Genomic DNA, 57,671 nt, shown 5'->3' on the forward strand with positions numbered 1-57,671 from the left:
CGGACATGGACCCTATGAGGAGACGTGGTCAGGGTCGTGAATCGAGGCATGGCACTGCCGGAACTGACAGCTACTCGTCAAGGCAATCATGGCTCACGTCCCGGACACGAACTGCACATGCTCCGGAACTCATATGCAACGGCGCGCTTCTCCAGACAGATTCGACCACAACCGTGGACGACTGTGACGATCCGCAGATCTTGACCATTGCCAAGGCGAGCCTCGGGCGACATGCGCCCTGTCCCCTCCTGGGACTCTCACTGGAGGGCCTTTGTCAGTGTGATGCACCGATACGGCTTCCTGGACGGAGCTCCTCCCGGAGCACGGCTTCGCCGAGCAGGTTGGTGGTGGCGTCGGGCACCTCGAAGCCGGCCCTGACCGCAGTGCTATCGGTCGGGAAGTTAGCTCCGCCCTTCGCCAACTTGCCCTGGGGGTTACCTCTCCCCCGGACCAGATCTCCGATAGGGGACCGTCACCGGACGACGGACCTCAGCCCCCACGACCTTAAGTAGACGCCTTCGGGAGTCCGGGCGCAGGAACGGTCCCTCAGGTACCGATACGATGAATGGCGACGCCAGTAGTGCCCTGCCGCCGCGAGTTGATGCCGGCGCCAGATCGAAGTCGGTAACCCGCAGCTCGACCGCTGCCCAATGGACGTCGGGTAGTCGCGGGGCGCGGCGACATGTTGGTTGGGTTCAGGAGTATGACCTCAGCGGGAAGAGTCCTGTCGTTCTGTTGGCGCCACTGTCGGTGATGCCGCTGGGAGACAGTGTGAGGCCCCACCCTGCCGGCCGATTGACGAGCGGTGCGCGACGCACAACGTTTGTGACGGCAGTGCAGTCGCAGTTGCCCGCTTCCCGCACAAGTCTCTGTACTACCAAGTCGCGGACTAATCCGATCATTTCGGTGCCTCCTGCGCACGCCTCGGATGCGGTGGTCTACAGCTCCTTGCCGATGGCCCTCTTCAACGGCATGATCGGTGGTGACGGGCTCTGCACGCCCGTCACCCCGGCCCTGTGACATTCCGCCTTTAGTGGGAAAGCTCGGCCCTGTCACCGCCACTGGTCGACAGCGCGTTACCCAGGACCAATATCCCGCGTCGGAGGCTTCGGCGTATGCGCCCTATCCTCGTGCCGGCCGGAAAGGTCCCTTATGAACATCCTCACTCCTCCTCTCCTCCTTGCCATGACCGAGAAGCGCTTGCCTCCGAGTTTCTTCATCGCGGTTGTGGCATCGGTGGTGCTGACGACGCACGGAGCAAACCGCGGCAGTCGAGGACGCCGAGGGCCGGACTACTGAGGAACCGGCTGCGGAACACTCCGGATGAACGAAGGTTCGGACCCTCGGCCCGGAGACTGACGCTCGGGCGTCGGCTGTGAAGCGCAGTCAACTCCCGCTGAATGTGCACATCATTACGTCGGCGGAGTCAAGGTGCCCGCCTCCTGGGCGACGGAGAGCCTCGATCGGTCGGCCGGCGGAGGCCCGTGACGGCAGAGCAGGGTGGGTAGTAAACATGTCAAATCCTGCGCGACTCTGCCCGTAGCCGTGCCGAGGGCCGGGCAGATGAAGGTCGCCTTGCGTGTCCTAGCACTGGAGCGGGGGGCGCGTGTTAACCGCGCTCTCCTTGCTGCTTGGCAGGCTGCGCCCGTTGGGGTAGTTGTAAAGCTCCTAGAAGGACTTCGGGGGGCTTGCGGCCCGGACAAGCACGCCCCTACCGCTGGCCGCTGCATGGGGTCGGTGAGGCTTCGCCGACACCATGGCTCGAACCCTTCATGCCGCAGAGCGGTGGATGTAGTGGTCAAGCGAGGAGGTAAGTACTCTTGATACTTGAATGGTTGAGATCGCGCGACCCCAAGCTGATGGCGCTGCGTCGGGCGGCTCGTGCCGGCATCGTCTCACCTGGCCTGTTCGCCTTCGGCGTTGAGGTGCTGCACAACTCAACGGTGGCGGCTTTCACAGCGTTCGGGTCGTTGGCTCTCCTGCTCTTTGTCGACTTCACAGGCCCTCTGCGTGAGCGTGTTGTCCAGCAGGGCGCGCTGGTGGTTGCTGGGGCGATCCAGGTCTGCGCCGGGACCCTCGCGTCCAGGCAGGTCTGGATAGGTGCAGGGGTCATGCTCGTGGTCGCCTTCATCGTCCTCTTCTCCGGCGTGGTCAGTTCGGTGCTGGCCGGTGCTTCGACCTCCTTGCTGATCGCCTTTATTTTGGCTGTCACCTTGCCGGGTCCCGCGGACTCGCTGACCGACCGCCTGACCGGCTGGTTGATGGCCGGGGCGGTGTCCGTCGTGGCTGTGGGCGTCCTTTGGCCAGCTCCCGACCAAGACCCGCTGCGCGCCGCCACCGCACAAGCCTGCAGGGCGATCGCTCGGCAATTGCGCGCAGAGGTCAGCTGCAGGCGTGGAGGTCTAACACCAGACCTGCGAGAGGTGACCGCTCAGGCGGTGAGTGAAGCTACCGCTGCTGTGGACCGGCTGAGAACATCTTTCTTTGCCGTGCCTTACCGGCCCACAGGCCTCTCAACCGCCGGAAGGACGTTGGTAAGGCTGGTAGATCAGGTCGTGTGGCTTGATGCGATCCTGCAGCGCGGGCCTTTTCACGACCAAGCGCAGAAGCCTGAGGAATCGATTTGCAAAGTGGAGCTGGCTGCGGCCGACCTGCTCGATCAAGGGGCATCTATCCTGCGCTCAGCCGATGTGGGAGAGAAGCTAGACGCCCCTGAGTACCTCAGTCCTCGTGTGCAAAACCTCCGCGAACTGTGTGCGGCCATGGAAGCGACGATAATCTTCTCGCTGCCTCGACCCCAGCCCGAAACCACTAGCGACACCTCGCAGGGACCCAGCGGCCCGGCGGAACCAGGATTTCGAGCTCAACAAATGAGCTTCGGTATCTCATCGATCGCAGCGAACATTGACCTCATCACAGCCGCAGCCCGTCGCGCCTGGTGGCAACGCCTCCTCGGTCGTCGCCCCAAGGGGATCCCCTCCCCAGTAACCGCAGCACAAAAGCGAGCGGCCTCCCATGTCCAGTGGAACTCAGTCTCACTTCACAACAGTGTCCGCGGGGCGATGGGTCTCGCCCTGGCTGTGCTTGTCGCCGGCCTCACCGGCGTAGAACACTCATTCTGGGTAGTCTTCGGTACATTGGCCGTCCTGCGGTCCAATGCCCTGACCACTGGTCAAAACGCAGCCCGAGCCATCGCGGGGACCACGGCTGGCATCGTCGTCGGCGGCATCACCCTCATTACCGTTGGGACGGATACAACCGCTTTGTGGGTGCTGCTACCAGTCGGTGTTTTCTTTACCGGCCTGGCGCCCGCAACCTTCTCCTTCGCCGCAGGTCAAGCCGGATTCACCGGCACCTTGCTTATCCTCTTCACCATCGTCGATCCAGAAGGACTGGGGATCGGATTGACTCGGATCGAGGACGTCGTTATCGGCTGTACCGTCAGCGTGCTGGTCGGAGCGCTGTTCTGGCCACGGGGGGCAGGTACGACCTTGAGGAAGTCTCTAGCCGAAGCGCTGTCGGATGCCGCAGCATACCTGCGGAGCGCCGTCGCATTCGGCGTCACCCCAGACCGCACGGACGCCTGCGCGGTTGCTTCGCAGCGCTCCGCTGCCGCGGCGCGTCGACTCGACGACACTTTCCGGGGCTATCTTGCAGAGCGGGGGACCAAGCACTTCTCCCTGAACGACGTTACCGCGCTGATCACTGCTGTCGCAGTTCTGCGCCTCACGGCTGACGCGGTTCTAGCCCTCTGGGCTGACGACACGACCCCGCCAGGCCCGGAGCTCTCCGTCCCGCGTGGCCAACTCCTGGGATCAGCCTCCCAGCTCGTCGAGTGGTACGAGGCGGCAGCGCTCGCCCTCGTCCAACGGGACGGCACCGTAATCCCAGCCCCCTCCCTCAGCGCTGCCGACAGTATTCTCAGCAATACAGCCTGGCACCACCTCGTCGTCGACGAACCGACCGCGAGGACGGCCGTGCGAGTCGTCTGGACGGCAGAACACATCGAAGCAGCGGAACAACTGCGACCCGGCATAGTACAGATCGTCAGAGCCGCCGCCGGTCCAGCTACCGGTGCACACTCCGTGGCCAACCCTCTTAACGGCCTCCGCTCGGCATAGTGGCTAAGCGTTATCCCGTAACTCAGGGCAGAGGTCGGTAGGTCACCACAAGCAGATCTGATCGTCCGGTTGCGCCCCGAATCGCGGCCTAAACCGGATCCTAACCAAGTGGGTCGAACCGGAAATCGGCAGCAGCGCCCAGAGTTACGGGACAGCCCTTAGGTGAGATAACTTTCATGACCGTCAAGGTGCGCCACCGTTGGCCTGGGGTAAACGCTCATGGTCGATACGGCAGTGATCTCTCCGACACCCGTTGGACTCTGACTGGACCGGCCTTCACCACTGTAAGGGCGATGCGAACCGGCCCTGGAACCGTGGTGCGGTTTACGACCAGCGGGACATTATCGACGGCGATACAAGGACTGCCACCACACCCAGGTCAAGCAGGCTTGCCGACAGGCGTCTTGAAGCGCGCCCCGCAATCTACGGATCTAGACGACCAGGACTCCCGGTTCGAGCAAACGAACACCCGCGACAGCCTCGAACCACGAGGTCGCGTCACCGAGCCCGTCCCGTTCCCAGTCCGCAGATGTACGGTGTCGGCAACCGCAGGTATGAGGTCGAACAGCCCGCACGTCTTGATCCGGTCGGGCACCGATCGTGGATCCGACCAGTGAACGCCGACTCTCGACTACATCACGAGCCGGCGGCGAGCGGCGGAGTGCGATATGCCGAAACATGGTGGCAGGGGCTTGCCAGGCGCAGTCGCGGGCGCATAGGTCATTGCGGTGAACAGTGCCTTACCAGGTGTGTTCTGCCCTCCCACCGCCCCGCTATGTAGGCCGCGATGCAGGAAGGGGCCGCGACCTGTTGGCCTGTGCCGCACGTGGCTGGGACCTCCACTGGGGGCGCCGCAGGGGCTGGAGCGACAGGTTCAGGCTGTCTCAACGTTTGGCCGGGACACGCGGTTGAGCGCTCAACATTGTTATGCCCTACCGTAGGCCCACCACGTTCGTCATACATGGGAGTACCCAATGCCGCTCAAGCTCGGTGTGTCATTGCCGCAGATGAAGCAGTTCGACCTCAGCAACGATGTTGTCAGGGTCGCCAAGGCTGCCGAGGAGACGGGATACGAGAGTCTTTGGGTGTTCGAGCGCACCCTGTTTCCGACCCCGATGACTCAGGGTCTGTACAACGTGCCTGGTCTTGAATGGCCAGACGCCTACCGCAGCGTCGCCGATCCGCTGGTGACGCTGGCGATGGCGGCTGCAGTCACTGAACGGGCACGCCTGGGCACCAGCGTCCTTGTCGCTCCTTACCACGTGCCGTTCCAGCTGGCGCGGTGGTTTGCGACGCTGGACGTGGCGACGAAGGGCCGTGCGGTCGCGGGCCTCGGCACAGGATGGTCGCTTGACGAGTACGCTGCCGGTTCAGTCGCACCATTTGACAAGCGCGGTGATGTACTCGATGAGGTGATCGAGGTATTCGCGGCGGTCCACGGCAGCGACCCCGTTTCGTACGAAGGCACCCTCACGAGAATCGCTCCGTCTGAGGTTGGTCCCAAGCCGGTGCGTGCCGTGCCGATCTACCTGGCTGCGACGGCTGGCAAGGCCATACGGCGATTGGTGGACCGGGCCGAGGGCTGGATGCCGACGGGCATGCACGCCGACCAACTGGCACAGGCCTGGCAGCAGGTACGAGACCTGGCCGTTGAGCGCGGCCGCACTCGGCCGCTTGACTTGACGGTCCGGGCGAACGTGATACTCACCGAAAAGCCGTTTGACGGTGAGGGGCGCCAGCCATTCCAGGGCAGCCTTGAGCAGGTTGTCGAGGACCTGGTGGCCCACGCGAAGATTGATGGCCTCCAAGAGGTATTGCTCGACCTGTGCATTACCGCGCGTGACGGAGATCATCTCCTTGAGGTCCTGCGTGATGTCTACGGCGCAGCCCGGTCGGCGGGTGTGTGATCGGGCGTCTCTGAGGACCCTTTCCCTCCGCCGGCGGCAGCCGACGGTGCATGGGTGATCTCGTGACAGGGCCGTCACGGGTGAGCACGAATAGCCGTGGGTGGCGATGGTACGTAGCACCGCCACCCACGGCTGTGCGTGTGGCGGGCGAGGGGCTTCTCACAGCAGCGCGTCGGGGGGGGCTTTGTGGGCCTTCCCAGGTCGGCCCATCGATTCAGCATAGTGCCGCGCGACAGCGAGCTCAGGACTGGCATTGTCCTGCAGCGCGTTCAGTGCCTGGGGGTTCGCTCCATCGCCTCGCGGAGGGCCGAAGGCTACGTGTGGATCAGCGGGGAGCGGCATGGGGTGCCCTACGGCAGCTCAGTCTTGACTGTTCGGCTCGTTACAGATGGCGGAGGTAGATGCGGCATCGCGGTGACGTCCGTCTTCGTGGGATTGCCGTTCTGCGAGGCGGAATGCGGTGTCGTCAGCGGTCGTCCGGAACCTAGCTGTCGTCGAGGTCGCAATCGTGTAATTGTGCCTGGGCCAGGCTGGACCTGTCGAACGGCTCTGGCGAGGGTGCTGTGGTTACGACTCGGTCGGCGATGGGGGTCGGACATGCTGGCCCAGGGGTTCGGCTGAAGGTAATCAGCAGACAGCCGGGCGAGCAAGCACCGTTCCGGTGCCGTGGACGGGGCGGCTGGGGCACCGGGCGGCGCGGTCGGAGGCCAGACCCGCAATGGCGCGGTGTGTTTCGGCGCAAGTCTCGCGGTGTCCTGAGTAGCGTTGCAGTGGCCGCCAGTGGCGCATCTCGGCATTGGCGTGTACGACGACGATGCGGCGCGAGGACTGGTGGCGCCGTATCTCGCGCCACGCCCGCCTCTCCCTGTCGAGGACGTCAACCTTGGGTTTCTTCGGCGGAGCACTGACCTGGTCAAGGAACCCTTTGGCCAAGCCCCGATACCCCTCGTCGACCTCGGTTTTCACGCCCGGGTGCAGGCGCGGTTGCTCGGCGATGTCTTCCGTGTGCATGGCGGTTTGGTCATGCATGGGCCCGGGCCGACCTACGTTGGTCCACAGCGTGCGGCCCTGGCCGTCGCTGATGGTGGTGTTCTTAATGGTGTTGTGCTTCTTCATACCGGAGACGAACGCGCGGCGTCCGGGCCGGTGCGCCCTGCGGCGGCGGATCTGGGTCTCCGTACCGTCAATGCGCAGGGTGACGCCTTCGGCGGCGGCGTAGGCGAACACATGGGCCGGGGTACGAAGCCGCGGCTCGGGCCGGTCGGGGACGGCGAAGCCGCCCAGGGCGAGCGGGTGGCGGATCTCGCTGATCGCCTCGTTGACGGTGGAGCGGCCGACGCTGTACAGCTCGGCCATCGCGGCATGCGGCAGGCGCGTGCGCAGGTGGCCGAGGGTGAGCACGACGCGGTCGGTGAAGACCAATTCCCGTCTCGGGCTGGCCCTCACCGCCCTCAGCTGGTTGCCGCCGCGTTGTGCGTGCAGTGCCGCCTCGCGCAGCGCACACCACGGCTTGGCCATCTCGTCGATCAAGTCGACGAGATGTGAGCGCGAGACGCCGCTGAAGGCAGGATGGGACAAGGCCGCGCGAGCCCACTTCTTGGTCACACTCGAAGAACTCGTGCGGAGCGTGAACTGGGCCTCGATGTGGTTGAGCCAGGAGGGGCTCGTCGGGGGTGCAGGCGATCTCGACGTTGTTCGCCGCCGCCCAGGTGCCCGCCCGCTGGCACCTGGGCGTGGTCAGGTGCGGGGAAAAGTTGTCGCGGACAACCGGGATGCGCATGTTGTCCGGGTGGGGGCTGCGCAGGTAGCGGCAGAACTCCAGGAACTGCGTCCGCTTCTTGACCGGTTTGATGTGGCCGTAGAGCTTGTCCCTGGACAGGTCCAGGGCAGCGAACAGATGCCGTACTCCGCCGTAGCGGTTGTAGTTCGCCCGCCGCCTGCGACGCGGTTCACGGTCGAGGTCTTTGTGCTTGCCACTGCGCTCGCCCCGTTGCCGGCCCGGGTGGGGCACCAGATCAGCGGTCCGAACTCGTCCACGCAGAAGACCACTTCGGGATCGCCGTCCTCGGGTATGACCTCGCCGTCGGCGATCGCGTAGAAGTGTCCGACGCGGGCCTTCTTGGCCGCGTAATCCGGATCGCGGGAGGACTTCCAGGTCTTCAGCCGTTGAAAGGAGACGCCTTCCTCGTGAAACAGGATGCGCAGGCCCTCCCCTGCGGACGATCCGCAGCAGCCCGCCTGCCCTCGTCATCGTCGATCTCGCGGACACGTACTCGCTCCGCCACCCAGCTAGATTGACGGACACGCACCGTCCGGCACGGCATCCGGACAGCGCGTCACGTCACAACAGGGCAAACATTGCCTGATGCGGCACTAGGATCTGCAGCACATCGGCCCGCATGAGTTCGGGCGAGTAGTTCCCCGGCCACGCTCCGGCCGTGGCCCCGTAGGTCGAGGGCATACACCCGTCGGCTGTGGGCAGTCCCGAGCGTCACCTGCTCCCAGTCGGTGGCATTCCTGCCCAGCCCATGGACCAGTACGAGCGGCGGGGTCTCCTGCGGCCCCGACGCTCGATAGGCCAGCCGGATCCCTTTCACGTCGACCAAGCAAGTGATCAGGCATGCCCGGACGATATGAAACGGTCTGTCGGAGGACCAGCGTTGACGAGTGGCCGAACCGCTATTGCGGACACTGTCCCGGGTCCGCGGCTCGACGGCACGGCCCTGATCTTCAATTGTCGACCACGTCGTTAGCCCCGAAGAACTGCGCGAGCCGGCCCGGGGTGCCGGTTTTCCGCAGCTGCAGCGCGGTGGCCGGGACCCGGTCAGTGGAGGTCACTTTGTCCTTGGCCCCCGCTCCGTGGGTTAGGATCCGTCCGCCCCTCGCCGATGGAGCCGTTCTTGATCATGCAACTCGGCTGGTTGCCGGGCCAAGTGAACGAAGAGTTTGTCCAGAGCCTGTTCGGGGTCGTGCGGACACCCACCGCAGGCCGCAGGGAAGGGTTGCCGACTCATCGTGGGGGCCTCGGCGACACTTGCGGTGCCGGCGGTTTAGGAATGAGGGTGTAGTTCCAGTCGCCCTGGAAGCAGTGCCGGTTCACTGGCGGGGCGGCGATATCACTGCCGGTGACCTTGATACCCGTGCCATGGGTGGTCGGGTCTGGTTCGGCGCGGACGTTCAGCCCCGTGAGTGATGGTCGCCGCGATGCTGTTCGTGACAACGTTTTTTGCTGGGGTGTGGTCGGCGACGCCACTTCACGGAGCTGTGGGAGAACAGTCGGCCCTCGCCCTTGTTCGATCTCGAGGTGCCCGGCGTCATGCGGCAGGCCATGATGTCCAGCCCGTCTCCGCGATCGGCGCGGCGAGCCCCGTCTTCCAGGGGCGGCGTGGTAGCCGTTGGAGCTGCCCACGTTCGCGATGATCAGCAGGCAGGCGGCGGTCGGATAGTCGTGCCGACCTCAATCCTGCCACCAGCGGCGGATGGGGGAGACGGCGAACGTGTGAACGCCGGCATGCCTCCGCGCTGAAGCGCGACCGGCCTCGCACCGCCCCCGCACGGATTTGAACCCAGAGCTGCTCCCAGACGTTGAGTTGAGGAAGGCTCCTGCACCTGCCGCTCCATCGCAGCACCTGTTCACGCCGGGGGCCAATCATCTCGTGTTCTATACACCTAACTGGCCGTGATTGGGGAAGGCATGCCTCGGGAGGATGATTTGCTCGACGTGTCCAGTAGCCGCGGCGCAGGCTCGAGCGGGGCCCCCGACGCGGGGGCCTGGTTTCTCGCGGACGACGAGGTCGGCTTTGGACCGTTGGCGGGGGAGGAGAAGGTCGGTCCACTGTCCGGTGCCGGACTGCCTGACTCGCAGGGCGGATACCGGCCGCACGACTCGCCGGGGCAAACGGGCTGGGAGCCACCGTCCGTACGTCCGAGGCTGGATACTCTGGATCGGGGCCGGCGTCTCTCAGTCTCTTCCATTCCGGCCGGGCGCTGGTTGAAGAACGCAAGGGCGGGAAGAGTAGTTCCCGTTGCGATCGCCATAGCTGTGCTAGGCGCCATTGTCCTCGTATCCAGGACTGCTGGAAGCCCTGATGGGAGCGAGGCGGCCGGAAGCGAACAATCCGCTACCCCGAGTCCCTCAGATTTCACACTGGGGCCAACCTGTTGGGCCACGCACTACGGTGCGGAGATCCCGCCGCACTCGTTTACAGCCAGTGGCGATGCATTCAACGCCCAGGCCCTGACCGCTGCTACGTCACTTGGCAGGTCCCCGCAATTGCCGTTTGGCACGCTCGTGCGCGTGCAGAACGTGGCGAACGGGAAGACAGTGACCGTCCGTATTAATGATAGAGGCTCATTTACTGGTACGGCTGCCGAGCCGAAGTGCCTTGACCTCACAGACGGTGCGTTCAAGAAACTGGGGTCGTTGAACCCTGATCCGGGCCACCTGACAGTCACGGAAACCGTTTTGAGCCCCGGCATGAAGGAGGCGGTCGCCTCCCCCTCGCCAACTGTTACACCAGTCAAGCACGCTAGCCCTTCTCCTTCGCCCACCCGATCGAGTTCTGCGTCTCCGACGCGGTCTCCAACCAAGGCAGCCCCTACACCCGTGGCGAGTATCCCGCAAAGGGCCCCAACGCCTAGCAAGCCGCGTGCGAATCCCAAGGATGCAGGAAGGTCGGGGCACGTAAAGGGTATCTCTGGTAAGTGTATTGGCCTTTCTAGCAATCCAAGCCCCTCCGGGGCCCCGGTCGAGCTCCTTACATGCGCGAACGAGGCAACGCAGCAGTGGACGTACTCGACGAGCGGCACGCTTCGGCTGGAGGGCCTGTGCCTGGACGTCACATGGTCAGGTCGCACCGACGGGACTCCTGTGCAGCTGTGGTCTTGCAATGGAACCGCTGCTCAGAAGTGGCAGGCAAGGACAGACGGAGAGTTGATCAACGCGAACTCCGGACTCTGTTTGGATGTGAAGGACAAGCACACATCAGACGGCACCCCCTTGCAGGTCTGGTCATGTTGGGACGGAAGGAACCAGAAGTGGGAGATGCCTTAGGATCCGCCCATCCCTCTTCATCGACGTATTCACCCGGGCGCCGCCCATGTTCCTGCACACATAGATGAGAGGTTTAGGATTATGAAGAAATTTACACCACTCTATCTCTTTACAGCGTCAGCAGTCGCAGCTGGAGCCATGGTGGGCGTCGTAACTGCGGTTGGGGGTGCAGATGCATCCGCTCAATCCAGCACAGGATTTCCGAAGGCTTTCTCATCTGCTTACGTAGGGGCTTGGGACGATCCCAAGATCATGGAGCAGGCGAAGGATAAAGCCGGTCTCAAATACTTCAACCTGGCATTTATCATCGACGCCGGCGGCTGCAATGCGAAGCTGGATGGCACGATGGACGTGAGCAATAATGCATGGATACCCGAGGTGAAGAAAATTCGAGCCTCCGGCGGAGATGTCACCCTTTCTTTCGGGGGTGAGAGTGGGACTGAGCTGGCCAACGGGTGCACCTCTGTAGAGGGCTTGAAGGATCAATACAAGAAGAGCATAGATGCCTTTGACGCGACGCGCGTGGATCTTGATGTCGAAGGTTCACAGATCTCTGACATGAAGGCTGCGGAACGGAGAAATCAGGCACTTTCCCAGCTGCAGAAAGATTACGCACGGAAGGGAAAGGCGTTGAGCGTGGAGTACACGCTCCCCTCGGCCGTCAGCGGGCTGGGTGGTGACGGGTTGAACCTCCTGCGCGGCGCGCGTCGAGACGGCCTGAACGTGGATACGGTGAACGCCATGACCATGGACTACTACGACGGCGTCAGCTCTGGCATGGGGAAGAAGGCCGTCGGTGTAGCGAACGTTCTGCACGGGCAGCTAAAAAGCGTATGGCCAGATAAGTCGGATGCTCAATTGTGGGGAATGGAGGGAAACACCCCCATGATCGGGGTCAACGACGACCCCCATGAAGTCTTCACGCTGTCTGATGCTGGAGATCTGACCTCCTTTGCCAAGGGTATGGGAATAGGGGAGCTCTCGTTCTGGGCGCTTGACCGAGATAAGCAGTGTGGGCCTGGCGACAGTTCCCCCAATGATTGTAGTGGCGTGAAGCAGCAGCAGTGGCAGTTCTCAGAGGTGATGAGTAAACTGTCCTCTCCTCAGATTCCTGGACCGCCCGGAGTTGTCAATGTCCACACAGGCGGGGGTGACGGGGGGGCCATTAAGGGCTTCGGATACAAGTGCGTGGACGTGCAGGGCGCACAGACGGCCGGAGGCACGCCGATCCAGTTGCACTCCTGTAACGGTAGCGCGGCCCAGAAGTGGGTCTTTTCTGGCGATGGTTCAGTCTCCTCTCTGGGTAAGTGCATGGCGCCGGCGGGATCTGACCTGCAAAATGGGACCAGGGTGAGTCTCCAGACCTGTAATGCCACCGGAATCCAAAAGTGGAAACGGGGCGCGAACTCCACGATAGTAAACTCCGCCTCCGGCAAATGCTTGGATGACACTGACAGCAAGGCTAACGACGGGAATGAACTTCAGTTGTGGGACTGCTTCGAAGGCAGCAATCAGAGGTGGCACACCAGCTGACGAGTCGCTAACCCGCTGAAATAAGAAGGCCAACAACTGTGTCGACGGATGTGTCTGGCCCATCTGCCAGGTCCAGGCACATCTGTCGCGCAGCCCGCCCGGCCACCGTACCTATTCAGTAAATGGAAAAGAGAAAATGCGCTCCACGGTTCACCGACGACAGCGTCGCCTCGCCCCATCGATCCCCGAGTGTCACCCGGCGATCCCCTATCCCGTCGACGACCAGCCGACGGGATGTCGTACCAACCCGGACCTGTTCCTGCATGACGAGCGGGACACGAGCCGTAGGTCCAAAGAAGCCGCGGCTCAGGCCGTCGCCGAGTGTGCGGGCTGCCCCATCGCCGCTGCCTGCCTCAAATGGGCACTCGTAAATTCTCACATGACGCAATTGGGGATTTGGGGCGGGACCACCGCGGCTGACCGGGAACGGATGAGAGATGATCTCCGTCAGAGGTTTGGGCGGGACTGGATGAACACCCTGGCGCGGCAAGGAAGCAGGGCGCCAGAGCACACGGCAGCCTCTGGTTTTGTCAACCACGAAGCATCCTTCACATCTACACAGTGAGACGCAGCCAACTGCGCCGATTGGAGCCGCTGCACTATTGTGTGCATAGGCGCTGACGGCACGGTATTGGCTGCCATGGGGGCAGCCCCAACACTTGGCAGGACGCACACGGCGAGGTGCGACGCCGGAATTCAAATGCCGTGTCGCGAGCCCGGGGCCGCCCCTGCCGTGCACGTCGAATATCTCAATCCTCTTGGGCCTTAGGCGACCAGGCGGCTCTGCCACGCCCAGACGGCAACCTCGGTGCGGTTTCGAAGGCCCAGTCTGTGTTGTGCTTCGGACAGTCGTGCCTTCACCGCTGAGGCGCTGATGCCCAGTTCCTGGGCAATCTCAGCATTCGTGTTCCCGCGCGCTACGCCGCGAACGACGTCCATCTCGCGTGAGGTCAGAGGGGACGCCCCCGGGGGAGCACTCGGCGCTGGTCCGCCTGTGGCGAAATGCTTGAGCAACTTGACCGTCACCGAGGGCGAGAGCATGGCGTTCCCGTCCACTGCGTTGTGCACTGCATCCACGAGGACCTGTGGGCTCGAGTCTTTCAAGAGGAAGCCCACGGCTCCAGCACGGAGCGCAGCGAAAACATTCTCCTCGTTATCATACGTGGTTATGATCACCACGCGAAGGCTAGGATTCTCCGCCAGGAGGATCTCGGTAGCGCGCAACCCGTTCATCACAGGCATCCGTATATCCATCAGGACTACATCCGGGTCAGTCTCGCGGACGACGCGAACGGCATCGCTGCCATTCACTGCCTCGCCCACGACCTTCACGCCTCCGAGCGATTCTAGGATGAGCCGGAAACCAGTGCGTACCATGGCCTGATCCTCGGCGATCACTACAGATATCGTCATATCACCCCCACGTGTGATTCCGCGGAACTGGTCGGGCTGAGGAGGGGCAATGAGGCAGCGACCAGCCACCCGTTGCTTCCGCTCGGCCCAGCCGTCAACTCGCCGCCAACCATGGCCACTCGCTCGGTCATCCCCACCAGCCCGTAGCCTCCCCGGGCTGGAGATGACAGGTCAACGGTGGCCCTTACACTTTCGACTTCGATGACAAGCTCGCCTGGGGAGTCGAGTTCCTTCTCTACGCGAACCTCTACGTAGACCGTGCTGCCAACCGGGGCATACTTTCGTGCGTTCGTCAGAGATTCCAGTATCACCCGATGAACTGTGACGACGAGCTCAGCGGGGCACTCGATGCCTCCCAAGTCACTGGGCAGCCTGAGATGGATTTCCTGATTGCCCTCGCCGTCTACGGCATTCACTACAGCCTGGTAGAGGTCCGTCGCCGTTGCTGACTGGTCGACCCGAGCGGTACCGATCAGGTACCGCATGGCCTGCAGTGCTCTGGAACCCGCATGAGCGATCTCAGATATAGATTTTAGGGCTTCGGAGTCCCCCTTGCCCTGGGCCGCGGCAACGGCCCCAATTGCCTGAGCCTGGACAACGATCCCTGCCACGTGGTGGGCGACAAGGTCGTGCAGGTCCCTAGCGAGGGAGACTCGCTCAACTGAGCGCACTGATGCCAACGCTGCCTCCTGACGGCGATCGGTGTCCCGGAGCATCCTGCCCATAGCTACGGAGACGCCCCACCCCAGCGCGGCAGCAGTTCCAAGGATCCTGCCGAACTGACTGTGGCTGGCGAGCAGGCTGTCAGCGGCCAAGATGACACCGGCGACTGCGCTGAAGGGGAAGGCACAATTAAGCGGCCTTTGGCGACACAGCGCGGCGACCATTATCAGCAGGGCGAGGACCTGCGTTGCGAAGGGCTGCACTCCTGGTCCCGTCCCCCACCGGCCGGCGGTGCGGCTCAGCGCTTCCACAGAGAGATGCGGAAGGAAGGAGAGAAGGACGCACGTGCCGAGAAAGAGCGTCCGTTCGGGCAGCCACCTTCGCAAGACCGTCGCGGTGGCGACGCTGGGGACGCTGACTGCCGTCAGGAAGAAGGCTTCCTGGCTGAAGTTGTCGGCGCTGGGCAGATTGTGAAAGTTGGTCACGATGTCGGCGGTGATGCAGGCGGCAAGGGCTGCGATCTCGGTGTACAGCAGTCTCTTGCTACCGCCGACGCCGACTCGGCTAGGAACTTGGTCCGGGGGATGCAGCGTCACGGGTACAGCATGCAACACAACCAGAGTTCGTGCAGGGTGCGGCTGCCGGATACTAACTTGCGGTCGTAGATGATCAAGTCCTGACGGTCGATCGGGTTTCCACCTGTATCAGGAGGAAGCCAACGTGAACTCGACTGACCGTTGTTGGGCCTGCGCGGTCCCAGCCGGCCTGCCCCCCACAGTGTCGTCTGTTGATGCGGTCGGTACGGACACGCGGGTGGGCGAGTGATACCCAGCAGCTTTGGTACACCGCGATCGTCCGACACCAGTGCGGCCGATGGCCTCAGCACTTGGGCTGGAGCAGTTGGCCCTTGGCCGGGTGCGCCTTTGACCGGAGCGCGGCGAACGTAGAGCGGTCGTATCCCGAGCTAGCGTCGGATCAGGTGATCCGTGACACGATCACCACGAGCTACTCGAACGTGCACCGGCCAGGAAGGTGCCTCCTGACCGGTTGACGAGCAACAGACTGTGGAGCTGGTTGTGATGGCACATGGCCGCCACACCCGCCACGCTGACGCGGTGAACGGAAGTCAACCAGGCTCCAAACGCGGGGCATACGTGACTGCGACAGCTGTCGGTAGTCGGTCCTCATTCCCACTACCGGCGGACGTCAGCGTTGCGCGTGGGCTCGTCTATGTCGGCGCTGTCGTTATCCGCAAGCCGGTCGATGATCCGCACCTGTGCGCTCGTGGTTCCAACCGACAAGCGGTACGTCTCGCATGCTATCCGTGAGCCTCCACTCGAGTGCCCCATCCGGTCGGCCGCTTTGCTCGCCGGGCCGACGAGGGCCGGCCTCTCGCCGAGGCAATGAGGCTTTTTCAACCTGCGGTTGAGCTGGCGTGATGCAGGGTGAGTACGGCCTGGACGAGGCCGGTGATGCGGGTGGTCGAGCAGCGAAGTTTGCGGAGTAGTCGCCAGGACTTGAGGGTGGCCATGGCTTGCTCGACGAGGGCTCGGATCTTGGCCTGAGATCGGTTCACGGCCTGCTGACCGGCGGAGTGAGCCTCCCATCGGCCGCGGAAGGGGACCCGGATCGTGCCGCCGGCGCCGTGGTAGTCCTTGTCCGCCCAGCAGGGGGGGTGGGCCTGGGCAAGAGCATCGATGATGCCGTGTTCCCGGGCTGCGCGAACGTCGTGGACGGCCCCAGGCAGTGCCGGCGAGGCCCACAGCAGCCGGCCGAACGGGTCGGCGATGACCTGCACATTCATGCCGTGTCTCTTGTGCTTGCCGGAGTAGTAGGGCCGGTCGGCAGCGATCCGGTCGATGGGCAGGAGAGTCCCGTCGAGCAGGACGTAAGCCTTCGTCGATGCGGCTTGGACAGCCCCGTCGAGGGTCGGTGCGAGGGCGGCCAGGAGGTCGACGGCCTCGCTGATGTAGCGGTAGACCGTGCTCGTCCCCATCTCGAAACCCGCTGCGAGCTGGGCGTACGTAGGCCCGTTGCGCAGATGCGCCAACACCAGCAGAGCTTGACGGCCGACCGATAGCCGGCGCCAGCGGCTTCCGATCCGGCGACGGTGTCCGCGCAGACGAGTGGCGAGGTACGTCAAGGACCGACTGGACACGTCCAGCCCGCACCGGTAGACAAGCACGTGAAGCCTCTGGTGGGTATCGGGTGATCTTGGTCGTGAACCCGTCTACCAGAGGCTTCACTCATGTGTCGAACCAACTGAGCCGCTACCGGGCGCAAGTTGGCAAAGGCTCACTGGCCGGGGCGATCCGGTCGGTGCCTCGCGGATTGAGCGGTCCCTACCCAACGGAAGCCGTTCGGAGCCCTGTGGATGTATGCGGCCCCCTGCGTGGGTCCTGGGCCATTCGTCAGGCTGTACCCGCCGAAAGATGGGTTGGGGGTCATCTCCGATGACGATGCCCCTGATTGGGGCCCGGGCATAACTTGAGTCTCGAACGGAGGGGCAGCATTCTCCAGGCAGGGGCTCCACGCAGCGTGTAGGTCGATCAGCTTCGGCCGCATTGCCAGAAGCCCGGCTACCGGACCGTCCCCTTCGCTGGAATCCACACATTGCGCGATCAGGGAACTGAGGCATCATGCAGGTCGTCATGGGGTCGAAGGGTTCAGCAGAAGCCAAGGAGAGGGCCGTACGGCAGTGCTACGAGGCGCACGGCGACGCCTTGTACGCCTTCGTCCTCCACCTGGTGCGAGGCGACAAGTACAAGGCGGAAGACATCGTTCAGGAAGCAATGCTGCGATCCTGGCTGAAGGATTCCCCGCTAGGGGGAGAGGGGATCAGGCCCTGGCTCTTCCGGGTCGCTCGAAACCTCGTGGTAGATGACCACCGCAGGACCAAGGCGCGCCCTGCGGAGGTCTACGCCGTCAGTGCTCCGGAGACCACAGAGTCGACCGAGGACGGCATCGACGCTACCGTTGACTCACTCATGGTGAGAAGGGCCCTCAGGTCTCTGACCTCGAGCCACCGCGAGATCCTCGTCCAGACGTACTTGATGAACAACACGGGCCACGAGGTCGCAGAAGAACTGAACATTCCCCTCGGAACGGTTAAGAGCAGGTCGCATTACGCGCTTCGCGCACTGCGTGAAGCGATCGTAGAGCCTGTGGCCGCCTGACCCCTCCATAGGTGAACCCACTCCGGGGCGCTCCGGCACACCCCGCCTGCTGCCAAAGCAGACGCTGGTACGCCAGAGCGCCCCGGTTCTGTGCCGCGTTGGGGTGGCGACTATACGTTGTGACCTAAGCGTTGTCCCGTAACTCGGGGCAGAGGTCGGTAGGTCACCAGAGAACGCGTGGGCTGAATTCGTGCCGTTCCTGCAGTTTGACGCGGAGATCCGGCGGATCGCCTGCACCACCAACGCCATCGAGTGGGCCAACGCGAGGATCCACCGGGCGGTCCGGGCCCGCGGCCACTTCCCCTCCGAGAACGCCGCTCTAAGCGTTGTCCCGTAACTCAGGGCAGAGGTCGGTAGGTCACCACAAGCAGATCTGGTTGTCTGGTTGCGCCCCGAATTGCGGCCTAAACCGGATCCTAGCGAAATGGGTTGAACTGGACATTAGCAAGCGGTGCCCAGAGTTACGGGACAGCCCTTAGCCTCGATCTTTCTTGAGGGTCCGCCGACGGAGTCGGCGGACCCTTTTGCTTTCCGGTGCTGATGCCGGGCAGGCCGGTGGCCCGGCTGTCGCGTCGGGTGGGCGCCGGGTTCCACTGCCCGGGCGGGTGATGCTGCCGCAGGGACGATGGGTTGCCAGTCAGCCGGGGTCAGGCAGGAGCGCGAGCCGTTCAAGGGCGGCGGTGATCTCGCCGGTCCAGGGCCAGTGCCGGGCGAGGCGGAGAATCCTGCGCCGGTCGGTGGTGACAAGCTCGCCGGCTGCGGAGAACAGGCGAAACCGCAATCGACGCGGTTCCCAGAGCCTCGCCCGGCCGGTCAGCGCGAGCATGGGCATCCAGGCCAGCGGGTCGAGCGCGATCTGGACGATCTCCATCCAGACCCGGTTCTGGGCGGTGTCGTGCAGGGGCAGGTTGCGCAGGCCGCTGGCTCGGGCGGCCCGGATCCGGTCCTCGGCCCGTGCCCGGAGCCGGTGGCGCAGCTCGAGCTCGGCGATCGGCCGGCCGGTGGTGTTGGTCGCGAAGCACGTGATCCGCATGCCGTCCGCGTCCGTGATCCTCAACTGGGCGCCGGGATGGGGCCGTTCCTTGCGGACGATGAGCCGCATGCCCTTGGGCCAGTCGTCCAGGAGCTTGCCGGTGAGCTCGGCGACCCAGGCCCCGTCCCGGGCCTCACCGTCGGCCTCGACGGCCGGGGTCCAGGCCGAGGCGGGGACCTTCAGCACGTGTTCGTGGATCGCTTCGGTGACCGTCATGCCGACCGAGTAGGACAGCCATCGGCCCCGCTTCGCGAGCCAGGACACGAAGTCGTGGGTGCCGCCGGCGGAGTCCGTGCGGATCAGCGTCTGCCGTCCTCGCCGGTAGTGTTTGGGCAGTTGGGCCAGGGCGAGTTGGGCGGTGGTGATGTGGTCGGCGGCGGTGTTGGAGCCCGCGTTTCCCGGTCGCAGGAGGGCGGCGACGGGTTCACCGGTTCCGCCCGGTCCGTGGTCGGCGAAAGCCGTCAGCGGGTGGTGGCCGTAGGTCTTCTTCCAGGTCGCGGCCGCGTCCCGCTTGTCGGAGTGGGCGATCACGAGGACGCCATCGAGGTCGACAGTGACCTGGCCGTCGGCGTCCGGGGCGTTCTCGCCGGCCAACGACCAGGCACGATGACGGACTTCGGAGCGTGCGGACCGGACGGCCTGCAGGGCTTTGTCGCCGGATGCGGCGAGGGTGTCGATCAGGCGGGAGACGGTCGGGTCGGAGGCGATCGGGCCGAAGACGGCCGGCTCACACCGCAGCATGGCGACGTCTGCGAGGCAGTCCCCGCCCAGTGCGACCGCCAGGGCGACGTCCAGGAGGATCTTGCCGGGATCGTGGACGGCCCGCGGTTTGCGCCACGGAGCCAGAGCTGCGGATATCGCCTGGTCAAGGCCCGTCTTGCGGACCGTCTCCAGCAGCAGGACCGCACCGGCCTGCGAGAGCACCTGCCGACCGTCTGCCTGGACACGGACACGTGGGTACGACGAGATAGGCTCTCTCACCTGGAAAGTGCTCTTTTCCTTGCAGCCAACAGGACCCTCAGCAAGTCCTATCGTTGCAGGTCAAGGGCGCTTTCCGTGTTTCTGATCAACTCTTGGACAGCCCACCTCGTGAAAGCCCGAGGTTAGGCTGTTCGTGGGGAAGAGAGAGGCACGTCCGTGGATCGTCTCGGATGAACTGTGGTCGCTGGTCGAGCCGTTGTTGCCTGTTCCGGCGCCGAAGCTGGTGCCCGGCCGGCCGAGAGTTCCTGACCGTCAAGCGCTCTGCGGGATCCTGTTCGTGCTGCATACCGGGATCCAGTGGGAGTATCTGCCGCAGGAGCTGGGCTTCGGTTCAGGCATGACGTGCTGGCGTCGGCTCGCTGCCTGGAATGAGGCAGGAGTCTGGGACCGGCTTCACGTCGTGCTGCTGGCCAGGCTGCGAGCGGCGAAACAGCTCGACTGGTCGCGGGCGGTGATCGACTCTTCCCATGTCCGGGCCGCTCGGCGCGGCCCAAAAGCGGTCCCAGCCCGGTCGACCGTGCGCGGCCGGGCAGCAAGCACCACATCCTCGTCGACGGCCAGGGCATCCCGCTCGCAGTGTCCCTGACCGGTGGAAACCGTGGGCGACGTCACCCAGTTGATGCCCCTGCTTGCCAAGATCCCGTCGGTCCCAGGGCTCGTGGGACGTCCCCGTCGACGGCCCGACGTCCTGCTTGGGGACCGCGGCTATGACCACGACAAGTACCGCCGCCTGGTCTGGGCGCAGGGCATCAAACCGGTCATCGCCCGCCGCGGAGTAGCGCACGGCTCCGGCCTCGGGATTCATCGCTGGGTTGTCGAGCGCACGATCGCCTGGTTCCACGGCTTCCGACGACTCCGCATCCGGTGGGAACGACGCGACGACATACACGAAGCATTCCTCGGCCTCGCGACCTGCCTCATCACCCACCGCCACGTCCAACGCCTTTGTTAGGACCTCTTACTGACGAGTGAAGACCTGGTAGTCGGACACCGTCCGGAAGCCCATTCGCCGATAAAGCGATGCGGCCGTCGCGGTCTGCAACGTGCCAAGCGTGCGGCCTCGTTCGCGGCCCAGGTGGAGCGCGGCGGAGGTGAGTGCGGTGCCCACACCTCGGGTCAGGTGAGACTCCGCAGTCGTGACGGCGTAGACGCCTGCGACGCCGTGAAGATCGAGCATTGACGACGTACCTACGATCTCTTCACCGTCGCGGGCCTCGAAACGAGTGAAGGCGCCGGGCACGTCATTGCGTTCCTCGTGCCTGGACACCAGGGCGTCGACGGCATCGGGGGCCACTCCGAGCCTGGGTGCATACGCCCGCACCCACGCCTCGGTGCCGCCCGGAGCTTCCACGCGGGAAATGGTGATGCCCTCCGGGACCCGTACATCCGTGACATCAGCTAGGTCGATTTCCATCACGGTCATTGTGGCCGCACGCGTGAGCCCTCGAGCGCCGAGGTATCTGGCGGTTCGCTCGTCAGAGTCGGGGCCGACCCACCACACCGATGGGCCCCCGGCCAATCGGCGCGCGGCCGCGGTGAACGCGATGCCCAGGTCGACGCCCGGCGTCACACGCAACACGCCGTTGTACATCGCACTCGGTATACCGCTGCGGTAGAGTACGAGCCCCTCTGATTCACCGGTTTCGGGGTCGGCATTGTAGCCGAGCCAAAAGTCACGGAAATTTGCCAGCTGCTTACAAAGGGTTCCACTCGGAAATGTCATCGCCTCAGAATAACAGTTGCTGCGAGCTGTAAGGCATCCAAGGAGCATCATTCACAGACGCGGTCACAACACCTAGTGAGTCGGCTGTCGCGGTGGGTGTTCCGCCAGCGTGAATGGCCTAGCCTCAATCCCTCACGGCAGGCCATCAAGTCCTTTCGGTGGCCCGTTTCAGATCGAGGAGCCGGATCGGGCCGTAGCTGAAGATGAGTGGGAGGCCGGCCGCGTGGGCGTCGTCGTAGCCGTCGGCGATCAGCTCGGTGACGTCGAACAGGCCCGGATTGAGCCGTCCTGACGCGAGATAGGGGGCCGCCGACGCGGGGTAGACGTAGGTGTCGCCGCCGTGCTCAGCGAATGCGGGCATCAGTACGGTGTCCGTCCGGGCCGGCGACGTCGACGGTGTCGGGGCCGCTGCCGCCAGGCGTCGGGGTGACTCGGTCACCCGTCAGCAAGGTGACCGTTCGAGGTGTGCCGAAAGCGGTGCGCCCGGCGAAGGGTGCGAGGTGGGCACTGGTGAATCCGCCGCCTCCCAGGCAACCTTGTCACGCTGGGCGTCGCCGGTGTGTTCCGCGGCAAAGGCGGCCGGTGCGGCCGCCACTACAGCCAGAGCCACGCCTACGACCACGAGTCTGTAGCAGAGGCGCCATCGTGTTCTCACGGGCCGTCACCTCCCGTTCGAATCGGTTTTCCGGACGAGACACAGCATCCGGTTGTCCAAGGGGTCTGCCTCCCAAACCTGTGGGACTCGGAGTGCCCGAGTGGCACGGTCGAGGGCGTCATCACAGGCGCGACCGGCGTCGACACCCACGCGTTTCCAGGCTCCGAAGGCCGGTACCGTAGGGGGTGGGCTTGACGTCTGAGACCCGGCGCCTACTGGCTGGCAGGGGCTTCTCAGCCCGGAGCGGTGCCTGAGCGCTCTTGCGTGCGCAGTAGGAGGTCAGCCGGTGAACCTGGATCGTTCCCTGTCCACGCGTTCTTGAAGAGCGAACATGTATGCGCGCGCCTGGGCGCCGTGCCGATGTTCATCCTGAACTCGCGCCTGGTCCTCACACTGCTCCCGAATGGAGCGTGTCGCTTGCGCCCTCTGGCTCTCGGTGTCGTACTGGAAGGCCGGAGGGCGGCCGGGTATTCTCGATGGCACCTGAACCAGTACCCTGTCGCGCTGCAGTTCGGAGATCGCGATCGCGAGAAATGTTCTCTGCGGCCTCGGAATTCGAAGAGCTTTGGCTAGCCCATCCATTGTGAACCTCGTATTCTGGTTTCGCCACAGATGATCCTTGATCGCTTCCTTGTATTCCTTTATGTGTTGCATCAGGTCCACTCCTCGCGTTCGTCCTATCTGAAGGTGTAACGCACACACGGACTCCGGGGTTCAAAGCTGCGAGGAGGTTCTGCGGTGTCACTGGCCGCCAGGTTGTGTCCTCCGAGGGTCAGTTCCAGAGTGGGCTGAGATGGCGGACGCTGTGGTCTGATGGGGCGCACGGTGGCGGAATGGGCCCCGTCGTTTGTCCCAGCTGAAGCGACACCTCGGAGACGGGTGCCTTTCGGCCGACTCCAGGGGCAGAGCACCTCGTGAGCTTCGGCGTGGGCGGATAGTGGTCTGATCGGTGCATCCGGGGAGGCGGCGTGGTCTTCCACATCTGCCGTGCCGGTAGTAGTCGCGGGTGCGCTACTCGGGTCCAGCGGGTGAGGAGGCTGATCATCGCGGCCGGCAAATCCTCCGCGCGGCCGGTGCAGTGGAGGGAAGGATCACGGCCGGGCAGCGGCCGCAGCGGATTCAAGCGCATGTACTCGCGCTTCGTGGCTCTTGCGGATCCGGCACGCCGGACGTGAGATCCGCAAGAGCACGGCCACGGCCGAGCTTCCGGTCCGCTGGCTGCTGGCCGAATGGCCCGCAGACCAGGACGAGCCCGTGCAGTTCTGGCTCTCCAACCTGTGCCTGCAACCACCCCGCTGCCCGTCCTCGTGCGCATCGCGAAGCTCCGCTGGCGAATCGAGAACGACTACCGCGAGATGAAACAGGCTCTGGGCCTGGCCCACTTCGAGGGCCGAACATGGCCAGGCTGGCACCACCACGTCACCCTCGTCTCGGTCGCCCACGCCTTCTGCACCCTGCAGCGACTGAGCCGATCCCCGAAAGAGACGGCGTCGGCCTGAGCCTCTACCGAGTCATCCGCGAGCTGCAGATACTCCTCGCGACCTGGACCGGCGCCTGCCCGGCCTGTCACCGCGACATACCAGACCCCGCACCAACATGACCAAGCCCTACTAGAGCTTGTCCGCCCGATCATGTGACTGTCTGACTTCTGGCTCGTGGTCCTGGGCATGGGGCGGGGTGACTTGACGGATGCGGAGTGGGAGCGGCTGCGGCCGTTTCTGCCGGTCAGCAACAACCGGTGTGGCCGGTGGCGGGATCACCGGCAGGTGATCGACGGGATCTTGCACCGAGTGCGAACCGGCGTGCACTGGCGTGATCTTCCGGAGAGGTTCGGGCCGTGGAAGACCGTCTACGAACGTCATCGGCAGTGGTCGGCGGACGGGACATGGGAACGCCTGTTGCGGCAGGTTCAGGCCGCGGCCGACGCGGCTGGTGACATCGACTGGGACATTGCGGTCGACTCCACCATCGTGCGTGCGCATCAGCATGCGGCCGGTGCCCGCACCGATCCGCCGCCCGCCCCCTCAAAGGGGGCGAACAGGCAGAACGCCAGGACGAAACGCCCTGGCAGAGCCTGCACGGCCGGCTGGTGGAGGTGGTGCGGGAGGTGAGGGCCTGGGCCGCTCGCGGGGCGGCTTCACCAGCAAACTCCACCTGAGCGCCGACGGACGCTGCCGCCCCCTGTCCCTGGTTCTGACCGGCGGACAGCGGGCGGACTGCACCCAGTTCGAAGCGGTGCTGGAGAAGATCCGAGTCCCGCGCACGACCGTGGGCAGGCCGCGCGGCAAGCCCGACAGCCTTGCCGCGGACAAGGCATACAGCAACGGCCCCTGCCGCCGGTACCTGCGGCGTCGGGGTATCCGGCACACGATCCCGGAGAAGACCGACAGCCAGGCCGCCCGCCTGCGCAAAGGCTCACGCGGCGGACGGCCACCCGCCTTCGACGCGGAGCGTTACAAGAAACGCAACACCGTCGAACGAGCGATCAACAAGCTCAAACAATCCCGAGCCGTCGCCACGCGATACGACAAACGAGGCTACGTCTACCTCGGCACCGCAACCGCAGCAACCCTCGTCATCTGGCTCCGCACATGATCGCCCGGACAAGTCCTAGGTGGTCGACCCTGACTTGGCTTGGTCGACCGGTCGCTCACCTCGAAGGCCAGGTCCATCCTGCGGCGGGAGGAACGCCCGACTCTGGCGCCCAAATGCCGTTCATCCCAATCCCGGTGTGACGAAGCGACATTGACCGGCAGCCGTTTGGCAACGTGGACCTATCTGATGTGCCCGAGGCCACGGGGTCCCTGACACACGTCGCTGCCAGGCGCCCCTTTGGCCGGCCGGGCACCTATCTGACCAATGTCGGCTGCACTCCGTCTTGGCGCCGGGCGCCCCTTGAGGGCCTGAGGGCGGGGCGATCTTCCGGACTGGCCGAAATAGGCCACCGCTCCACTCTCGCGGCGCACCCCAACAGGCGACGTCGATTGTGGGGCGGCGACGCGCGCCCCACTTCTACTGTCCAAACGTATGTCGTGGCCCATCGTTTGCTGGTCCGTGACCTGGGGCAGAAGGCGGACATGTCTTTCTTTGGGAAGCTCAAGCGCAGGCAGTCCGAACAAGCAGAGGCCCGGCGTGCACAGGCCATGATGGAGGCGGTTGCCCGGGGGGCCACCCCTGAGGAGGCGCAGCGCGCCGGGGACCGGGCAGCGCGGCGGCGGGCAAACACCAACGCCGCCATCATGGGTTCGATCAACAGCTGAACTCTGCCGTTAGTGGGCAGCGGCACAGTCGGATACTGGAGGCAACCTAAGAGGTCCTAACAAGGGTGTTGGATGTGGCGGTGGGTGATGAGGCAGGTGGCGAGGCCGAGGAAAAGGCTTCGTGGATGTCGTCGCGTCGTTCCCAGCGGATACGCAGATGTCGGAAGCCGTGGAACGAGGCGATCGTGCGCTCGACGACCGAGCGCTGAGCACCGAGGCCGGAGCCGTGTGGAATGCCGCGGCGGGCGATGACCGGTTTGATGCCCTGAGCCCAGACGAGGCGGCGGTACTTGTCGTGGTCGTAGCCGCGGTCGCCGAGCGGGACGTCATGGCGGCGACGGGGATGTCCCGCGAGGCCCTGGATAGGTGGGATCTTGGCGAGCAGGGGCGTGAGGTGGGTGACGTCGCCCACGGTTTCCGCCGGTCAGGGACACCGCGAGCGGTGTGTCCTGGCCGTCGATGAGGAGGTGGTGCTTGCTGCCGGGCCGTGCGCGGTCGACCGGGCTGGGACCGCTTTTGGGCCCCGTCGGGCGGCCCGGGCATGGGAGGAATCGCTTCCCCGCCCGAGACCAGTCGAGCTGCTTCGCCGCCCGGGGCTTGGCCAGCAGCACGAGGTGGAGCCTGTCCCAGACGTTGGCCTCGTTCCACGCTGCCAGCCGCCGCCAGCACGTCATGCCCGAGCCGAAGCCCAGCTCCCGCGGTAGGTACTCCCACTGGATCCCGGTATGCAGCACGAACAGGATCCCGTACAAAGCCTGCCGGTCCGGCACCCGCGGCCTGCCGGCCACGAGTTTCGGTCCTGGCTCAGGCAGCAACGGCTCGATCAACGACCACAGTTCATCCGAGACGATCCACGGACGCGACCCTCTCTTCCCCACGGACAGCCCAACGAGCATCCGAGCCGACAGTCACATCATCCGAGACTTCTGTCAGGACCTCTAAGACAGTGTCCTATGTGGTGAGCCGAATGAGTCGTTTGTAGCAGCAGAGGGCGGCGGCGAGGCCGAGGAAGGCCAAGTAGTTGCGGGGATGACGTTCGTAGCGGTGGTTGAGTCTGCGGTAGCCGGTCAGCCAGGACATGGTCCGCTCGATGACCCATCGTCGTCGGCCTCATCGTTGGCTGGACTCGATTCCCTTGCGGGCGATGCGGACGCCGATGCGTTTGCCGCGGAGCCATCGTCGCAGGTCGCGCTGGTCGTACGCCTTGTCGGCGTGGAGCTTGCGGGGTTTGTAGTGCCAGCCGTTTTCGGGGTCGTGTCTCGTTTGGAGACCGGCGACCATCGCCTTCAGGCCCTGACTGTCAGGGGTGTTGCCTGCGGAGACGCCGACGACGAGGGGCAGCCCGTTCGCGTCCGACAAGACGTGCATTGTGGAGCCCGGCTTGCCTCGGTCCACGGGGCTCGGACCTGTGAGTTCGCCCCCTTTTTAGCCCGTACGTGGGCGGAGTCGAGGACAGTGCGTGTGAGGTCGAGCAGTCCGCACTCGTCGATCCGATCCAGCACGGCCTCGTGGAGCCGGCCCCACACCCCGGCTCTCGACCAGATCAGGAACCGGCGATGCGCGGTGGACTTCGAAATGCCGAAACAGGGTGGCAGGGCCCGCCAGGCACAGCCACTGACCAGGACGTAGATGATCGCCGCGAACAGCGTCTCATCAGGCGTGTCCTGCGTCCCGCCGCCCTGCGGCCGCACCTTCGACGGCGGGATCAATGGCTCCGCGATCTCCCACAAACCATCCGGAACAATCCAACTCCACGTACCTCGCCCCATGTTCAACTCAACGAGACGCTCCCACATAGGACACTGTCTAAGGCCCGGATCACAAGCGCACGACTTGGCGGGGGTACCGCAACGGCTGCCCTGAGTATTCGCCAACGATCTTTGCCCGAGTACTGCTTCTCAGGGCAGGATGCTCCTTGAGTGACCGGCCGCATATCTAGATCGCCTGTACCCTGGAATACATGGAAGCCTACGTGCGTTCATAAGTGCGTGGCTACGAGGGGGACGGTGTTACCGGGCTCATCTGTCCCACGTGGGGAAGACTGATCAAGTGAATCCCTGCGGAGCCTCCTGCAGCAAGGCTGCCGTCCCTCCGTCCGCCCTGAGCCGCCTCGACTGGTCCGCCCCTGTTCCCGTCGGGGCGGTTTTGCGTCCTTGCGCGAGCAACGAGCCAGGACTGATACCTGTCCGTCTGGCTTTCGCCGGCGTGTCGCCCCTGTGCGTCGTACTGCTCTGCGGCGGCCACATCACCCATCGCGGCTAACATGGTGCCGTGGCCGATACGAGGAGCAACATACGACGGTTCACCGTGAAGCACCATGCCGCGCGCGCGCGTATCCTCGCCGCGGCTGCGGACTTGATCGCGCGTGACGGAGTCACCAACACGGGAATCGAAGAGATACGCAAAGCAGCGGGCGTCGGTGGTTCGCAGGTGAGCCGGTTCTACCCTGACAAGAGGGCCTTGATCAGAGATGTCATCGCCTGGCAGGCCGACCTCAATCTGGCGTCTCAGTGTCCACCGGCCCTAGGCAACCTCGACTCGTTCGCCGCCTGGCACCAATGGGCACAGATGATTATGGATAGACAGAGCAGTCGCAACTTCGTCGGAGGCTGTGACTTCGGCTCCCTCGCCGGGCAGCTCGTCGAATCTGACGATGCCACCCGTGCGGACCTTGCCGATGGTTACCAGCGATGGATCGGCCTCTTCCGGGATGGCCTGAGCGCCATGCGCGACTGCGGTGACCTGCGCTCCGACGCTGACCCCCATGCCCTTGCGGTCGCCACCCTCAGTGCCATGCAGGGCGGCATGCTGCTCTCCCAAACCTTGCGCGACATTAACCCTCTCCGTGACGCGCTGAGGGCCGCCCTCGAACGGATCGAGGGCTTTGCGGACGAAGGCCACTCCATCGTCTATGACGTTGGCGGGAGTTGACGCCTGTTGAGGGCGATCGACCTGTCAACTCGCAAGTAGCCGCAGCAGGGAAGTTGGCGGGTGGTCGCGACTACCCCGCTGGCCGGCAATCGTGTGCTTGGGCGGTGCCCCGCAAGCCGAACTCCTCACGCTGATCCGGGGGCCGGGCCGGCAAGTAATTCCGGAAGCTGCCAAAGTGTTGCGTCAGAGGCAGGTTTTGTACCCTGCGGCGTTATTGGTCAGGACACGTTCGATACTCATCCCACGGCGGATGAAGAGGGCTTGGGCCCATTGTCAGAACGCGGTGCTGGTCTTCTCTGCCCTGTCTCGGTGGACTTGGCTGTAGGCAAGGCAGGACTGGTTGTTGACGGTGGAGCGGGCATCTCTGCCCCGTCGATCATCGGCGTGCCGCTATTGCGCTCTCTGGACGTGCATCGGCTCGCCGTCACAGCTGCTCGGTCCAGCCGTGCCCGTCGGTGCAGTCCGTGGTGCACCAGAATCCGGTGGACCATTGAGGCCGGCAGGACGAAGATTGGGCTGAGGCCGGACCGAGTATGGGGGGTGCTGCCGCAACCTGCGGACAGTTGCCTCGCTCTCTGATGCCGGGTGGAGTGTGAGCGGCTCGAGCGGTCACGCAGGTCTGCATCGCCCTCCACCCACCCCAGGGAGTCATTTGCAGACCGTCCCGCCGCGTTCAAACACTTCCAGATCCGCTACGAACGCCCGACCATCCACGCCTCGGGCTACTTCAACCTATCAGCGACATGTACTGCTTGAGACGACCCCGAACCTCAGTCCGACGTGATCAACACGGAGACGCCTTGAAAAACGCGCGGCTCTGGGACTGCAAAACATGCGCCCCAAGGGGGACCAGCTGGCAACTGGGCACGGTAGGGCTTCCGGTGCAGTAACCGACACCGGACGTATAGCGGAGTATCGGGCGGGCGCGGGGAGGGGGGGCCGCGTCCCGCCCGATAGCCGTCCGTCACGTGGCAGCATCGGTCGGCGTATGTAGTTTACCCGGGCTGAGGTACGTCGCTGCCACAGCAGCGTAGCGCTCGTCTGCGTGACGGAAGGGCGGCAAAGGTATTGCGCTGCTCATACCGCAGCTTCAAGGGCTGCATGGTCCTCCCCCTTCGTTCAACCCCGAGGTCCGGTCGGTAGGTAGGTGATGTGAATTCGACGCAATCTGCGCTTGACGGTAGCTAAGGGCCGTCCCATAACTGCTGGTCGCAGGTGAGATGATCTTGCTGTGTGGCTGGTGTCACCACGGCGTCGGGGCCGTCATGGATAGCCCGTTCACCGCGCTGAGCCCACGCCTGTTCGGGACGCGGGTGACGGTTCGGCGGCGTGAGGGTGCGGACGCGGTTCGCAGGGGTCGGCCGTGGAGCCTGTCGTTGGAGGACCGGGCACTGCTAGGACTTGTCCGGGCGATCATGTGCGGAGCCAGATGACGAGGGTTGCTGCGGTTGCGGTGCCGAGGTAGACGTAGCCTCGTTTGTCGTATCGCGTGGCGACGGCTCGGGATTGTTTGAGCTTGTTGTCCTTCAGCCCGCGCCTGGCAGCAGCCCGCTTCCCCCCGCGCCAACGATCGGCGGCAGGCCGTAACGGGCCCGAACCGCGTCGACCTCGTTCGGGGCGTTCGCGCGTGCCGCGCAGGACCAGGCCCGCAGCTCGTTCGACGGTGTTGCGTTTCTTGTAACGCTCCGCGTCGAAGGCGGGTGGCCGTCCGCCGCGTGAGCCTTTGCGCAGGCGGGCGGCCTGGCTGTCGGTCTTCTCCGGGATCGTGTGCCGGATACCCCGACGCCGCAGGTACCGGCGGCAGGGGCCGTTGCTGTATGCCTTGTCCGCGGCAAGGCTGTCGGGCTTGCCGCGCGGCCTGCCCACGGTCGTGCGCGGGACTCGGATCTTCTCCAGCACCGCTTCGAACTGGGTGCAGTCCGCCCGCTGTCCGCCGGTCAGAACCAGGGACAGGGGGCGGCAGCGTCCGTCGGCGCTCAGGTGGAGTTTGCTGGTGAAGCCGCCCCGCGAGCGGCCCAGGCCCTCACCTCCCGCACCACCTCCACCAGCCGGCCGTGCAGGCTCTGCCAGGGCGTTTCGTCCTGGCGTTCTGCCTGTTCGCCCCCCTTTGAGGGGGCGGGCGGCGGATCGGTGCGGGCACCGGCCGCATGCTGATGCGCACGCACGATGGTGGAGTCGACCGCAATGTCCCAGTCGATGTCACCAGCCGCGTCGGCCGCGGCCTGAACCTGCCGCAACAGGCGTTCCCATGTCCCGTCCGCCGACCACTGCCGATGACGTTCGTAGACGGTCTTCCACGGCCCGAACCTCTCCGGAAGATCACGCCAGTGCACGCCGGTTCGCACTCGGTGCAAGATCCCGTCGATCACCTGCCGGTGATCCCGCCACCGGCCACACCGGTTGTTGCTGACCGGCAGAAACGGCCGCAGCCGCTCCCACTCCGCATCCGTCAAGTCACCCCGCCCCATGCCCAGGACAACGAGCCAGAAGTCAGACAGTCACATGATCGGGCGGACAAGCTCTAGTTGCGGCCTATTGGCGCACGAACCTGACCGTGCGCCAACTGGCACCGCTGTTGGGGATCTCCAAGTCGGCTGCGGACCGCATCATCGATCACCTCGGGCCAATGTTCGCCCTCCAGCCCCGCAAGCGATTGGCGAAGAACACCGTGCTGATCGTGGACGGCACCCCGGTGCCCACCCGCGACCACAGCCTTGCCGAGCAGTCGAAGAGCTACCGGTACTCCACCAACCACCAGGTCGTCATCGACGCCGACACCCGCCTCGTCGTCGTGGTCGCCTGCCCGGCAACCGCAACTACTGCAAGGCGTGGGAGGAATCCGGCGCCAAGGCCGCCGTCAGTGCGACCATGACAATCGCCGTCGGCGGCTATCCGGGCAGCCGGCTCGTCATGCCGCACCGCCGCCGCGCAGGCGAGGAACTGCCCGACTGGAAGCAACCGCACAACACGTCCCACAAAATAGGTCCGCGCCGGCGTCGAGCACGTGTTCGCCCGCATGAAGAACCGGACAATCCTCCGCGACTGCCGTCTCAAACGCGACGGCGTCCACCACGCCAGGCTCGGCATCGACCGGATGCACAACCTCGCCCTCGCCGGATAACCCGCCGGGCCGGATAACGGCCCACCATGCCCGCAGCGACTCAGAGAGCATTTACGGGACGTGTCAGGTGTTGCGGTTGGAGTCGGGGCCGGCGTTGGCCCGGTAGGTGGCGGGCGGGTTTTCTCGTCGGTGGGTCTGGTGGATCGGTTGCTTCCAGCGTTTGTGATCGGCGGGGGCGTGTTCGACGGTGATGCGCTTCGAGGGGTGCTGGTGTCGCGGTTGTGGGCGGGCGTCGGGGACCTCGGGCGGACTGATCTTGTTTGCCTTCCGGGGCGGGGTCACCGCTTGGCCCGGATGATTGTGACGGAGTCCGGGGCGGCGGTCGTCCAAGAGGACTTCCGCGTCGCGAAAGTGGTGGAGGCAGGGAGGGATGCTTTCGTTGCGTGCGGCGGTAGTGTCAGGCGTTCGCCCTGGTCGCAGGGCATCGGTCCAGGGCGTGCGGCCCTGATGGCCGGCGACGGCGGTGGCCTTCATCGTGTTCTGTTTCTTCTTGCCTGAGACGAACGCCCGCCTGCCGCCGCCGGGGGCCGGCGAACCTGGACTTCGGTGGCGTCCAACCGGAGTTGGACGCCTTCGGCCTGGGCGTAGGCGAACACATCCGCCAGGGTCCGCAGCCGCAGCCGCAGCCGCAGCCGCAGCCGCAGCCGCAGCCGCAGCCGCAGCCGCAGCCGCAGCCGCAGCCGCAGCCGCAGCCGCAGGCCGGGCCGGTCTGGGACCGCGCATCCCCGCTCGGCGAGCCAGCCTCGTATCTCGCCGATCGCACGGGTGATGGTGGAGCGGTCGACGCCGAACAGCAGCCCCAACGCCGCCTGCGGCACGTCGTGACGCCAGTGAATCAGCCTGGCCACGAGCCGGTCGACGAACACCAGCCGATGCCGGACACCCGCTCCTGCCTCGCGCTACCTGGCCCCGCCGCGAGCCTCATAACGACGCCCCTCGACCACGGCCTGCCACGGGCCAGGCAACTCCTCAACCACCGAGGCGAGATGCCCCCGAGAGACCCCCACGAACGCCTGATGCGCGAGAACCGTCCGACTGACCACGACCACCACATCCGGATCACGCCACCCACCAGCGAGAACACCACACGCGCAATCACCCACCAACTCGAAAGACCGTGTCCAGCATGGTGAGGTTGAGAAAGCGCTTGTAGCAGCAGAGGGCGGCTGCCACCCCGAGGAAGGCCAGGTGGTTGTCGGGGTGGCGTTCGTGGCGGTGGTTGAGGCGGCGGTAGCCGGTCAGCCACGACATGGTGCCCGTTCGATGACCCACCTTCGGCGTCCGGGTCGTTCGCCGGACTTGATGCCCTGGCAATTCCGATGCAGATGTGTTTGCCCCATGACCATTTCCGCAGGTGGGGCATGTCGCAGGATTTGTCCGCGTGCAGGCGCTGAGGTTAGACGTAGCGGCCTCGGTGGGGGTCGCGTCTCGTTTGGTAACCGGCGACCATGGGCTTCACCGCGAGGCTGTCGTGGACGTTCGCGGCGGAGACACCGACGACCAGGGGCAGTCCGTTCGCGTCCGACGGGATGTGTGCGTCTTGGAGCCCGGCTTGCCCCGGTCCGCGGAGCTCGGACCTGCCTGTTCGCCCCCTTTTTTTGCCCGTAGGTGCGCGGAGTCCAGCACGACACGCCAGACATCGATGAGGCCGGCGTCGTCGAGGCGGTGGAGCACCGCCTCGTGAGGTCGGCCCCAGACGCCGACTCTCGACCAGATCATGAAGCGGCGATGCGCCGTCGACTTCGACACCTCGAAGCACGGCGGTAAGGCCCGTCAGAAACAGCCGCTGACCAGCACGTAGACGACCGCCGCGAACAGCGTCCCATCAGGCGTGTCCTTCGTTCCACCACCCTGCGGGCACATCCTCGACGACGGGATGAAGGGCTTCGCCATCGCCCACAACCCACCCGGGGCAATCCAACTCCGATGTTGAACTGAGATACCCAACATCACCACATAGGACACGGTCCAACTGCCCGACCTGGCTGGCCAGCGGAGTCCCCCGTCCCTTCGACAGCACGTCCACACCCGGAGCGGTGGAATCCGGCGCCACCCCGAGGCAACACTAAGGGCTGTCCCGTAACCCCGGGCACCGCCTGCCGATGTCCGGTTCGACCTACTTGGTTAGGGTCCGGTTTAGGCCGCGATTTGGGGCGCAACGGGACAATCAGATCCGCTTGTGGTGACCTACCGACCTCTGCCCTGAGTTACGGGAGCACGCTTAGCCTCGTGACCTTTGGAGCAGGGCACCAGGCGGCTGTTCCCGCGTGAAGACGGGCAGCCTGACGGTTCTGCCGACTGCGGTCCTCCAAGAAGAGCTCGGCGGTTGAACCCAACTAACTTGCGCTGCGTCGGTGTATGCATAGGCTCACTGGGAAGCACTTGGAGGAGACGTGAAGGTTCGGTACCTTGTGGCGGCCGCTCTTATGTCAGCCACAGCAGTTACTGGGTTCGCGATGTCGGCTTCTGCAGCTGCAGTTTGTCCGATAGGTAAGGTTTGCTTTTATCAAGATTCCCAGGAGCGGGGATCGATGTCGGTGCAGGATCGTTTGACATCCGGTCCGTACTACTCCATTCACGACTTTCGCAACAGTCACTATCACAATAACGCAAGCCTCAACGATTCGATCAGTTCCGTCGTAAACAGCTCCTCCCGCTGCTTGAATCTCTTTGCTGATCCTGATTTCCGTTCTAGCCGCAGCTACAGGATCATCATGGCGCCCGGTAGCAGGATGGATATGGACGACACCATGAAGGGCGTAAGCGATAATGACGCCATGTCATCAGCCTATACGTACAATGTAGACAGCGATGGAAAGTGCGACCAAAAGGTAGGATCCCAGACGTTCTTCCCATTCGTATTGTAGGATTATAAACTAATTTCTTCCATCTATTGCTCTCGATCGATCAACCGGCGGTTAAACCTGCGGTCCTTCGGGTCGGTGACGACTAGTGCGTGCATCCACTCTCGATGAAACACCTGTGAAGTCAATGGCGGCCCTGATGACGTAGTCCTATTGACGCAGGGAAATCCGAGGACTTTAGAATCACAGTATTATTTGGCCGCTGTCATCCTCGGCCGGGGAAAGCGCCAAGAGGGTAGGGCGGATCTCGGCGTCAGCGGGAAGCTCGGCAAGGTAAACCAGCCATTGATCCTGCCGGAAAGGCTACCGATCCCACTGTTGAGAAATGCACTTTGCGAGGCTGCCTGCAGCTGACTAACCCCTATAGGTAGGAGAGGCGAATGGATCAGGATGATCGGCCGTACGGGTATTCCCACACTCGAAAGGAGGTCTTTGCATCCTCGTCTGAAGATCCGGTTGGTGGGCAGTCTTGGAGGAAGCCCGTTAAATACGACGAAGGTCCTCCTAATCAATATTCTGAACTCTATTCTGCGTGGCGTCCGGGGGACGCCACTCAATTCGACGCAAGCAGGGAACTTGAGGAGCACGCCAACGCAGCCTTTGCTGAGCCAGTTCCAAGAGGCCCGGCAGTTGACTCGACTCCGGCGTCTCGGGCCTTCCGGTCGGCGGCCAGGATTGCAAACAGTGCAGGAGACAGCCTCGAACGGGGGACTTTCTGGAGAGACCTCGGGCGTAAGGCGAGAGAAAGTGCAGAGAACGCCGGGAAGGTCAGCAGGCCTATCCTTTTGGGAATAGGTAGGCTAACGCAGGCCCTGTCTAAGCGCGCAAAAGCGACTTCTCGAAAGGTAGACGGAGCCTGGCGAAACGCCGCAGTTGGCACCCTTAAAAGGGTAGCGAATTTGGCGAATGAACGGGCTGAGAAAATTTCCAAGTCTAGTCATGATAAAGAGCAAAAACGGCTGGTGGCGAGCTACCCGCAGCCTTCCGCCCCAAAAAACCATGAGACTGCACAGAATGCGCCTTGGAGGTCAAGGGGATCGCAAAATTCTCCCGTCGAGCGTTCCTTTGAGTGGTCGCCATTCCCGGGGGTCGATGAGGGAAAACCTCTACCAGCAGTCCCCGACCCCGCCCGCAGAGCTTCCCTTGAAGGAGGCCCCAGCAGCGGTCAGGATGTTGACGCAGTCCGCGCTGCAGTGGAAAGAACGAGGCCGGGGTCCAGTGATATCAGAGACGTCACTCAATCGGCGAACCTCAAAGAACAGCTAAAGGCGGTCCGATTCGCCGGCCCCGTGAATAATTTGGGTGGAATTCCGCGCGAGGATGCGACTACGAAGTCCTCTGTGCGTCCGGCCGGCCCCGTATCGGGGCCAAGCCAGAATAAGTCAGGCCTCAGGCGCTGAGCGTCTTCGAATCTCAAGCACAGTCACAGGGTGCAGGAGGGGGCGCGGAAAGTGCTCGTGATCCGCGCAGAAGGGCAAGGAGTCCGCGAGGGGGTTTGTCAGGATCCTGAGGCTGCCGGCGGCCCGCTCGAGTAGATGTGAATCCTTGCGTAGGATCGGCTAAACGATTGTTGCATCATCGATCAGGCACGGCACCGGACGCAGAAGCGAACAGCGGCTACTCCTTCGGTACGGTTGTAGTTTCGCTGTCCTTGTGATCGTTTCCTGGTTCCCGCGTGGCATTGGTACGCAACGGGCACCGCTGCTACCGCCACGTTTCACGCACGGGTTCGTCAATACAAACCGACCACGCATCAAAGATCGCTACAAGGGGTCTCGATAAGGCTCAGTGCTGCTGGAAGTGCTTCATAGTGGGCCTGGACGTCGGCAAGGGCGATCATCACGCCACCGCCGTGAACCGAGCGGGGGCGACCGATGGACAGCTTGAACGTCGGCGACCGGTGCGGTGCCAGGACAACGCCCGCCAGATACGCGAGACCGTCCACTGCGACATGCCCGTGCCTGTGGCCGCGGCCATCGACCAGGTCGACCAGCGGGTCGCGTTCGTCGGTGACTCCTCCAGCGTCTTGACGATGACCCAGTCGACGTCGGCATCGGTGTTTTCCAGCGGGACACTTGACCGCGGGTCATCACACAGGCCGTCCACCCCCGCTCGATGAAGCGCCGCCACGCGCGGATCGCGTCAGGGGAAATCCGCAACCAGCGGGACGCCTCCATGATCGAGTGGCTGTCGGCACACTCGAGTACGGTCTCCGACCGCTGGGCCCGTTGTGCGGCAACGTAACCAGCCCCCAACGCCGCCCGCTAGACATCAGTGACCGACAACGGCAGGATCTTCGGACCCGGACGACTTATACCCAATGACGAATCTCAGACTCAGGTAGCTAGAAGGCCCGAGACTGTGACCCCTGTGGCGAGCCCAGAGGGCGGGTGACCGCTAAGGCCGGCGCCATCGCTAGATGGGCAAAGACAACTTCCCGGGGCGACTCTCAAACGTGTTTGGGTCGCCTTCAGCGGCTGGGCGGTAGACGCGAAACCAAGACCATCCCCGGCACGGTCAAGGTGGTGTGCGAGGCGCTGAGGAGGAGCTCGGCTGGGAGGTGAATGCGACTACCCTTAACACACCCTAACGAAGAGGGAAGTTGGTGGGTACCGCACCAGCCACCGTAGTTCGCATCAGTCCCGCTGGACGCGCTATGCTGACGACCGATCAGGATAGCTACGATGCGTTCCAATCTTGGTGAGGGTGATGTGCCTGCCATTGAACGGTTCCATCTGCTGAAGGAAGCTGGGTAGCTCTTTCGGGTACACGGTCGCTAGTAAGGCGCGCACGTCTGCAGGGTGAGAAGCCACCTTGGGCGGGCGCCTTTTTCTGGGCGTTGACAACTCCGGCCTGGAAGTCTTGCGCGCCCTCTAGAACGTGCGCGGGGCATTGGAGGGGAGGATCGATATGCGACGCAGCGCCCTGAAGTTCGGGACGCAGATGCCGCACCACTTGGCGTATCTGGTGGACGATGTCGCTGACGCGGCACAACGCTGGTACATCGCTCTGGGGGTTGGGCCATTCCTGACGCTCCCCCACATGACATTTGAAGAGCTGACTGTGGACGGCTGCAGCGTCAGGGTGCGTCAAGAGAGCGCCTATGCAGCCCACGGTCCGATGTTTGTAGAGCTGCAGTCCATCAGCGCGCTGGATCCGCCGGAGGCCCTGCCCCGCTACCAGTCGCTCGGGGGACAGGGGCCACATCATATGTGTTACGTAGTCGACGACATGGTCGCCGAGTCGGATCGTCTGCACAAGGCGGGTGCGCCCTGCGTGATCCGCGGACGTGGCCCAGGGATAGACATGGCCATCCACGACGGTCGCGGGACTGTAGGGTTTGGGATTCAAGTGCAGCAGGACAACGTGCTGTACACGTCCTTCTTCGGCAGGGTGCGCGCCGCAGCTTACGACTGGGATGGCCGCCATCTACTGAGGCGGTTCACCTTCTGACGCGTGTTCCCCTCGGATTCGGCCGCATGGACACTCTGGGACCCCAGCAGACGGTGGGGCTACCAAAGTGACGACAGTGGACGGCGCGTGGCGCGGCTTGATCAGGTACGCCTGCGGCTGCGCGGTACCACGTGGCCACAACGGCATCGTGGTTTTGGCACATTACTTCATCCGAAAGGGGGGTCCGGTGATGAATCACGGGGCACGCTTCTCGGTCCTCGGCCCGGTCCGGGCGTGGGGTGATGGGCGAGAGCTGGATCTGGGGCCGCCACAGTGCAGGGCAGTCCTATCCTCGCTGCTCATGCGTGCGGGCCGGCGGGTCAGCTTGCAGCAAATCATCGATGACGTTTGGTCATCTCACAGACCCGACAGTGCATCAGGAAGTGTGCGAAATCACGTGCACCGAATTCGTCGAGTACTCGCGACTGCTGAGGGCCCGCACCTCTACTCGGCCGATGGCGGCTACATGTTGGACGGCATCGCTGCGGCTTCGTTGGATGCCCTACGCTTCCGATCCCTGGTCGATGAAGGACACGGTCACCGCGAAGCAGGCCGAGTGGAATTGGCCATGGCCGCACTGAGTCAAGCACTGGGCCTCTGGCAGGGTGCTCCATTCAAGGACGTACCGGGCCCATACGCGGGGAAACAGGGGAGGCTCCTTGAGGAAGTCCGCCTCAATGCTGTAGTGGAGCGGCTTGGCTTGCTGGTCGCAGTCGGCGACTACTCAGGGGCACTACCGGACCTGACGAGACTTCTTTCCTTGCATCCGATGCACGAGTACCTGGCTGAGCTATTGATCCGAGCGCTGCACGCGACGGGTCAAACCGACGAAGCAGTCCGTATCTATTCCCGCGTCAGGGCCCAGCTGAGGGACCGCCTGGGCGTGGACCCCTCGCCCCCGCTCCGCGAGGCAGCCCAAGAAGCCAAACTCATGAGGCCCGGGCCCTTGCCTGCCCGCGTACCCAGTCGTCCGAGGCGGGCGAGGACCGACCTGACGTCGCTACCCGCCTTGCCTTGTCACTTCGTGGGCCGTGAAGCGGAGCTCGCGGAAGGTGCTGCATTTAGTGCTGCGTCCTCAACGGGGCCCTCTCTTCTTCTCCTGACAGGCACCGGCGGCGTCGGCAAGACGGTCTTGGCGAGCCGGCTCGCGAGAGACGTGGCAGACGAATACCCCGACGGTCAGTTGTTTATCGACCTTGAAGGTGCAGAAGATTCGAAGGATCCGCTCGCGCCGCGCGAAGCCCTGGCCCGTTTGTTGGTGGCGCTTGGTGTGGCTGCTGATTCCGTGCCGCCTGATACGAGTGCATGCGCCGCACTGTATCGAAGCATGCTGGCCGGCAGGCGGATGTTGGTGGTGCTGGATAATGCTCGGGACAGCGCGCATGTAAGCGACCTCATCGCCGGATCAGATGGCTTCACCATTGTGACGAGTCGCGACGGATTATCCGCTCTCGTGATCCGGTACCAGGCTCACGTCGTTACGCTTGGTCCCCGAGTGCACTGAGTATGAAAGGCCAGGGGCAGTGTTGGTAGTGCCACGAACTGACATCGCTACCCCGGTTCGTCACGGCCGACGCGGGCTGCAGGCGCGTTCACCCGTACCGTATCCGGTTGAGGCTTACTGGGGCAGGCCTCCGGGTGGACCGTGGCAAGGTTATCGACCCGGGTGACGGACGAGAGGCTGCCTCATGATGCCTGACGCGTACTGTCTGCCGCATCGAAGGTCGAGGCAGTTGTGGCCCGTAACCTCTGAAGTCGTATGGGCCACCCTCGGGGTTTGACGGCGATGACGGCGCGAGTTGCTGGCCATCTGTCTGCAATGAGCTGAGGAACCGCCGTCCAAGACTCGCTGATGCCTGGTAAGCGCGGGCTGAAAAAGACTTCCTGGCGTGTCGAGGTGGTCATATGCCGCCTTACCCTGCGGGACGACATCTTTTATCGGATCTGCCAGTAGGTGGGGTGAAAAGCCGCAGGCGCGAGGTGCCCTCCGGCATCCGAGGCGGAGTCCACCGCCTCAACCCGGAAGACACCTTCGCCTTTCCCCTAGAGTTCTGAGTGGTGCCACTAAACCGAGGTACTGCGGCCCACCTACGTCAGGATACCCGCCGCGCCGCAAGCAAATGACCGTTGTAGGCCAGATCGACGACGTCGACATTTCGGCCTGGTCGCGGAGCCTGGACGACCTTGCCATTTCCGACGTACATGGCAACGTGCTCTGGACGCGATGCCGACCCCACGTAGAACAGTAGATCCCCGGGCATCAGTTGATTAAGGGGAACCGCGGAACCCTCGTTAACCTGTGCGTAGGTAGTCCGCCCCAAGGAGATCCCGGCACTTCGGTAGGCCTGTTGAACCAGCGACGAGCAGTCGCAGCGCCCCATTGGTGCCCCCCCATGCGGGCGTGTGCACGTCCCGCCCCACTGATAGGGGGTACCCACCTGCGCCAGTGCCCAAGTGACCGCCTGGTGCGCGGTCTTCCGCACAGGTTGAGCGGGGTGCGCGGTCTTCCGCACAGGTTGAGCGGGGTGCGCGGTCTTCCGCACAGGTTGAGCCGGATGCGCGGTCTTCCGCACAGGTTGAGCCGGATGCGCGGTCTTCCGCACAGGTTGAGCGGGGTGCTTGGCCTGTGCAGGGGCCTGAGGGGTGGTTGAGGGCTGAGGGCGCCTGAGGGCCGCGCTTTCGCGTGTACCTCCTTGCTTCGTGGAGGCTTTCTTTGAGGGCGGGGTGCTGCTGCGGGATCGACTCTTGTGCGTGGGCTCGGCCACCGCCTTGCCTGCTCGCGCGGTGGCGTCAGAGGCAGTCCTGCTTGGACTAGTGGGAGGCGGTTTCGCGGTGCCCGTGCGTGAGCGAAGAGTGTCGGAGATATACGGTGTCTCGCCTGAGGATTCGGTCATTGGTGCGGTATTCGCGAACTCCGTGCCCAGGAGGTTCGGGCTGGGCAGGCTTTGAGTCCCTGTGGTCGAGGAGCTGATTTTTTGCGCGCCCAGGTGGGGTGGAGAGGCGTCGGACACTTGAGCGGTAGCCGTAAAGTAAACGGCACTGGCGAGGCAGACGCCCAGGGTCGCACCGACCACCTTGGTCCTGTGCCCGCCTCGCAGCTCCGTGATGCTGTAGTCAGCCGTATCCCAGTGTGGCCAATCAGGCAACGGATAGTAGTTGTTAGAGTCTTCGGCGCTGGTGAACCATGTGGCGGATTCGTATGTGTCCGACAAGTGCCCGTCCTCTCTTCCGACCTGGTGATGGATCGTTTCGAACGCTCATAGCCTGCCCTGAGGTTGATCTTCACTGAGCGCTACTGTGCCGTTTCGCAAGTATGTGAGGGTCCTCTTAGGGACAACGCCTCGAGCGGATGCGTGGTTCAACGAGATGAGGTCGCTACTGAACTTGATTGCGCGGTGTTGGCGTGATCGTGGTCGCGTCGGCAGGGTCAGGCCGATGCCGGTGGGGGAGCCGTTGATCAGGTGCGACCGATACTGAACTATCCGGAGGCTGTGTTTCAAGGCCGTGGCTCGTTGGCCAAGGTACGCGGCGGCGCAGCTGCCAAGGGTGCGTTTAACCAGCGACCAGGCGTTCTCCCGCGGGTTAACGGTCGGGTGCGCAGGCGGGGAAGTGGACGACACTCAGCGCCCCGTTGTCCCAGGGGATGGAGAGCCTCCATCTGCGTCGTCAGATGGGTCCCCAGGTTGTCTCAGACCGGGACTACCGGGCCCCCGAACTGCTTGTGTGCCCGCACGATCAGGCCGCGGTAGTCCTGCCAGGCGAAGTCCTTGGACTCGCCCTTGCTTCCTCGACGGACGCGGAAGTTGTAGATCAACCGTGAACCTCCTCCATACTTGAAGTCCGTATACCGGCTACGCAGACGCGTCCGGAACCCCGACTCCACACCCTAACCACTGGTGTCCGACCGGCCACGCCCCAGGTCCTGGCCCATGGCGGCCTCGGCGACTGATGAGCCTCGTCCTAAGCGTTGTACCGTAACTTAGACCGTGTCCTACATGGACAGTTGGTCGTTGAGGCGGGCATGGGGGAGTGGACGGTGGGGATGGATTGTTCCGGACGGACTGTGGGAGATCGCTAGGCCGCTCTTGCCGCCGGTGCGTGTACGGCCGCAGGGCGGTGGGGTGGCGAACATCGATGACGAGGCGGTCTTCGCAGCGATCATCTACGTACTGGTCAGCGGGTGTGCATGGCGTGCGTTGCCGCCGTGCTTCGAGGCCTCAAAGTCAACGGTGCACCGCCGGTTCGTCATCTGGTCGCGCGCAGGTGTCTGGGGCCGGCTGCATCAGAAGATCCTCCAACCCCTGGACAGGCAGGAGTTGGTCGACCTTTCCCGGGCGGTCCTGGACTCGGCTCATGTTCGCGCGAAAAATGGGGGCGCACTTGCAGGTCCGAGTCCCGTGGACCGGGGTAAGCCCGGTTCCACAATGCATATCCTGTCGGATGCGAACGGAGTTCCCTTACGCGTCGGACTCTCCGCGGCCAACACCCACGACAGCCCTGGGCTGAAGCCGATGCTGTCCCATTTCCACATGGGACACGAATCCCACGCAGCCCGGTCCAAGCCTCAGCGTCTCCATGCCGACAAGGCCTACGACGTCCCCCACCTGCGGAGATGGTTGTGGGGCAAGCACATCGGGGTCCGCATCGCCCGCAAAGGCATCGAGTCCAGCGAACGACTCGGACGCCGACGCTGGGTCATCGAACGCACCATGTCCTGGCTCACCGGCTACCGCCGACTCAACCACCGCTACGAACGCCACCCCGGCAACCACCTGGCCTTCCTCGGGCTGGCAGCCGCCCTCTGCTACTACAAACGCTTCCGAAACTTGACCACGTAGGACACGGTCTAAGCGAGAGTGGGCCTGATCCTGGAGATGGGGACGGGCCAGCTCGAAAATCGATCCGGCCCGTCCCTCCAGTGTGTGACTACCGGGTACGCGTGATCGACTTGTGCTCGACGTAGCCGGTCAGGCCGACCTTGCCGTACTCGCGGCCGATGCCGCTCGCCTTGTATCCGCCGAAGGGACCGTCAAAGCTGATCGGCGATCCGTTAAGCGTGACTGTGCCAGTACGCAGTCGGCGGGCGATGGACAGGGCGCGATTGGGGTCAGTGGTCCAGATTCCGCCGGACAGGCCGTACGCGGAGTCATTGGCAATACGAACGGCATCGTCATCGTCGTCATAGGCGATCACGACCAGAACCGGGCCGAAGATCTCCTCCTGCGCGATTCGCATGCTGTTTTCGACGTCGGCGAAGACGGTCGGTGTGACGTAGTTGCCCTTCTCCAGGCCCTCAGGGATCTGCGGGCCACCCGTCACTAGACGCGCGCCGTCCTCGATTCCGATGTTGATGTAGTCGATGACTCGCTGCTGCTGGTCACGGCGGATCATCGGGCCGATGAAGGTATCGGGTGCGGCGGGATCGCCGACCTTCAGCGACTCGACCATGTCCTTGACGGCCGCCACGACCTCTTCGTAGCGGCTGCGAGGGGCCAGGATGCGGGTCTGCAGGAGGCATGCCTCGCCGTTGTTGCCCAGTGAGCCGAATCGCAGACCTTGCATGACGGCGGTCAGGTCCGCGTCGTCCAGGATCAGCGCAGCGGACTTGCCGCCCAGTTCCAGGCCTACGCGCTTGAGCTGCTCACCTGCGATGGATGCGATTCGCCGGCCGGCTCGCGTCGAGCCGGTGAAGGAGATCTTGTCCACTCCGGCGTGCGAGACGAGGTACTCACTGGTCTCACGGTCCGCCGGAAGGACACTGAGCACGCCCTGGGGCAGGCCAGCTTCGTGCCAGAGGTCCGCCAGCAAGGCCATGCTCAGAGAGTTCTCCGGGGAGACCTTCAGCACGACCGTGTTGCCGGCCAGGAGAGCCGGGATCAGCTTGGCAGTGGCCGCGGAGAAGGGCGAGTTCCAGGGGATCACCGCGGCAACCACGCCGATCGCCTCACGGCGCACGATGGTATCGAAGGCCACCGACGGGTCGGAGGGTGCCACGACCTCTTCCCAGCCGAACTCTTCAGCCGCCTTGAGGTAGGCGTTGACCTGGCGGGTCAGGAAGGGCTGACCGACCTTGGTGAACCAGCCGGCCGAACCGTTTTCCGCGGAGATGGCCGCAGCGACTTCGTCTGCGCGGGCGGTACGCAGGGCGTCGTAGCGACGGACGACCTCCTGGCGCTCCTCCGGCGTGGTGTGGGGCCACGGGCCGTGGTCGAAGGCGGCGCGGGCCGCTGCGACAGCCTTGTCCACGTCGGCCGGTGCGGCCTGCGCCACGCGGCCGAGGACCGACTGGTCGTGGGGGGAGAGGATGTCGAGGGTCAGATCCGGGTCACTGGGAGCGATCCAGGAACCACCGATGTACAGGTTGTTACGCACAGTCATGTCTGTCGTTCCTTCACGTGCATGAGGGGGTCAGGGAAGAGATGGGGAGATCAGGGCGTACGCGCGCTGACGCGTCCTGATCGGGGCTGCAGGGGGCGACGAGCTGCCGAGGCAAGCCGGGGTCGGCTGACGTCGGTGCAGGCGCTCGGGCCTGAGATCACGGCGCGCCGAAGGTCGCAGTAGTGGTGCTGCCAGCCGTTCTGCGGGAGCGAATGCTGCTGGGCGGGCCGTCTGGGGCGGTCCAGCTGCGGTCAGTTCCTCGTGGGCGGGCGGACCATCTGGGCGACTGCCGTGTCGGCGAAGTCTCCGAGTCCGTCGCGGTCGGTGGAGGCGCTGACCTGGCGCCAGGCGGCGTCCTCGGCGGCGCGCGCCTCGGCAATCTGCGGGGCGAGCCAGGCAGCGTCGGAGCCCAGGAGCAGCCGCGTCGGGGGGGCCTGCTCCTCGGTGAGGCGCAGGATCACGGCGGCCATCTTGGCCGGGTCACCACGCTGCACGTCAGGGTTGTTGCTGTAGGTGCGGGCGAAGACGCCGACCGTTTCCTCGTACTCGTCGTGGATGTCCGGCACGGGCATGGGGGCTGCTGCCCAGGGGGTTCGGATGCCGCCCGGTTCCACGAGCGTGACGCGGATCCCGATGGGGGCGACCTCACGCGCGAGGATCTCGGTGAACCCGCCCAGGGCCCACTTCGAGGACTGGTAGGCGCCTAGACCGGGCTGGTTGCGGCGGCCGCCGACGGTGGAGAGGTTGATGATGCTGCCCGAACGACGCGGGCGCATCACCGGAAGTACGGCGCGCGCCGTGTTGACCGCGCCGAAGAAATTGACGTTCACATCGCGGTGGAACTCATCCTCGGACATGTCCTCGATGGAGCCGACGCTCCGGGCGCCGGCGCTGTTCACGAGGACGTCGATGGCTCCGAACTCGGCAACGGCGTGGGCGACGGCGTCACGGGCGGAGGCCGGATCGGTCACGTCCATGGCGCGTACGCGCAGTCGCTCTCGGTGCTCGTCGGGGACGGGCACGGTGTCGGGTGCCAGGTCTGTTGCCATCACGTTGTGGCCGGCGGCGAGCGCCGCCTCGACGACGCGGCTGCCCAGGCCCCCGGCGGCACCGGCTATCAGAAAGGTCTTGCTCACTGCTTCTCACCTCTGCAGGAATCGGTGGTCTGCTCGACGGGGCGGACCGTCACGGGGGGCGCGGGCTGCGGGCACGGCGCGGGTTCGGGGGTACTTCGACCGGCCCGCGCCGTGCCCGCGGGGTCCGTCAGGCGGAGGGGTAGTCCGTGGAGCGGCTCACCTCGGCCCACTTGTTGGCCTCGGCGAGGCGGCCTTCCTCGGAGGTGATGGCGATTCCCAAGGCGTCGCTGCCGAGCAGCAGGCGGCGCGGGGGCTCCTCGGAGTCCACGGCGCCGATGATCGCGCGGGCCATGCGGTCGGGGTCACCGGGCTCGTTGCCGGCGTACTCCGCGAATCGGGTCAGCCACAGACCGACGGTCTCCTCGTAGTCGGGGGTGATGGGGCCCAACGGCTTCGCCGCACCCGCGGCCCAGCCGGTGCGGATGCCGCCCGGCTCGACGATGGTGACCTTGACGCCGAACGGTGCGACCTCGTTCGCCAGGGCCTCGGAGAAGCCCTCGACGGCGAATTTGGCGGTCTGGTAGGCGCTCAGTCCCGGTGTTCCGCCCACGCGGCCGCCGATGGATGAGATCTGCACGATGTGTCCGGACCGCTGGCGGCGCACGACCGGCAGGACAGCCCTGGTTACGTTGACCATGCCGTACAGGTTGGCGTCGATCTGTGCGCGGAACTCGTCCTCGGGGAAGTCCTCGATCGAGCCGCTTGTTGCGTAGCCGGCATTGTTCACTACGACGTCGACCGAGCCGAACCGCCCTACCGCGGCGGCCACGACGTCCCGGGACTGGGACGCGGAGGTGACGTCCAGCGCCACCGTCTGAAGCTGTTCGGCGTGCTCGGCCTTCAGAGAAGCCAGCGCCTCAGGCTTGCGGGAGGTCACCACGACGTTGTCGCCGGCCTCCAGTGCCGCGAGCACGAGAGCCCTGCCCAGGCCCTGCGAGCCCCCAGTGATCAGCCAAGTCCGTGCCATTGCGTGTTCCTCGTTTCGTCTCGTTCAGCACCCAGCCTGGGGCAGCAACTCAACTGTAGACGAAGTAGACGCAAATGCAACACCCGTGATGCAGAAAAGGTGAGCGTTGCATCTCGTTATGGGATGATATCGACTTAAGTGAATCGAAGGGATAGGCTCGCCAAACCATGAGAGCTGACGCCGCACGTAACCTGACTGCGGTCCTCCATGCCGGAGCTCGGCTCCTGGCCGAGGACCCGGGCACCTCCATGTCGGCCATCGCCGCCGCCGCCGGAGTCGACCGAACCACCGTCCACCGCCGCTTCGCGAACCGTGAAGCCCTGCTCAGCGCCGTCTTCCAGGCCAAGCTCGATTCCTCCGAGCGCGTCCTGGACGAGGCCCGCCTAGCGGAGGCCCCCCTGCCGGTCGCCCTCCACCGCTACCTGGAGGGGATCATCCCCGTCAGTCGCGAATGGCCTCTCGACACTCGCCGCATGATGCAGAACGATCCCTCGGCCCGTATCCGCCGACAGGAGCAGAGCGCGCGCCTGGACGCCTTCATCCGCCGCGCGCTGGACGAGGGATACCTGCGCGCCGACGTCGACGAGATCTGGGCGCGGAGCCTTCTCGACCAGCTCGTCGACACTGTCGCCCACCGGTTCCCCGACCTGGAACCTCCGCAGGCGGCGGACCTCGTCGCCTCCACACTCCTGAACGGCCTCGGCGCGGCCTGACACCCCCGCCCCCGAGCGGAACGAAGACGCCTCGCCACACCAGGCCAAGGCGCGCTTTGCCGGACCTCCAGGCGTGAACCGCACGCCTGCCGCGTCCTGCCCAGCCCCCGCAATCACAGGCGGGGGCCGCGGCCCACACACCCATGCACACAATCGGAAGGACAATCATGGACCTCGCACTCACAGGCCGCCGGGCTCTTGTGACGGGCTCCAGTTCCGGCCTCGGCGCCGCGATCGCGCGGCTACTGGCAGCCGAAGGTGCCGACGTCGTTGTGCACGGACGGGACGAAGCCCGAGCACACGCGGTGGCACAGGACATCGGCGCGGTCGCGGCAGTGGTCGGTGACCTCGCAACAGAGGACGGAGCCGACGACGTAGCCAATCGCGCCGGCGACATCGACATTCTCGTCAACAATGCCGGAGCCTACGATCACGCCGGCTGGGACTCAGCCGACGCCGCCACCTGGACACGCACCTACGAGGTGAACGTCATCTCGGGCGTACGTATGATCCAGCGACTGGTACCGGGCATGCGGGCCAGGGGATGGGGACGCGTTATCCAGATCGGCGGCGGACTCGCCTCACAGCCCATGGCTGCGCAGCCCCACTACAACGCCACGCTCGCAGCGCGTCACAACCTTGCCGTCTCCCTGGCGCGTGAGCTGAAGGGAACCGGAGTGACCTCGAACATCGTTTCGCCAGGAGCCATCATGGTGGACGCCGTCCGGGACATGCTCACAGAGATGGCCCCCGAACGCGGCTGGGGCGACACGTGGGAAGAGATCGAGCGCAACGCTGCCGACAGCTACGTGCCCAACGACACGCACCGCTTCGGCCGACCCGACGAGGTCGCCGGCGCCGTCGCCTACCTCAGTAGCCCCTATGCCGACTACGTCAGCGGCGCGACCATCCGCGTCGACGGCGGCACCATCCGCTCAGTCATGTGACGTTGAGTCACCTGCGGGGTTACATGTGACCCGGCAGGTGGCGCTTCGCGCCCCCCGGCCACCGCACTCAGCCGGGACGGCGTTTTCGCAGGGGCAGCCGCGCTACCGTTCCCTGGCGTCGGACCGGGCGAGGGTCCATACCTTGGCCCAGGCCCCCGCGGAGACCTTCGCGAATCCTCCCCGGCGTTGCTGCGGGCACGGTCCGGGTTCGCAGCGTCCGCCCTACGCCAAGCCTGTTGCCGCCGTCTCCTGTTGAGCCCAGACTGTCCTGCCCTCGTTGTGGTACCGAATGCCCCAGTTGTCGGCGATACTCTCGACGATGAACAGACCGCGGCCGCCCTCGTTGATTACGCGGGCGTGCTTGAGACGTGGCGCGCTTGCTCCTGCATCACGGACTTCGCATGTCAGGCGCCCGTCCATGATGAGCCGCAGGCGATACGGCGGAACTCCGTAGCGGACGGAGTTGCCGACGAGCTCACTGACGATGAGTTCGGTGGTGAAGACATCCTCCTCACCGATCCTCCATGCGGAGAGCTGTCTGCGTGCGACCTTGCGTGCGGCTGGGACGGCCTCTGCATCTTCGGCCAGCGCAACCGCGAGCACCTTGTCTGCGGGCAGTCCGCGAGCACGCGCCAGCAGCAGCATCTTCTCCGTGTCATTGCGGTCGCGCAGCGCGTAGGAGAGCCTGTCGCTGACTTCGGAGAGCGGCAACGCCGCTCCCTGGCGCAGCAGGGAGCGCAGGACTGGTGTGTTCTCGAGGAGGTTCTCATTGCAGACGGCGAGCAGGCTCTCTGCTGGCATCGGCAATTCGGTGGCAGGGAAGGGCGCGTGATCGCTTCCGGCAAGGACGGGCCCGCCCGGCACGGACACCGTCTTCGAAGCGCCGTCGGGAAGGACCGGATACGGCTCCGAGAGGCCGGCGCGAACAATCGTGCACGTGTGGTCGACCGAGTCGTAGATGGCGATCAGACACGCAGCCGTGAGCGGTTCACGGTTGAGCGCATCCCCAGTCGGCAACGCTGCTCGCTCGACAGCCATCGGCTGGGCGGTATCGCTCAGCCGCGCCATAAGAGGTCATCTCATTTGGTTGGTTCGGTAGCCTCGGCTCATGGGAATCGTGGAGCGTCTCGTGCCTGACGAGTTGTGGGGGTTGTTCGAGCGGGTGGTGCCGCCGGCTCCGGTTCGGCCGCAAGGTGGTGGTCGTCGACGTCATGGGGAACGTGAGGTGTTGGCGGCGATCGTGTTCGTTGCCACGTCGGGGTGTACGTGGGCGCAGTTGCCGCCGTCGTTCGGACCGTCGGGGCCGACAGCTCACCGTCGCTTCAGTGAGTGGTCTAAGGCCCGGGTGTGGGCCAAGCTGCACCGCCTGGTCCTCGACGAACTCGGCGCGCGCGGGGACTTGGACTGGTCGCGGTGCGCGATCGACTCGGTGAACATGCGGGCCATGAAAAAGGGGACCTGACAGGTCCGAATCCTGTGGATCGCGGTAAGTACGGGTCGGAGATCCACTTGGTCACCGAGCGCACCGGTTTACCGCTCTCGATCGGTATCTCCGGAGCGAACATGCACGACAGCCAGGGACTGGAGCCGCTCGTGCGGGGTATCCCGCCCATCCCCTCCCGCCGCGGACCGCGCCGGCGTAAGCCTGGCAAGCTCCACGCCGACAAAGGCTACGACTACCACCACCTGCGGCAATGGCTATCCAGCCGCGGCATCACCCACCGCATCGCCCGCAGAGGCGTCGACTCCTCCGAGCGCCTGGGCCGTCATCGCTGGGTCGTGGAACGGTCGATGTCCTGGCTCGCCGGCTGCCGCCGCCTCCACCCCCGCTACGAACGCAAAGCAGAACACTTCCTCGCCTTCGCCGGCATCGCCGCAACCCTCATCTGCTACCGCCGACTAGCCAAATGAGATGTCCTCTAAGACAGTGTCCTATGTGGGAGCGTCTCGTTGAGCTGAACATGGGGCGAGGTACGTGGAGTTGGATTGTTCCGGATGGTTTGTGGGAGATCGCGGAGCCATTGATCCCGCCGTCGAAGGTGCGGCCGCAGGGCGGCGGGACGCAGGACACGCCTGATGAGACGCTGTTCGCGGCGATCATCTACGTCCTGGTCAGTGGCTGTGCCTGGCGGGCCCTGCCACCCTGTTTCGGCATTTCGAAGTCCACCGCGCATCGCCGGTTCCTGATCTGGTCGAGAGCCGGGGTGTGGGGCCGGCTCCACGAGGCCGTGCTGGATCGGATCGACGAGTGCGGACTGCTCGACCTCACACGCACGGTCCTCGACTCCGCCCACGTACGGGCTAAAAAGGGGGCGAACTCACAGGTCCGAGCCCCGTGGACCGAGGCAAACCGGGCTCCACAATGCACGTCTTGTCGGACGCGAACGGGCTGCCCCTCGTCGTCGGCGTCTCCGCAGGCAACACCCCTGACAGTCAGGGCCTGAAGGCGATGGTCGCCGGTCTCCAAACGAGACACGACCCCGAAAACGGCTGGCACTACAAACCCCGCAAGCTCCACGCCGACAAGGCGTACGACCAGCGCGACCTGCGACGATGGCTCCGCGGCAAACGCATCGGCGTCCGCATCGCCCGCAAAGGAATCGAGTCCAGCCAACGATGAGGCCGACGACGATGGGTCATCGAGCGGACCATGTCCTGGCTGACCGGCTACCGCAGACTCAACCACCGCTACGAACGTCATCCCCGCAACTACTTGGCCTTCCTCGGCCTCGCCGCCGCCCTCTGCTGCTACAAACGACTCATTCGGCTCACCACATAGGACACTGTCTAAGGCGGCCGAGGACATCGACCCCCGGCCTTCCGCCACCGGTCCCGACACAGCCGCAAGTCCGAGGGGCGAACCCCCGCTCTGACACGAGCAGCTGCCAGTCGACGTCGTTGTAGAGGACGAAGGGGATGCCTCACGGTCTAGGCAGTCTCAGCCTCGGCCCTGGCGACCGCTTCAACCGGTGGGGGAGAAGCAGCTCGATCAACACTCATAGGCCGTCGTTCGCTATACACGGATGAATAGTCACATCACGACGTGCGGTGCAATCGGCACACCGATCACGACCAACCAGGACGTCTCACCGTGATCGTGTCACGACCTCATAGAGCGCCCAGCGCGCGAAAGCGAGTGGTACTACAGCCGTACATCCGTGTTCCTGCAGGCCAACGGCACTACCGAGGGCGCCCGAAACTGGCGTGCCATCAGGTCTGACGTGCCTTGGCGGCTCGCTCGCCAGGCGCAATCCTGCCCTGCCGGACCAAGACGGCTGTGCCTCTGACGGCGACCCGAGCGAAGTGCAACTGGAGTACTAAGCGTTGTCCCGTAACTCAGGGCAGAGGTCGGTAGGTCACCACAAGCAGATCTGGTTGTCTGGTTGCGCCCCGAATTGCGGCCTAAACCGGATCCTAGCGAAATGGGTTGAACTGGACATTAGCAAGCGGTGCCCAGAGTTACGGGACAGCCCTTAGGCGGCGGATGCCCGACAAGGGAGGACTATCGCTCCCGACCCAGAGCACCGAGCACCGGGGCCCGCCACGCAAGCCGCTCGACGACGGTAGCCGTCCGACCCAACCCCCGTGCCTGCGTGGCGCAAACCGCCTTGCGCTCGGAGGGTTTTGAACCGGACGATCTCCTACGCCGTCGATACAGGGAGAGGGCCTCCGGCCAGCAGGGCCGAGTGAAGCTGCCCTCAGCACTCACTGGGAAGAGGCCGGGAGCAATGAGGGGGACAGCTCACAACTCAGCACCCGGCGTCGATCCGAAACGAGGCGTCAGCAAGTTCCGAGAAGCGAAGCAGGCGACGAATCGGGAACAGATTGACTGGCGTCTCCCATGTTCGAGTCGCCGTGCGTAGATACAAGGGCCTTCGCGCAGAATCATCGCACACGCCAGCCGCAATGCGTTTTTGGTCGAACCACTACGGAGATAATCGTGAAACTTTCACGTAAGAAGAAAGCTTATGCCGTGCTGCTGGGAGCCCCAGCGCTCTGTGCCGCGGCAGTGCTGGCCCTCGGGACATCATGGGGCAGTACGGGCGGGCAGCGGAGCACGACTCAGATTCGCTCTGTTGACGCGGACATAGGGAACGTGACTCACGCAACGGACGCCCCCGAGAGCAGTGGATCCAAGTTCAACGTCCTCGCATTCTACGACAGTAAGCAAAGTGATCCCGCACACGCAAGTTTCGACGAAGAGGCGAAGGGATGGTTTCCTCAGGTAGCAGGTTCCCACAATTTTTCATGGACCGCGACGGACGACTGGTCGAAGTTGAATGCGGGCAATCTCTCCCACTATCAGGTCGTCATGTTCCTCGACGACTATCCTCATGTTAAGGATCAGCAGCAGGCCTTTGAAAATTACATGAAGAACGGCGGAGCGTGGATGGGGTTCCATGTCTCTGCTTACAATGACAATCCATCCGACTGGCCCTGGTACCACAACACCTTCCTTGGGACTGGCGCCTTTAAATCGAACAGCTGGGAACCGACATCCGAGACTCTTAAAATAGAGGACCGAAGCAACCCCGCAACGCGCGGACTTCCGGATACCATTAAGTCATCGACGAGCGAGTGGTATAGCTGGGATCAGGATCTGAGGAAGAATCCCGATCTTCGCATCATTGCCTCTATTGATCAGTCCAGTTTCCCTGTCGGTACGGATCCGGCCCAAACCTGGCGCAAGGGCGACTTTCCTGTAGTGTGGACCAATAAGCATTACAAAATGATCTACAACAACTTCGGCCACAATGCCATGGACTACGCGAAGAACAAGACGCTGTCTCACACATTCGCCAGCGAGCAGCAGGACCAACTCGTTCTGCAGGGCCTTGAGGGTCTTGGCGGGGTCGACTCGAAGGTAACTCCGGCTAAGAACCCTTCGACTAGCCCTTCTCCGCCGATGAGTCCTTCTCCGAGCGTCAGCAGCTCGTCAGCCCCTGCGTCGCCTAGCCCCCAGCCCTCGAGTTCCGTTACTGCTCCGGTGAAGGCAGGGCAGGTAATGATGGGAACAACGGGCAAGTGCGTTGAAGTGAGTGGAAATAACGAAAATGCGGAATCCGCTGTGCAGCTGAACGATTGCACAAAAGGGGATTCGCAGCTCTGGTCCAGTAATGGAAATGGCACGCTTCAGGCGCTGGGACAGTGTATGGATCTACAGAGCGGCGGGCTCAAGGACGGCACTCCGGTGATCATGGCGCCCTGCAACGCTTCTTCTTCACAGCAGTGGGCGAGGGTCGGGCACATGTTCGTTAATGCGGCATCCGGCCGGTGCCTTGATGCCAAGGATAAGAAAACTGCGAACGAGACAAAGCTACAGGTATGGTTCTGCTGGTATGGGGCCAATCAACGCTGGCATCTGACCAGCAACGCCTCTCCCAGCAACAAGTAGACGCTTCTCACCGAAACCCCCCACCCCGGAGCGACGCCTACCTCCCTCGGCCACTCCTTCAAGGTGGTCACGTTGATGAGGCCAGGGTAGTGGTTTTCGTTCAGAGGCCTGAGATACCTCGGGACGTTTTGAGGGCATTAAGAGAACTGAGAATGGCGCGCGGGATACGAAACAGCCGACCGGGGGGATTGGTGAGATAGAAGCAAGTCACGATCTTCGTTACTCGAATCCGACTGGGAATCCGGGCGAGCTGCCACCTTCGTGACACGCGGTCGGGGCCGATATGCGGCACCGACCGCTTTGCTCTTCGGATCGCGAGCGAGGGTCAGTAGGGCACTGAACGCCCAGGCGCGGTCAAGCGCGACGCATCCTTCGCCGTACGAGGGTATTTCAAGTCGTCGATTCCGCGTTATGCAAGAGACGTCAGGACGGCGTCAGCGCTAACCTCGATCTTTCTTGAGGGTCCGCCGACGGAGTCGGCGGACCCTTTTGCTTTCCGGTGCTGATGCCGGGCAGGCCGGTGGCCCGGCTGTCGCGTCGGGTGGGCGCCGGGTTCCGCTGCCCGGGCGGGTGATGCTGCCGCAGGGACGATGGGTTGCCAGTCAGCCGGGGTCAGGCAGGAGCGCGAGCCGTTCAAGGGCGGCGGTGATCTCGCCGGTCCAGGGCCAGTGCCGGGCGAGGCGGAGAATCCTGCGCCGGTCGGTGGTGACAAGCTCGCCGGCTGCGGAGAACAGGCGAAACCGCAATCGACGCGGTTCCCAGAGCCTCGCCCGGCCGGTCAGCGCGAGCATGGGCATCCAGGCCAGCGGGTCGAGCGCGATCTGGACGATCTCCATCCAGACCCGGTTCTGGGCGGTGTCGTGCAGGGGCAGGTTGCGCAGGCCGGTGGCTCGGGCGGCCCGGATCCGGTCCTCGGCCCGTGCCCGGAGCCGGTGGCGCAGCTCGAGCTCGGCGATCGGCCGGCCGGTGGTGTTGGTCGCGAAGCACGTGATCCGCATGCCGTCCGCGTCCGTGATCCTCAACTGGGCGCCGGGATGGGGCCGTTCCTTGCGGACGATGAGCCGCATGCCCTTGGGCCAGTCGTCCAGGAGCTTGCCGGTGAGCTCGGCGACCCAGGCCCCGTCCCGGGCCTCACCGTCGGCCTCGACGGCCGGGGTCCAGGCCGAGGCGGGGACCTTCAGCACGTGTTCGTGGATCGCTTCGGTGACCGTCATGCCGACCGAGTAGGACAGCCATCGGCCCCGCTTCGCGAGCCAGGACACGAAGTCGTGGGTGCCGCCGGCGGAGTCCGTGCGGATCAGCGTCTGCCGTCCTCGCCGGTAGTGTTTGGGCAGTTGGGCCAGGGCGAGTTGGGCGGTGGTGATGTGGTCGGCGGCGGTGTTGGAGCCCGCGTTTCCCGGTCGCAGGAGGGCGGCGACGGGTTCACCGGTTCCGCCCGGTCCGTGGTCGGCGAAAGCCGTCAGCGGGTGGTGGCCGTAGGTCTTCTTCCAGGTCGCGGCCGCGTCCCGCTTGTCGGAGTGGGCGATCACGAGGACGCCATCGAGGTCGACAGTGACCTGGCCGTCGGCGTCCGGGGCGTTCTCGCCGGCCAACGACCAGGCACGATGACGGACTTCGGAGCGTGCGGACCGGACGGCCTGCAGGGCTTTGTCGCCGGATGCGGCGAGGGTGTCGATCAGGCGGGAGACGGTCGGGTCGGAGGCGACCGGGCCGAAGACGGCCGGCTCACACCGCAGCATGGCGACGTCTGCGAGGCAGTCCCCGCCCAGTGCGACCGCCAGGGCGACGTCCAGGAGGATCTTGCCGGGATCGTGGACGGCCCGCGGTTTGCGCCACGGAGCCAGAGCTGCGGATATCGCCTGGTCAAGGCCCGTCTTGCGGACCGTCTCCAGCAGCAGGACCGCACCGGCCTGCGAGAGCACCTGCCGACCGTCTGCCTGGACACGGACACGTGGGTACGACGAGATAGGCTCTCTCACCTGGAAAGTGCTCTTTTCCTTGCAGCCAACAGGACCCTCAGCAAGTCCTATCGTTGCAGGTCAAGGGCGCTTTCCGTGTTTCTGATCAACTCTTGGACAGCCCACCTCGTGAAAGCCCGAGGCTAATGAGGCCGAACTGGATTCGAGCGTCGAGCACGCCGTTGGGTGTCAGTGGGCCGGCCACCTCACCGTGCGCATTGCCACCCTCGAGGGTCAGCGCCGCTGCAAGTTCTCACCGTACGAACGCGCGCTGGCCGGTCTGGTGTACTCAAGTCGTCATCGGGTTTGTTATCGCGGTCAACGCCGCTCATACATACACCACCGTGGTGACCGATCTACTGGCCGCGGGGGCTGTCAAACGTTCGACTCTGTCTCACATCCGGTGGTAACTGAGCGTCATGACCTGGGAGTTTCGCAGCTCAGAGGTATCTCCCCGAATGGCAGGGGCAGCGCTCCGGCAAAGGCTATCGAAGCTCGCCCGCAGACCCGGTCGCGGCCTGACCTGCAACCACTCCCGAACTTACTCTGCGCTACCACCGTATGTGGGACAGAGCCGCTCATTTGACAGACCCGGTTTAAACAAAACGGCCCAGGCGCAGAGGACCGCCCGGTGGGCCACTGCCTCTTGCGCGAAATAGGGCCACCCGGGCATCGACCACGTTCCGGGCACCCGTCGAGCAGGGCAGGGCGCTGCTGAAGTCCTCATGGATCTTCTGAAGGTCCAGGACCAGTCACCATGGGATGACGTTAGTCGTCAAGGCCGTCCCTGCGCTTCGAACGGCAACGCTGGAAGTGCTCGCTGTCTGGGGGCGTGATCGAAGCAATCTATGAGATGCCAGGCGGCGCTAGGTCCTGTCTTCAAAGGCAACTGATGGGGCATCATGTGGTGCATGGTGCGGCGGCATGAGCTTTCGGACGAAGAGTGGGATGTGCTGTCGGGGCTGTTGCCAAGGACGGAGACGGGGCGGCCCCGGCTGGACGATCGGGTGGTACTGAACGGGATCGTATGGAAACTGCGGACCGGTTCGGCTTGGCGTGACGTGCCTGAGCGGTATGGGTCATGGCGAACGTTGTACACGCGTTTTCGCAGGTGGGCCCTGGACGGGACGTTTACACGGATGCTGGAGACTCTCCAGGCCGGCAAAGATGCGGCAGGAGACATCGACTGGCTGGTGTCGGTGGACTCCACGATCACTCGCGCTCACCAGCACGCGGCCGGCGCCCGTAAAAAGGGGCAGCCCCCGCAGAAGCGGCACACGCTCACGCCCTCGGACGATCCCGTGGCGGACTGACCACCAAAATCCATCTCGCCTGCGACGGCCGCGGCCGCCCACTGGGCTTCGTCCTCACCGGCGGCAACGTCAATGACTGCACACAGTTGGAGCAGGTCCTCGCGCAGATCAAGGTCCGCCGCCAGGGGCCGGGCCGACCTCGCACCCGGCCCGACCACCTTCTGGGCGACAAGGGCTACAGCAGCCGCCGCATACGTAACTACCTGCGCAAACACGGAATCCCGCACACCATTCCCGAACGCTCGGACCAACGAGAAAACCGTCGTCGACGCGGCAGCAGCGGCGGCAGACCAACCGCTTTCGACAAGGAGCGCTACAAGAAGCGCAACGTCGTTGAGCGCTGCTTCAACGTCTTAAAGCAGTACCGGGCCATCGCCACACGCTACGACAAAACCCGCGAATCCTACGAAGCGGCCGTCACGATCGCATCCCTCCTGATGTGGATATGACCCTTTGAAGACACGCCCTAGGCGTGAGTGGCGCATAAGATTGTTGTGCCAGTGGCAGGATTTCGTTTCAGTCTCGCGTGTTGTGGCTGCCTCGGGAATGGGAGGAAGTTTCTCCTTCACTCGCTCCTGAGGGCGTCCCCGACGTGTGCAATGACCTGGCGGGCCCGGATTCCAACAGCAATCGCGCGGATGCCCGTATCAGACGGCCAACCGTGTAGTGACCAGGCTGAATCTCCTCTATGAGACTGGCTTCCACCAAGCTCAGGAGGGCTGAGCGCGCGACAGAAGATGCGACGTTCATAAGACCGCCTGCTTCAATAACGTCAGTTGAAGATTTGTCACTCCAAGACAGGCGGCTGAGCAAGCCGGCAGGGAGGCTGCCAAGGGAACGGTAAGAGCAGGACAGTACGGTCTTTAGGTCGACGCTAGGATCCGGATCATTGAGAAAAGAAAAAGGGTCTTCTGACTCCCGAAGCTCTTCAGCTACCGCTGACAGTGAAAGCTCGCTGCGGTATACAGCCTTCGCTA

38 protein-coding genes and 12 pseudogenes (1 of these 50 running past the window's edge) are annotated in these 57,671 nt (G+C 64.4%); 26 read left to right on the forward strand and 24 right to left on the reverse strand.

Annotated features, from left to right (window positions below; translation table 11 throughout):
- The first annotated feature begins 1,820 nt into the window (after positions 1-1,820).
- Together OG310_RS37570 and OG310_RS37575 are read left to right on the forward strand one after the other, a co-directional pair.
- Entirely contained in the window at positions 1,821-4,121 is a 2,301-nt protein-coding gene (locus tag OG310_RS37570) for an FUSC family protein (RefSeq protein ID WP_329460690.1), read from the forward strand.
- 974 nt (positions 4,122-5,095) lie between these two features.
- On the forward strand, positions 5,096-6,028 hold the full coding sequence (locus OG310_RS37575) for an LLM class F420-dependent oxidoreductase (RefSeq protein WP_329460691.1): 933 nt from the start codon (positions 5,096-5,098) through the stop codon (positions 6,026-6,028).
- 627 nt (positions 6,029-6,655) lie between these two features.
- Here the strand turns inward: OG310_RS37575 and OG310_RS37580 are convergent.
- The 3 genes and pseudogenes from OG310_RS37580 to OG310_RS37590 all read right to left on the reverse strand — a co-directional run bounded on the left by OG310_RS37580 (position 6,656) and on the right by OG310_RS37590 (position 8,625).
- On the reverse strand, positions 6,656-7,633 hold the full coding sequence (locus OG310_RS37580; RefSeq protein ID WP_329460819.1) for a transposase family protein: 978 nt from the start codon (positions 7,631-7,633) through the stop codon (positions 6,656-6,658).
- Positions 7,634-7,654: 21 nt separating this feature from the next.
- A pseudogene (locus OG310_RS37585) lies at positions 7,655-8,239 on the reverse strand (IS630 family transposase); the annotation flags it as partial.
- Positions 8,240-8,364: 125 nt separating this feature from the next.
- Positions 8,365-8,625, reverse strand: a complete 261-nt coding sequence (locus OG310_RS37590; protein ID WP_329460820.1) for an alpha/beta fold hydrolase — start codon at positions 8,623-8,625, stop codon at positions 8,365-8,367.
- 1,097 nt (positions 8,626-9,722) lie between these two features.
- Between OG310_RS37590 and OG310_RS37595 the strand changes: the two genes are divergently transcribed.
- The 3 genes from OG310_RS37595 to OG310_RS37605 all read left to right on the forward strand — a co-directional run bounded on the left by OG310_RS37595 (position 9,723) and on the right by OG310_RS37605 (position 13,179).
- On the forward strand, positions 9,723-11,081 hold the full coding sequence (locus OG310_RS37595; protein WP_329460692.1) for a ricin-type beta-trefoil lectin domain protein: 1,359 nt from the start codon (positions 9,723-9,725) through the stop codon (positions 11,079-11,081).
- Between the two features lie 81 nt (positions 11,082-11,162).
- Positions 11,163-12,614 (forward strand): ricin-type beta-trefoil lectin domain protein, encoded by a 1,452-nt coding sequence (locus tag OG310_RS37600; protein WP_329460693.1) that lies wholly within the window; start codon positions 11,163-11,165, stop codon positions 12,612-12,614.
- Positions 12,615-12,750: 136 nt separating this feature from the next.
- The gene (locus OG310_RS37605) at positions 12,751-13,179 is read left to right on the forward strand and encodes a WhiB family transcriptional regulator (protein WP_329460694.1); all 429 of its coding nucleotides are present in this window, start codon (positions 12,751-12,753) and stop codon (positions 13,177-13,179) included.
- 200 nt (positions 13,180-13,379) lie between these two features.
- On the opposite strand, the gene OG310_RS37610 is transcribed toward OG310_RS37605, so the two are convergent.
- The 3 genes from OG310_RS37610 to OG310_RS37620 form a co-directional block, all read right to left on the reverse strand.
- Positions 13,380-14,027 carry a response regulator transcription factor gene (locus tag OG310_RS37610; protein WP_329460695.1) on the reverse strand — a complete coding sequence of 216 codons (648 nt, stop codon included), beginning with the start codon at positions 14,025-14,027 and terminating at the stop codon, positions 13,380-13,382.
- Positions 14,024-15,286: a sensor histidine kinase gene (locus OG310_RS37615; RefSeq protein ID WP_329460696.1), complete on the reverse strand. Its 1,263-nt coding sequence runs from the start codon at positions 15,284-15,286 to the stop codon at positions 14,024-14,026. The genes OG310_RS37610 and OG310_RS37615 overlap by 4 nt, the downstream gene beginning before the upstream one ends.
- A gap of 818 nt (positions 15,287-16,104) precedes the next feature.
- Entirely contained in the window at positions 16,105-16,875 is a 771-nt protein-coding gene (locus OG310_RS37620; RefSeq protein ID WP_329460697.1) for a transposase family protein, read from the reverse strand.
- A 454-nt stretch (positions 16,876-17,329) separates the two neighbouring features.
- On the opposite strand from OG310_RS37620, the gene OG310_RS37625 reads away from it, so the two are divergent.
- Together OG310_RS37625 and OG310_RS37630 are read left to right on the forward strand one after the other, a co-directional pair.
- Complete coding sequence (locus OG310_RS37625) at positions 17,330-17,866, forward strand: sigma-70 family RNA polymerase sigma factor (protein WP_329460698.1); 537 nt, start codon at positions 17,330-17,332, stop codon at positions 17,864-17,866.
- A 166-nt stretch (positions 17,867-18,032) separates the two neighbouring features.
- Positions 18,033-18,188 (forward strand): annotated as a pseudogene (locus tag OG310_RS37630) (transposase); the annotation flags it as partial.
- Between the two features lie 315 nt (positions 18,189-18,503).
- On the opposite strand, the gene OG310_RS37635 reads toward OG310_RS37630, so the two are convergent.
- Positions 18,504-19,880: an IS1380 family transposase gene (locus tag OG310_RS37635; RefSeq protein ID WP_329460699.1), complete on the reverse strand. Its 1,377-nt coding sequence runs from the start codon at positions 19,878-19,880 to the stop codon at positions 18,504-18,506.
- 133 nt (positions 19,881-20,013) lie between these two features.
- Between OG310_RS37635 and OG310_RS37640 the strand changes: the two are divergent.
- Positions 20,014-20,832, forward strand: a pseudogene (locus OG310_RS37640) (IS5 family transposase).
- A 6-nt stretch (positions 20,833-20,838) separates the two neighbouring features.
- Here the strand turns inward: OG310_RS37640 and OG310_RS37645 are convergent.
- Together OG310_RS37645 and OG310_RS37650 are read right to left on the reverse strand one after the other, a co-directional pair.
- Positions 20,839-21,603: a GNAT family N-acetyltransferase gene (locus tag OG310_RS37645; protein ID WP_329460700.1), complete on the reverse strand. Its 765-nt coding sequence runs from the start codon at positions 21,601-21,603 to the stop codon at positions 20,839-20,841.
- A gap of 145 nt (positions 21,604-21,748) precedes the next feature.
- Entirely contained in the window at positions 21,749-21,964 is a 216-nt protein-coding gene (locus OG310_RS37650) for a hypothetical protein (RefSeq protein WP_329460701.1), read from the reverse strand.
- Positions 21,965-23,286: 1,322 nt separating this feature from the next.
- On the opposite strand from OG310_RS37650, the pseudogene OG310_RS38795 reads away from it, so the two are divergent.
- From OG310_RS38795 to OG310_RS37665, 3 genes and pseudogenes are all read left to right on the forward strand, one after another.
- Positions 23,287-23,757: pseudogene (locus tag OG310_RS38795) on the forward strand (transposase); the annotation flags it as partial.
- A 168-nt stretch (positions 23,758-23,925) separates the two neighbouring features.
- Positions 23,926-24,853 (forward strand): annotated as a pseudogene (locus OG310_RS37660) (IS5 family transposase).
- 482 nt (positions 24,854-25,335) lie between these two features.
- Complete coding sequence (locus OG310_RS37665; RefSeq protein WP_329460702.1) at positions 25,336-25,518, forward strand: hypothetical protein; 183 nt, start codon at positions 25,336-25,338, stop codon at positions 25,516-25,518.
- Between the two features lie 46 nt (positions 25,519-25,564).
- On the opposite strand, the gene OG310_RS37670 is transcribed toward OG310_RS37665, so the two are convergent.
- A protein-coding gene (locus tag OG310_RS37670) for an IS5 family transposase (protein ID WP_443078949.1) occupies positions 25,565-26,414 on the reverse strand; the annotation gives its coding sequence in 2 pieces (ribosomal slippage) (positions 25,565-25,927 and positions 25,929-26,414; 849 coding nt in all).
- A gap of 55 nt (positions 26,415-26,469) precedes the next feature.
- Positions 26,470-27,287: pseudogene (locus OG310_RS37675) on the reverse strand (IS5 family transposase).
- 502 nt (positions 27,288-27,789) lie between these two features.
- On the opposite strand from OG310_RS37675, the gene OG310_RS37680 reads away from it, so the two are divergent.
- Together OG310_RS37680 and OG310_RS37685 are read left to right on the forward strand one after the other, a co-directional pair.
- A complete protein-coding gene (locus OG310_RS37680; RefSeq protein ID WP_329460703.1) occupies positions 27,790-28,449 on the forward strand; it encodes a TetR/AcrR family transcriptional regulator in 660 nt (219 codons plus the stop codon).
- 1,233 nt (positions 28,450-29,682) lie between these two features.
- Positions 29,683-29,846 (forward strand): annotated as a pseudogene (locus tag OG310_RS37685) (IS5/IS1182 family transposase); the annotation flags it as partial.
- Between the two features lie 16 nt (positions 29,847-29,862).
- Here the strand turns inward: OG310_RS37685 and OG310_RS38800 are convergent.
- Both OG310_RS38800 and OG310_RS38805 read right to left on the reverse strand, forming a co-directional pair.
- A complete protein-coding gene (locus OG310_RS38800) occupies positions 29,863-30,519 on the reverse strand; it encodes a transposase (protein ID WP_443078961.1) in 657 nt (218 codons plus the stop codon).
- Positions 30,426-30,902: an IS5 family transposase gene (locus OG310_RS38805; RefSeq protein ID WP_443078950.1), complete on the reverse strand. Its 477-nt coding sequence runs from the start codon at positions 30,900-30,902 to the stop codon at positions 30,426-30,428. Before OG310_RS38805 ends, OG310_RS38800 begins: the two co-directional genes overlap by 94 nt.
- An 80-nt stretch (positions 30,903-30,982) precedes the next feature.
- On the opposite strand from OG310_RS38805, the pseudogene OG310_RS37700 reads away from it, so the two are divergent.
- Together OG310_RS37700 and OG310_RS37705 are read left to right on the forward strand one after the other, a co-directional pair.
- Positions 30,983-31,075: pseudogene (locus tag OG310_RS37700) on the forward strand (transposase family protein); the annotation flags it as partial.
- A complete protein-coding gene (locus OG310_RS37705) occupies positions 31,058-31,321 on the forward strand; it encodes a transposase (RefSeq protein ID WP_443078962.1) in 264 nt (87 codons plus the stop codon). The pseudogene OG310_RS37700 and the gene OG310_RS37705, both read left to right, overlap by 18 nt.
- A 312-nt stretch (positions 31,322-31,633) precedes the next feature.
- Here the strand turns inward: OG310_RS37705 and OG310_RS37710 are convergent.
- Both OG310_RS37710 and OG310_RS37715 read right to left on the reverse strand, forming a co-directional pair.
- A pseudogene (locus OG310_RS37710) lies at positions 31,634-32,613 on the reverse strand (transposase family protein).
- A gap of 52 nt (positions 32,614-32,665) precedes the next feature.
- A pseudogene (locus OG310_RS37715) lies at positions 32,666-33,520 on the reverse strand (IS5 family transposase).
- Positions 33,521-34,026: 506 nt separating this feature from the next.
- Here OG310_RS37715 and OG310_RS38810 point away from each other — a divergent pair.
- A complete protein-coding gene (locus OG310_RS38810) occupies positions 34,027-34,437 on the forward strand; it encodes a peptidase inhibitor family I36 protein (RefSeq protein WP_443078963.1) in 411 nt (136 codons plus the stop codon).
- A 1,836-nt stretch (positions 34,438-36,273) separates the two neighbouring features.
- On the opposite strand, the gene OG310_RS37720 is transcribed toward OG310_RS38810, so the two are convergent.
- On the reverse strand, positions 36,274-36,564 hold the full coding sequence (locus tag OG310_RS37720) for a hypothetical protein (RefSeq protein WP_329460704.1): 291 nt from the start codon (positions 36,562-36,564) through the stop codon (positions 36,274-36,276).
- A 780-nt stretch (positions 36,565-37,344) separates the two neighbouring features.
- On the opposite strand from OG310_RS37720, the gene OG310_RS37725 reads away from it, so the two are divergent.
- The 3 genes and pseudogenes from OG310_RS37725 to OG310_RS37730 all read left to right on the forward strand — a co-directional run bounded on the left by OG310_RS37725 (position 37,345) and on the right by OG310_RS37730 (position 39,391).
- Positions 37,345-37,887 carry a VOC family protein gene (locus tag OG310_RS37725; protein ID WP_329460705.1) on the forward strand — a complete coding sequence of 181 codons (543 nt, stop codon included), beginning with the start codon at positions 37,345-37,347 and terminating at the stop codon, positions 37,885-37,887.
- A 190-nt stretch (positions 37,888-38,077) separates the two neighbouring features.
- Positions 38,078-38,797: pseudogene (locus OG310_RS38815) on the forward strand (AfsR/SARP family transcriptional regulator); the annotation flags it as partial.
- 114 nt (positions 38,798-38,911) lie between these two features.
- Positions 38,912-39,391 (forward strand): AAA family ATPase, encoded by a 480-nt coding sequence (locus OG310_RS37730; protein WP_329460706.1) that lies wholly within the window; start codon positions 38,912-38,914, stop codon positions 39,389-39,391.
- Between the two features lie 589 nt (positions 39,392-39,980).
- Here OG310_RS37730 and OG310_RS37735 read toward each other — a convergent pair.
- Both OG310_RS37735 and OG310_RS37740 read right to left on the reverse strand, forming a co-directional pair.
- Positions 39,981-40,781: a C40 family peptidase gene (locus OG310_RS37735; protein ID WP_329460822.1), complete on the reverse strand. Its 801-nt coding sequence runs from the start codon at positions 40,779-40,781 to the stop codon at positions 39,981-39,983.
- 794 nt (positions 40,782-41,575) lie between these two features.
- On the reverse strand, positions 41,576-41,701 hold the full coding sequence (locus OG310_RS37740; protein WP_329460707.1) for a hypothetical protein: 126 nt from the start codon (positions 41,699-41,701) through the stop codon (positions 41,576-41,578).
- 181 nt (positions 41,702-41,882) lie between these two features.
- On the opposite strand from OG310_RS37740, the gene OG310_RS37745 reads away from it, so the two are divergent.
- Complete coding sequence (locus tag OG310_RS37745) at positions 41,883-42,725, forward strand: IS5 family transposase (protein WP_329460823.1); 843 nt, start codon at positions 41,883-41,885, stop codon at positions 42,723-42,725.
- A gap of 88 nt (positions 42,726-42,813) precedes the next feature.
- Here OG310_RS37745 and OG310_RS37750 read toward each other — a convergent pair whose 3' ends face one another.
- The 3 genes from OG310_RS37750 to OG310_RS37760 all read right to left on the reverse strand — a co-directional run bounded on the left by OG310_RS37750 (position 42,814) and on the right by OG310_RS37760 (position 46,368).
- The gene (locus OG310_RS37750) at positions 42,814-44,265 is read right to left on the reverse strand and encodes an aldehyde dehydrogenase (RefSeq protein WP_329460708.1); all 1,452 of its coding nucleotides are present in this window, start codon (positions 44,263-44,265) and stop codon (positions 42,814-42,816) included.
- A 251-nt stretch (positions 44,266-44,516) separates the two neighbouring features.
- Complete coding sequence (locus tag OG310_RS37755) at positions 44,517-45,401, reverse strand: SDR family NAD(P)-dependent oxidoreductase (protein WP_329460709.1); 885 nt, start codon at positions 45,399-45,401, stop codon at positions 44,517-44,519.
- 127 nt (positions 45,402-45,528) lie between these two features.
- A complete protein-coding gene (locus OG310_RS37760; protein ID WP_329460710.1) occupies positions 45,529-46,368 on the reverse strand; it encodes an oxidoreductase in 840 nt (279 codons plus the stop codon).
- A gap of 167 nt (positions 46,369-46,535) precedes the next feature.
- Between OG310_RS37760 and OG310_RS37765 the strand changes: the two genes are divergently transcribed.
- Positions 46,536-47,081: a TetR/AcrR family transcriptional regulator gene (locus tag OG310_RS37765; RefSeq protein WP_329460711.1), complete on the forward strand. Its 546-nt coding sequence runs from the start codon at positions 46,536-46,538 to the stop codon at positions 47,079-47,081.
- Positions 47,082-47,248: 167 nt separating this feature from the next.
- A complete protein-coding gene (locus OG310_RS37770; RefSeq protein WP_329460712.1) occupies positions 47,249-48,028 on the forward strand; it encodes an SDR family NAD(P)-dependent oxidoreductase in 780 nt (259 codons plus the stop codon).
- A gap of 222 nt (positions 48,029-48,250) precedes the next feature.
- On the opposite strand, the gene OG310_RS37775 is transcribed toward OG310_RS37770, so the two are convergent.
- Entirely contained in the window at positions 48,251-49,096 is an 846-nt protein-coding gene (locus tag OG310_RS37775; protein ID WP_329460713.1) for an ATP-binding protein, read from the reverse strand.
- 40 nt (positions 49,097-49,136) lie between these two features.
- Between OG310_RS37775 and OG310_RS37780 the strand changes: the two genes are divergently transcribed.
- The 3 genes and pseudogenes from OG310_RS37780 to OG310_RS37790 all read left to right on the forward strand — a co-directional run bounded on the left by OG310_RS37780 (position 49,137) and on the right by OG310_RS37790 (position 53,423).
- Positions 49,137-49,939 (forward strand): IS5 family transposase gene (locus OG310_RS37780; RefSeq protein ID WP_329460714.1). Its coding sequence is split into 2 segments (ribosomal slippage): positions 49,137-49,479 and positions 49,479-49,939, totalling 804 coding nucleotides; the frame shifts between segments, so codons are not numbered across the junction.
- A gap of 50 nt (positions 49,940-49,989) precedes the next feature.
- Positions 49,990-50,807 (forward strand): annotated as a pseudogene (locus OG310_RS37785) (IS5 family transposase).
- A 1,161-nt stretch (positions 50,808-51,968) separates the two neighbouring features.
- Complete coding sequence (locus OG310_RS37790) at positions 51,969-53,423, forward strand: ThuA domain-containing protein (RefSeq protein ID WP_329460715.1); 1,455 nt, start codon at positions 51,969-51,971, stop codon at positions 53,421-53,423.
- 602 nt (positions 53,424-54,025) lie between these two features.
- Here the strand turns inward: OG310_RS37790 and OG310_RS37795 are convergent.
- Positions 54,026-55,402, reverse strand: coding sequence for an IS1380 family transposase (locus OG310_RS37795; protein ID WP_329460716.1), 1,377 nt, complete (start codon positions 55,400-55,402; stop codon positions 54,026-54,028).
- 890 nt (positions 55,403-56,292) lie between these two features.
- Between OG310_RS37795 and OG310_RS37800 the strand changes: the two genes are divergently transcribed.
- A protein-coding gene (locus OG310_RS37800; protein ID WP_443078929.1) for an IS5 family transposase occupies positions 56,293-57,143 on the forward strand; the annotation gives its coding sequence in 2 pieces (ribosomal slippage) (positions 56,293-56,637 and positions 56,640-57,143; 849 coding nt in all).
- Positions 57,144-57,210: 67 nt separating this feature from the next.
- Here OG310_RS37800 and OG310_RS37805 read toward each other — a convergent pair.
- Positions 57,211-57,671: the end of an NB-ARC domain-containing protein gene (locus OG310_RS37805; protein ID WP_329460717.1), read on the reverse strand. 532 nt of this gene lie beyond the right edge of the window; only the last 461 of its 993 coding nucleotides appear in the window; its start codon lies off the right edge, out of view; it ends in the stop codon at positions 57,211-57,213.

Origin of the sequence: Streptomyces sp. NBC_01497, from assembly GCF_036250695.1 — a bacterium.
Lineage (GTDB): Bacteria > Actinomycetota > Actinomycetes > Streptomycetales > Streptomycetaceae > Streptomyces.

What these genes read in the sequence shown, in the direction of transcription:
- OG310_RS37575 (WP_329460691.1), top strand. Translation starts at nt 5,096, where the DNA reads ATGCCGCTCAAGCTCGGTGTGTCATTGCCGCAGATGAAGCAGTTCGAC.
- OG310_RS37645 (WP_329460700.1), bottom strand. Translation starts at nt 21,603, where the DNA reads ATGACATTTCCGAGTGGAACCCTTTGTAAGCAGCTGGCAAATTTCCGT.
- OG310_RS37610 (WP_329460695.1), bottom strand. Translation starts at nt 14,027, where the DNA reads ATGACGATATCTGTAGTGATCGCCGAGGATCAGGCCATGGTACGCACT.
- OG310_RS37745 (WP_329460823.1), top strand. Translation starts at nt 41,883, where the DNA reads ATGGACAGTTGGTCGTTGAGGCGGGCATGGGGGAGTGGACGGTGGGGA.
- OG310_RS37750 (WP_329460708.1), bottom strand. Translation starts at nt 44,265, where the DNA reads ATGACTGTGCGTAACAACCTGTACATCGGTGGTTCCTGGATCGCTCCC.
- OG310_RS37625 (WP_329460698.1), top strand. Translation starts at nt 17,330, where the DNA reads ATGCAGGTCGTCATGGGGTCGAAGGGTTCAGCAGAAGCCAAGGAGAGG.
- OG310_RS37605 (WP_329460694.1), top strand. Translation starts at nt 12,751, where the DNA reads ATGCGCTCCACGGTTCACCGACGACAGCGTCGCCTCGCCCCATCGATC.
- OG310_RS38810 (WP_443078963.1), top strand. Translation starts at nt 34,027, where the DNA reads ATGTCGGCTTCTGCAGCTGCAGTTTGTCCGATAGGTAAGGTTTGCTTT.
- OG310_RS37735 (WP_329460822.1), bottom strand. Translation starts at nt 40,781, where the DNA reads ATGACCGAATCCTCAGGCGAGACACCGTATATCTCCGACACTCTTCGC.
- OG310_RS37765 (WP_329460711.1), top strand. Translation starts at nt 46,536, where the DNA reads ATGAGAGCTGACGCCGCACGTAACCTGACTGCGGTCCTCCATGCCGGA.
- OG310_RS37600 (WP_329460693.1), top strand. Translation starts at nt 11,163, where the DNA reads ATGAAGAAATTTACACCACTCTATCTCTTTACAGCGTCAGCAGTCGCA.
- OG310_RS37770 (WP_329460712.1), top strand. Translation starts at nt 47,249, where the DNA reads ATGGACCTCGCACTCACAGGCCGCCGGGCTCTTGTGACGGGCTCCAGT.
- OG310_RS37650 (WP_329460701.1), bottom strand. Translation starts at nt 21,964, where the DNA reads ATGCCCGCATTCGCTGAGCACGGCGGCGACACCTACGTCTACCCCGCG.
- OG310_RS37775 (WP_329460713.1), bottom strand. Translation starts at nt 49,096, where the DNA reads ATGGCGCGGCTGAGCGATACCGCCCAGCCGATGGCTGTCGAGCGAGCA.
- OG310_RS37595 (WP_329460692.1), top strand. Translation starts at nt 9,723, where the DNA reads ATGCCTCGGGAGGATGATTTGCTCGACGTGTCCAGTAGCCGCGGCGCA.
- OG310_RS37760 (WP_329460710.1), bottom strand. Translation starts at nt 46,368, where the DNA reads ATGGCACGGACTTGGCTGATCACTGGGGGCTCGCAGGGCCTGGGCAGG.
- OG310_RS37725 (WP_329460705.1), top strand. Translation starts at nt 37,345, where the DNA reads ATGCGACGCAGCGCCCTGAAGTTCGGGACGCAGATGCCGCACCACTTG.
- OG310_RS37665 (WP_329460702.1), top strand. Translation starts at nt 25,336, where the DNA reads ATGTCTTTCTTTGGGAAGCTCAAGCGCAGGCAGTCCGAACAAGCAGAG.